General features: G+C 52.2%; 42 protein-coding genes (1 of these 42 running past the window's edge). 11 read left to right on the top strand and 31 right to left on the bottom strand.

The features are described 5' to 3' along the window. Together J0A68_RS21275 and J0A68_RS21270 are read right to left on the bottom strand one after the other, a co-directional pair. A protein-coding gene (locus J0A68_RS21275) for a M1 family metallopeptidase (RefSeq protein WP_206580275.1) crosses the window boundary here: on the bottom strand, window positions 1–975 show its 5' end (the start). It extends 1,014 nt beyond the left edge of the window; the window shows 975 of its 1,989 coding nt (coding positions 1–975); it begins with the start codon at window positions 973–975; its stop codon lies off the left edge, out of view. Window positions 976–1,150: 175 nt separating this feature from the next. Beyond that, window positions 1,151–1,858: a hypothetical protein gene (locus J0A68_RS21270; RefSeq protein ID WP_206580274.1), complete on the bottom strand. Its 708-nt coding sequence runs from the start codon at window positions 1,856–1,858 to the stop codon at window positions 1,151–1,153. A 232-nt stretch (window positions 1,859–2,090) separates the two neighbouring features. Between J0A68_RS21270 and J0A68_RS21265 the strand changes: the two genes are divergently transcribed. From J0A68_RS21265 to J0A68_RS21255, 3 genes are all read left to right on the top strand, one after another. Next, entirely contained in the window at window positions 2,091–2,369 is a 279-nt protein-coding gene (locus J0A68_RS21265) for a co-chaperone GroES (protein ID WP_026970168.1), read from the top strand. A 39-nt stretch (window positions 2,370–2,408) separates the two neighbouring features. After that, entirely contained in the window at window positions 2,409–4,037 is a 1,629-nt protein-coding gene (gene groL, locus J0A68_RS21260; protein WP_206580273.1) for a chaperonin GroEL, read from the top strand. A 174-nt stretch (window positions 4,038–4,211) separates the two neighbouring features. Then, entirely contained in the window at window positions 4,212–4,598 is a 387-nt protein-coding gene (locus J0A68_RS21255) for a response regulator (protein ID WP_206580272.1), read from the top strand. A gap of 6 nt (window positions 4,599–4,604) precedes the next feature. Here J0A68_RS21255 and J0A68_RS21250 read toward each other — a convergent pair whose 3' ends face one another. The 17 genes from J0A68_RS21250 to J0A68_RS21170 form a co-directional block, all read right to left on the bottom strand. Then, the gene (locus J0A68_RS21250) at window positions 4,605–5,723 is read right to left on the bottom strand and encodes a serine hydrolase domain-containing protein (RefSeq protein WP_206580271.1); all 1,119 of its coding nucleotides are present in this window, start codon (window positions 5,721–5,723) and stop codon (window positions 4,605–4,607) included. Between the two features lie 2 nt (window positions 5,724–5,725). Beyond that, window positions 5,726–7,231, bottom strand: coding sequence for a S10 family peptidase (locus tag J0A68_RS21245; RefSeq protein WP_206580270.1), 1,506 nt, complete (start codon window positions 7,229–7,231; stop codon window positions 5,726–5,728). A 156-nt stretch (window positions 7,232–7,387) separates the two neighbouring features. After that, window positions 7,388–8,665 carry a metal-dependent hydrolase family protein gene (locus J0A68_RS21240; RefSeq protein ID WP_206580269.1) on the bottom strand — a complete coding sequence of 426 codons (1,278 nt, stop codon included), beginning with the start codon at window positions 8,663–8,665 and terminating at the stop codon, window positions 7,388–7,390. 188 nt (window positions 8,666–8,853) lie between these two features. Continuing rightward, a complete protein-coding gene (locus tag J0A68_RS21235) occupies window positions 8,854–9,261 on the bottom strand; it encodes a GNAT family N-acetyltransferase (protein WP_206580268.1) in 408 nt (135 codons plus the stop codon). Between the two features lie 22 nt (window positions 9,262–9,283). Next, window positions 9,284–9,565 carry a GNAT family N-acetyltransferase gene (locus J0A68_RS21230; RefSeq protein WP_206580267.1) on the bottom strand — a complete coding sequence of 94 codons (282 nt, stop codon included), beginning with the start codon at window positions 9,563–9,565 and terminating at the stop codon, window positions 9,284–9,286. A gap of 134 nt (window positions 9,566–9,699) precedes the next feature. Continuing rightward, window positions 9,700–10,119 carry a VOC family protein gene (locus J0A68_RS21225; RefSeq protein WP_206580266.1) on the bottom strand — a complete coding sequence of 140 codons (420 nt, stop codon included), beginning with the start codon at window positions 10,117–10,119 and terminating at the stop codon, window positions 9,700–9,702. An 11-nt stretch (window positions 10,120–10,130) separates the two neighbouring features. Further along, complete coding sequence (gene kdsB, locus J0A68_RS21220; RefSeq protein WP_206580265.1) at window positions 10,131–10,856, bottom strand: 3-deoxy-manno-octulosonate cytidylyltransferase; 726 nt, start codon at window positions 10,854–10,856, stop codon at window positions 10,131–10,133. Window positions 10,857–11,421: 565 nt separating this feature from the next. Beyond that, window positions 11,422–13,263, bottom strand: coding sequence for a ligand-binding sensor domain-containing protein (locus tag J0A68_RS21215; RefSeq protein ID WP_236025708.1), 1,842 nt, complete (start codon window positions 13,261–13,263; stop codon window positions 11,422–11,424). A 121-nt stretch (window positions 13,264–13,384) separates the two neighbouring features. After that, window positions 13,385–14,449 (bottom strand): dihydrodipicolinate synthase family protein, encoded by a 1,065-nt coding sequence (locus J0A68_RS21210; protein ID WP_206580264.1) that lies wholly within the window; start codon window positions 14,447–14,449, stop codon window positions 13,385–13,387. Further along, window positions 14,449–15,465: an NAD-dependent epimerase/dehydratase family protein gene (locus J0A68_RS21205; RefSeq protein WP_206580263.1), complete on the bottom strand. Its 1,017-nt coding sequence runs from the start codon at window positions 15,463–15,465 to the stop codon at window positions 14,449–14,451. Before J0A68_RS21205 ends, J0A68_RS21210 begins: the two co-directional genes overlap by 1 nt. Window positions 15,466–15,530: 65 nt before the next feature. Further along, on the bottom strand, window positions 15,531–16,736 hold the full coding sequence (locus J0A68_RS21200) for an Nramp family divalent metal transporter (RefSeq protein ID WP_206580262.1): 1,206 nt from the start codon (window positions 16,734–16,736) through the stop codon (window positions 15,531–15,533). 2 nt (window positions 16,737–16,738) lie between these two features. Next, window positions 16,739–18,205, bottom strand: a complete 1,467-nt coding sequence (locus J0A68_RS21195) for a PQQ-dependent sugar dehydrogenase (RefSeq protein ID WP_206580261.1) — start codon at window positions 18,203–18,205, stop codon at window positions 16,739–16,741. Continuing rightward, a complete protein-coding gene (locus tag J0A68_RS21190) occupies window positions 18,198–19,673 on the bottom strand; it encodes a BNR-4 repeat-containing protein (protein WP_206580260.1) in 1,476 nt (491 codons plus the stop codon). The genes J0A68_RS21195 and J0A68_RS21190 overlap by 8 nt, the downstream gene beginning before the upstream one ends. A 109-nt stretch (window positions 19,674–19,782) precedes the next feature. Further along, window positions 19,783–21,246 carry a RagB/SusD family nutrient uptake outer membrane protein gene (locus J0A68_RS21185; protein ID WP_206580259.1) on the bottom strand — a complete coding sequence of 488 codons (1,464 nt, stop codon included), beginning with the start codon at window positions 21,244–21,246 and terminating at the stop codon, window positions 19,783–19,785. A gap of 103 nt (window positions 21,247–21,349) precedes the next feature. Next, the gene (locus tag J0A68_RS21180) at window positions 21,350–24,808 is read right to left on the bottom strand and encodes a SusC/RagA family TonB-linked outer membrane protein (protein WP_236025707.1); all 3,459 of its coding nucleotides are present in this window, start codon (window positions 24,806–24,808) and stop codon (window positions 21,350–21,352) included. Between the two features lie 178 nt (window positions 24,809–24,986). Then, on the bottom strand, window positions 24,987–26,006 hold the full coding sequence (locus tag J0A68_RS21175) for a FecR family protein (protein WP_206580258.1): 1,020 nt from the start codon (window positions 26,004–26,006) through the stop codon (window positions 24,987–24,989). Window positions 26,007–26,113: 107 nt separating this feature from the next. After that, window positions 26,114–26,734 carry an RNA polymerase sigma factor gene (locus tag J0A68_RS21170; protein WP_206580257.1) on the bottom strand — a complete coding sequence of 207 codons (621 nt, stop codon included), beginning with the start codon at window positions 26,732–26,734 and terminating at the stop codon, window positions 26,114–26,116. Between the two features lie 402 nt (window positions 26,735–27,136). Between J0A68_RS21170 and J0A68_RS21165 the strand changes: the two genes are divergently transcribed. The 4 genes from J0A68_RS21165 to J0A68_RS21150 all read left to right on the top strand — a co-directional run bounded on the left by J0A68_RS21165 (window position 27,137) and on the right by J0A68_RS21150 (window position 33,418). Beyond that, on the top strand, window positions 27,137–27,580 hold the full coding sequence (locus J0A68_RS21165; RefSeq protein WP_206580256.1) for a DoxX family protein: 444 nt from the start codon (window positions 27,137–27,139) through the stop codon (window positions 27,578–27,580). Window positions 27,581–28,172: 592 nt separating this feature from the next. Then, window positions 28,173–31,514, top strand: a complete 3,342-nt coding sequence (locus tag J0A68_RS21160; protein ID WP_206580255.1) for a hemopexin repeat-containing protein — start codon at window positions 28,173–28,175, stop codon at window positions 31,512–31,514. A gap of 159 nt (window positions 31,515–31,673) precedes the next feature. Beyond that, the gene (locus tag J0A68_RS21155) at window positions 31,674–31,994 is read left to right on the top strand and encodes a hypothetical protein (protein ID WP_206580254.1); all 321 of its coding nucleotides are present in this window, start codon (window positions 31,674–31,676) and stop codon (window positions 31,992–31,994) included. A gap of 65 nt (window positions 31,995–32,059) precedes the next feature. After that, a complete protein-coding gene (locus J0A68_RS21150) occupies window positions 32,060–33,418 on the top strand; it encodes an ATP-grasp domain-containing protein (protein ID WP_206580253.1) in 1,359 nt (452 codons plus the stop codon). Window positions 33,419–33,504: 86 nt separating this feature from the next. Here the strand turns inward: J0A68_RS21150 and J0A68_RS21145 are convergent, their stop codons facing one another. From J0A68_RS21145 to J0A68_RS21130, 4 genes are all read right to left on the bottom strand, one after another. Then, complete coding sequence (locus tag J0A68_RS21145; RefSeq protein WP_206580252.1) at window positions 33,505–35,112, bottom strand: LVIVD repeat-containing protein; 1,608 nt, start codon at window positions 35,110–35,112, stop codon at window positions 33,505–33,507. 273 nt (window positions 35,113–35,385) lie between these two features. Then, window positions 35,386–37,374, bottom strand: coding sequence for a GumC family protein (locus J0A68_RS21140; protein WP_317195142.1), 1,989 nt, complete (start codon window positions 37,372–37,374; stop codon window positions 35,386–35,388). Window positions 37,375–37,834: 460 nt separating this feature from the next. Continuing rightward, window positions 37,835–38,647, bottom strand: coding sequence for a polysaccharide biosynthesis/export family protein (locus tag J0A68_RS21135; protein ID WP_206580250.1), 813 nt, complete (start codon window positions 38,645–38,647; stop codon window positions 37,835–37,837). Window positions 38,648–38,786: 139 nt separating this feature from the next. Beyond that, entirely contained in the window at window positions 38,787–39,149 is a 363-nt protein-coding gene (locus J0A68_RS21130; protein ID WP_206580249.1) for a DUF2116 family Zn-ribbon domain-containing protein, read from the bottom strand. Window positions 39,150–39,554: 405 nt separating this feature from the next. Here J0A68_RS21130 and J0A68_RS21125 point away from each other — a divergent pair, with 405 nt between their 5' ends. Together J0A68_RS21125 and J0A68_RS21120 are read left to right on the top strand one after the other, a co-directional pair. Further along, window positions 39,555–40,139 carry a DUF4136 domain-containing protein gene (locus J0A68_RS21125; RefSeq protein WP_206580248.1) on the top strand — a complete coding sequence of 195 codons (585 nt, stop codon included), beginning with the start codon at window positions 39,555–39,557 and terminating at the stop codon, window positions 40,137–40,139. Between the two features lie 216 nt (window positions 40,140–40,355). Next, the gene (locus tag J0A68_RS21120) at window positions 40,356–41,201 is read left to right on the top strand and encodes an OmpA/MotB family protein (RefSeq protein WP_206580247.1); all 846 of its coding nucleotides are present in this window, start codon (window positions 40,356–40,358) and stop codon (window positions 41,199–41,201) included. A 95-nt stretch (window positions 41,202–41,296) separates the two neighbouring features. Here J0A68_RS21120 and J0A68_RS21115 read toward each other — a convergent pair whose 3' ends face one another. The 7 genes from J0A68_RS21115 to J0A68_RS21085 form a co-directional block, all read right to left on the bottom strand. Continuing rightward, complete coding sequence (locus J0A68_RS21115) at window positions 41,297–42,643, bottom strand: TolC family protein (protein WP_206580246.1); 1,347 nt, start codon at window positions 42,641–42,643, stop codon at window positions 41,297–41,299. Further along, a complete protein-coding gene (locus tag J0A68_RS21110; protein WP_206580245.1) occupies window positions 42,630–43,304 on the bottom strand; it encodes an ABC transporter ATP-binding protein in 675 nt (224 codons plus the stop codon). Before J0A68_RS21110 ends, J0A68_RS21115 begins: the two co-directional genes overlap by 14 nt. A gap of 136 nt (window positions 43,305–43,440) precedes the next feature. Next, window positions 43,441–45,840: an ABC transporter permease gene (locus J0A68_RS21105; protein WP_206580244.1), complete on the bottom strand. Its 2,400-nt coding sequence runs from the start codon at window positions 45,838–45,840 to the stop codon at window positions 43,441–43,443. Between the two features lie 318 nt (window positions 45,841–46,158). After that, window positions 46,159–47,508 carry a Gfo/Idh/MocA family protein gene (locus J0A68_RS21100; protein WP_206580243.1) on the bottom strand — a complete coding sequence of 450 codons (1,350 nt, stop codon included), beginning with the start codon at window positions 47,506–47,508 and terminating at the stop codon, window positions 46,159–46,161. A 136-nt stretch (window positions 47,509–47,644) separates the two neighbouring features. After that, the gene (locus tag J0A68_RS21095) at window positions 47,645–48,298 is read right to left on the bottom strand and encodes a 3-keto-disaccharide hydrolase (RefSeq protein ID WP_206580242.1); all 654 of its coding nucleotides are present in this window, start codon (window positions 48,296–48,298) and stop codon (window positions 47,645–47,647) included. A gap of 288 nt (window positions 48,299–48,586) precedes the next feature. After that, the gene (locus tag J0A68_RS21090; RefSeq protein ID WP_206580241.1) at window positions 48,587–51,007 is read right to left on the bottom strand and encodes an ABC transporter permease; all 2,421 of its coding nucleotides are present in this window, start codon (window positions 51,005–51,007) and stop codon (window positions 48,587–48,589) included. Between the two features lie 248 nt (window positions 51,008–51,255). After that, window positions 51,256–53,700, bottom strand: coding sequence for an ABC transporter permease (locus tag J0A68_RS21085; RefSeq protein WP_206580240.1), 2,445 nt, complete (start codon window positions 53,698–53,700; stop codon window positions 51,256–51,258). Between the two features lie 346 nt (window positions 53,701–54,046). Here J0A68_RS21085 and J0A68_RS21080 point away from each other — a divergent pair, with 346 nt between their 5' ends. Both J0A68_RS21080 and J0A68_RS21075 read left to right on the top strand, forming a co-directional pair. Then, window positions 54,047–55,204 carry an FG-GAP repeat protein gene (locus J0A68_RS21080; protein WP_206580239.1) on the top strand — a complete coding sequence of 386 codons (1,158 nt, stop codon included), beginning with the start codon at window positions 54,047–54,049 and terminating at the stop codon, window positions 55,202–55,204. Window positions 55,205–55,567: 363 nt separating this feature from the next. Further along, entirely contained in the window at window positions 55,568–56,155 is a 588-nt protein-coding gene (locus J0A68_RS21075; RefSeq protein WP_206580238.1) for a T9SS type A sorting domain-containing protein, read from the top strand. A gap of 52 nt (window positions 56,156–56,207) precedes the next feature. Here the strand turns inward: J0A68_RS21075 and J0A68_RS21070 are convergent, their stop codons facing one another. Beyond that, window positions 56,208–56,852: a DUF2306 domain-containing protein gene (locus J0A68_RS21070; protein ID WP_206580237.1), complete on the bottom strand. Its 645-nt coding sequence runs from the start codon at window positions 56,850–56,852 to the stop codon at window positions 56,208–56,210. Window positions 56,853–57,671: the final 819 nt, after the last annotated feature.

The raw sequence follows: 57,671 nt of genomic DNA, 5'->3' as shown, positions 1-57,671 counted from the left end.
CCAGGCAAAGTCGTTGACCCGATCCGCCACAAAACGCCAAGTAAGCTTCTCTCCCGCCGCGGTAGCAATGCCCGGCCCCCGCTCCTTCTCTGATACGATGGTCGTCTCCCCATCCGCTTCCAACACTTTTGCCAAGCGTTCCCTCGACGCAGGAGTGAGCACTTCCTGGGGATTTTGCAGCAGTCCCGTCCCGCTTACGATCCAGCCACCCGGCACGGTCACGGAGACGTCAAACTTTCCGAAGTTGTTGAAAAACTCAGCTGGCCCGAGATAAGGGCTGGTCTCCCAGCCTCTCATGTCATCGTATTTTGCCAAGCGGGGAAACCACTGCGTGGGCTGGAAGAGGGTGCTGTCAAAGCGCTGGGTCATGCGATGCCCCAGTCCCTTGGTACCGCCAGGCAATTTGGTATGCCAGTCTATCTCCAGTTCCGCCGTTGACCCCGCCTTGATCGGCCGACCTAGGTAGATGGTGGCGACGGTTTTTTTCAGGCCTGAGACGCCCGGCTTTGGAGCTTGGCTGCGCCCCATTCTGGTCTCGGTAAGGTCTATATCCTCTCCGGCAACCCGGATCCGGGTCACGACCATGCCCTCTGTCTGCTCGGCAGGGATGGACGAGCCTCTAGGCACGTCGCCCCTGAAGACGTTGTGGTCCAGACGAAGCACGATCCGATCTAGGTCATCTTTGCTGTTGTTGTGGACCAAAATCTTCTCTGTCCCGGTCAAAGTCTGGGTATGGGGATCCAAACTTACCTGTATGGTGAAGTCGGTCTCAAGCTGCCAATAGTTCGGGCCGGGCCTGCCTGAAAAATCCCTCGTTCCTGCCTCAAAGGCCCTGCGGATCGAGTTGGTCATGGGCACATCGCGACGAATGGCCCGGTATTCGGTCTTTACCGAAGTCCTCAGGGGCAGTGGCTGCAATTCTTGGCCTAGACTGGCAGAAGTGCTAAGCAGGAAAAAAAATAGAAGTTTTCGCATGGATAGGGTTCATTTCTAACCACAAAACTGGAAAATTTCCGTCTAAAAACCAGAAACTGGTTTCCAAAAGAATCTGCATCACCTTACCTGCACAGCCCAATGGATCTAAAGCCTTTCAGATAGGGTAAGCCCTGCGCCCCCCTCGTCGGGTTCTTGATCTGAGTCGTCAGTGGTTTCAGCTGATCTGCTGTAGCACCAGTCGCTTCGATATCGGCACGAGCGTTTCTTCTATAGGTACGGAATGGGGACTGTGCAGCCTCCAGGTGGCGGGATTGGGAAGCTCCTTGATCTCGCGGATGAGCTGCATCTTCAGCTTTTCCAGCGTATTGACCATGCTTTTCTGAAAAATCCCCACAAACCAAAAGACTATGCTCCGAAACTTCTCCCCTGCCAGTTGGAGGATGTTGGATTTGTAGCGGAAAGCATGGACCTCGGCCCGCTTTTCTCGGGTCATCAGGATAAAGCCCTCCCGGTTGTACAGGGGCTGAATACCGACGGGCTCAAACTCTACCTGCTCCTCCACGAAGTTGTAGATGTGTTTGCCTTCCTCGATCTGGCTTGCGATGCGGGGCAGGGCATACTCGGTGATCTGGGAGATCTCCTTCATCACTTCCCCGTCATCCACCTGTTGCTCAAATTGGAGCTGCGCATTTTTGAAGTCTATCCCGTTGAGGGCCTTGGGAAAAAGCTTGTTGAGCTCCGCCTTGCCGGAAGTGAGCTCCTGCAGCAGCTTGTGGTGTTCGATCAGGTCTGAGAGCATGGGGTAAAGCTTGACCGCCCGAAAATCCCGCTCGGCCTCCTGCAGGTAGGCCAGAAGCTGGTATTTTTTGTACTCAAAATCGATCAGCCCTTCGGTGATCCAGTTTTTTGGTAGGGTTCTCATAGGTAGGAATAGGTTTAGGTTTGTCTCAAAATACGCAATTCTGACATTTTTTAGCCCTGTCGGGGAAAAATTGACAGACTCTAAGTCGCTCTTTCCAAGCCACTGCCGGAAGTGCGGTCAACATTTGCGGCCGATTTGTCAGCCTTTTTGGCCGATTGGCCCCTTGGCACAGGAAGTGCTAATAGGGCAATAGCATTTTAATCTAAAATCTAACCTTAAACAATTTAATACTATGTCAAACGTGAACATCAAACCTCTTGCAGACCGAGTTTTGGTACAACCAGCTGCAGCAGAAGAGAAAACCGCTTCTGGTCTTTACATCCCGGACACTGCCAAGGAAAAACCACAAAAAGGAACCGTGGTGGCTGTAGGCAACGGCAAAAAAGACGAGCCATTGACTGTGAAAGTGGGCGACACTGTTTTGTACGGAAAATATTCCGGCACCGAACTCAGCGTGGAAGGCAAGGATTTCCTCATCATGAGAGAGTCTGACATCTTCGCTATCCTTTAATCAATCCAAAAAATCAACAAACTTAAAACTTAAAATAACATGGCTAAACAATTGTTTTTCGATACCGATGCCAGAGACCGTCTCAAGAAAGGCGTGGATGCATTGGCAGACGCAGTAAAAGTAACTTTGGGCCCTAAAGGCCGAAATGTCATCATCGACAAGAAATTCGGAGCTCCTACCATCACCAAAGACGGTGTGTCCGTAGCAAAAGAAATCGAGCTGTCTGAGCCAATCGAAAACATGGGTGCGCAGCTGGTGAAGGAAGTAGCTTCCAAAACTGCCGACAACGCAGGTGACGGAACTACCACCGCTACTGTTTTGGCACAGTCCATCTTCAACGTAGGGATCAAAAACGTCGCTGCCGGTGCCAACCCAATGGACCTCAAAAGAGGTATCGACAAGGCGGTAGGCGCAGTAGTAGGCAAGCTGAAGGAAAACTCCAAGCAAATCTCCACTTCCAAGGAGATCGCCCAGGTAGCTACCGTATCCGCAAACAACGACGAAGAAATCGGCAACATGATCTCTGACGCGATGGACAAAGTCGGCAAAGACGGCGTCATCACCGTGGAAGAGGCCAAAGGCACCGAGACCGAGGTGAAGACTGTAGAAGGTATGCAGTTTGACAGAGGATACCTGTCCCCATACTTTGTGACCAACACCGAGAAAATGGAAGCGGAGCTGGAGAATCCTTTCATCCTGATCTACGACAAGAAGATCTCTTCCATGAAGGAGCTGCTTCCAGTATTGGAGCCAGTAGCCCAGTCCGGCAAGCCCCTGTTGATCATCTCCGAAGATGTGGACGGCGAAGCGCTGGCTACTTTGGTAGTGAACAAAATCAGAGGTGCCTTGAAAGTGGCCGCCGTGAAAGCTCCAGGCTTCGGTGACAGAAGAAAGGCTATGCTGGAAGACATCGCCATCCTGACAGGTGGTACCGTGATCTCCGAAGAAAGAGGCTTCAAACTCGAGAACGCAACCCCGGATATGCTGGGCCGCGCGGAGAAAATCAACATCGACAAGGACAACACCACCATCGTCAACGGTGCAGGTGATGCAGCTGCGATCAAAGGCAGAATCGCCGAGATCAAAGCCCAAATCGAAAAAACCACTTCCGACTACGACAGAGAGAAGCTGCAGGAAAGACTTGCCAAACTGTCTGGCGGTGTGGCTATCCTCTACATCGGTGCTGCTACCGAGGTGGAAATGAAAGAGAAAAAAGACCGCGTGGATGATGCCCTTCACGCTACCAGAGCTGCCGTACAAGAAGGTGTGGTAGTAGGTGGCGGTGTGGCTCTGGTAAGAGCTGCCGAAGCGCTGACCGACCTCAAGGGCGAAAACGAAGACCAGGACACTGGTATCAACATCGTGAGAACTGCCATCGAGGCTCCATTGAGAACCATCGTGGCCAACGCCGGTGGCGAGCCTTCCGTGGTGATCAACAAAATCAGAGAAAACGCCGGCAACTTCGGCTACAACGCCAGAACTGACGAGTACATGGACCTGTTCGAAGCTGGTGTGATCGACCCTACCAAGGTGACTCGACTTGCACTGGAAAACGCAGCTTCTATCGCGGCATTGCTGCTGACCACCGAGTGCGTGGTAGCGGACGTGAAAGAAGACGCTCCTGCCATGCCTCCTATGGGTGGCGGCGGAATGGGCGGCATGATGTAATTCACGCCCCAAAGCGTAATATCAAAAAGGAGGCCTTGCGCCTCCTTTTTTATTGCCCTATAAATCAGGTGATGAATACGAGTCCAAATAAAAAGCAGCCAAAACCTTTTTTAGGAAATTGGAATAATTGTATTTTGTTGAGATTACACAACCTAACACTGATCCCGCATTTTAATGGTTCACTTTGACGCTGTCTTTTTAGTGGATGACGACCCCATCAACAACCTCATCAACAGGCGGCTTTTGGGAAAAACGGGGATCAGCAGTCAAATCGAAGAGTTCCTGGGGGGAGAGGACGCGCTTGAAAAGATCAAGGAACTCGAAGCAGGCAAAAGTCTTCTGATTTTTTTGGACATCAATATGCCTGTGCTCAACGGCTGGGAATTCCTAAACAGGTATTTGGAGATTTTTCCGGAACGAAACGACAAAATCGTGATCCTCTCCAGTTCCATAGACTTTCAGGACCGACAAAAAGCAGATGAATACCGCGTGGTCTCCGGCTTTTTGGAAAAGCCCCTCACCTTGGACAAAATCAGCGCCCAGCTCGAAAAGTACGGCTGAACCGCCTCAGGGAATCACCCGATCCAAGTAGTCCCAGATATCCCGCATCAGCAAGAAAGGCACCAGCGCGTCGCCTCCGGAACTGCCCATCCTCAGGATCACCAAGTTTTGGGAGGGGACGACCATTAGAAATTGCCCGTTTTTCCCCATCGCCTGATACATATCTGCAGGAGCTTGTGGAATCAGCGAACCCGGAACGACGACCTGAGGACCAGGTACCATGAAAGAAGGCTTTCCATTGAGCCAAGTCAGGTAGCCATAGCTCTTGTTCAGCTCCTGGGAGCTTTGGATCATCTGGTCGAAATAATCCCCAGACCAGACCTCAGTCCCGTTCCAGTTTCCCCTGGCCAGCATCAGCAAACCAAACCGGGCGAAGGATCGGGCATCGGAGTAAAACACGTTGTTGAAACCAGTCTGAATCCAGGTGCCCCCCATTCCGATTTTGTTCCCCAGGTTTTCCTCGAAAAAACTCTGATAGTCTTTGCCGGAGGCATTTTCCACCACCTGCTCCAGCAGGGTGTACACCGCATTGTGATAGCTCCAGCGGGTGCCTGGTTTTGCCAAAAACCTCAGGTTTTCCGGCGCAGGATCATCCAGATTCTCCACATTGTCATCTATTCCGGATGTCATTGTCAGCTGGTGGACGAGGAGGATGTCCTTTTCCAAACTGGCCGGCATGGTAGTCCAGCCTTCGCCGAGATAGCGTTGGGTAGGATCCTCGGTTTTCAGGAGGCCCTTCTGCTGCGCAATGCCCACGAGCGCGGCCGTGAGCGTCTTTCCCGCAGAGGCCCAGTACCAATAAGAATACCTGTTCATCTCCCCTATTTCCGTCAACCCGGCTCCCCAGTACTCCTCCACCACGATTTTGCCATCTTTCAGGATGATAAAGGCGCGGGTATCCTGGCTGGGCAACCAGTCTAGCATTTCCTCCAAAGCCGCCTCGTCCCATCCTAAGGCTGCGGGAGGATTTTCCTCCCACTGGCCCGAGCCTGTGGGAGGAAAATAAAGCGCTGCACCCTCATCTGGATTTTGCGCCTCGGCGCAGCCAAAAACCAACAGGACCCAACATCCCGCAACAAGCTGAAAAAGAAGGGAAGATCTAACTAGATGGATATGGGGCTTCATGGCTATTTTCTCAAAGTGTCTGCGATAAACTTCTTCAAATCCTCCCGAAACAGCTTGGCGGAAGGCAGGTGGGTGTACATCATGTGGCCCGCCTCATAGTAGGTCATGATGATGCGGTCTGTGGCGGACTTGGGTAGGTCAAGATGGGAAATGGAGTGCTCCACCCCATAGAAAACCGTAGCCAAATCATAGTACCCATTCATGATCAAGACTTTGACATTGGGGTCTTTGCTCAGCGCATCGGCCATGTCTGGCAGGGTGGTCACGGCGGCATCCGCTCCCCAAAAGTTGTTTCCTCTATGCTTCCAGTCCCATCGGAAGCCCTCCTTGGAATAGGCGGAGGTGGCGTAGAGCAAGTCCTTGCCCACGCCTAGACTGCCATGGAAATAGTCCAAAAAGGCCATGGTATATGCCGGGGAAATCGCGTCGCTTTGCGGATCGGTGAAGGCACTCATGGACATCGGGTCCAGATTCATCCCTTTGTACCGGGAATCCAGCCTGCCAACCGTCTCTCCACTCTCACGCAGCAACTCCTGAAAGTACTCCCCTGCGTTGAGCTTGAGGTCAGCACGCTTCCAGACTTCCGAGGAAATCCCGGTGTAGTCCTGCAGCTTTTTGGCCACTGCCTCCTTCTCCTCGGCGGAAATCCTGTTTCCCTTGAAAAGCGCCGGTGTGTATTCATTCTCCGTGAATTCTCTGACTCCCTGCACAAAGCTCGGCAGGTCGGAGCCTTTGTTGGCAACCTTGTCATGATACCAGCTGGTGGCGGCCATGGTCGGCAGGTAAGCGATGTAGGAAAGGTCTTCGCTGGGGGCAAAAAACAGGGAGCGCAGGTCAAAAACCGCGGAGACCATGATCACCCCATTGAGTGCGTAGCCCCGATCCAGCAGGTAGCTCATCACGCCCGCATTCCGGAAGGTGCCATAGCTTTCCCCCAAGATGTATTTGGGGGAATTCAGCCTTCCATGCGCTTTCAAAAACTGCATGATGAACAGGCTCACACTCCGGATATCCTGATCCACTCCCCAGAAATCCTTCCCGCTCGCTTCTCCAATGGGTACACTCAGGCCTGTGCCTACCGGATCCATCATCACCACATCGGCTACGTCGAGGATGGAAAACTCGTTGTTGGCCAACTGGTAAGGAGCGGGCTGGTTGTAATTGGGGTCATCGACCACGATCCGCTTGGGGCCCATGATCCCCATGTGCAGCCAATAGGAAGAAGAGCCCGGGCCGCCATTGTAGGCAAAGACGATAGGCCGGTCTTTTTCGGGATTCTCCTTGAAGTAGGCCGTAAAGCCAAAAAGCGCGATGGGCTTGTTGTTTTCGTCCTTCAGCTCCATCGTACCGGCTTTGGCGTTGAGGTTGACTACCTTGCCGTCGATAGTCACGGATTGCTTGGACTCAAATACCTGGGCTTTGGGCAGGTCTTTGCTTTCCTCTTTTTTTTCTTGGGCAAAAGCAAAAGAACCCAAAAACAGAAAAACTAACAAAAGTCTGATTTTCATATCGTTTAGATTTAAGGTAAATGGATTGGTTTAAGGAGGAGTAAGGTTGCAAAGTGGAAAAGTTGTAAAGTGGCGAAGCACTCGGGGCACTGCGGAATAAACGGTTGCCACTGCCTACTGATCCTTGTCTACTGACAGCTGCCTACTGCCCACGGCCTACTGCTTATACACTTTCCCTTCCTTCATGACAAAGACCACGTCCTTCATCACCTTGATGTCTTCGTCTGGATTGCCGGAGACGGCGATGATGTCGGCAATTTTCCCCACCTCGATCGTCCCTAGTTTGTCCTCGATTCCCAGCAGCTGGGCGGCATTGAGTGTTGCCGACTGGATGGCCTCCAGATTGGGCATGCCTACTTCGGTCATGTAGAGAAATTCACGGTAGTTGTCTCCGTGGGGAAATACCCCCGCATCGGTACCAAAAGCGATCTTGACGCCCTTCTTATATGCCCTGCCAAAAGTCTCCTGGATCTGCGCTCCGATCTCCATGGCTTTGTCCCGCACCACAGGAGGGTAGTAGCCTGGGATCTTGGCATACTCAGCCGCAGACATCCCTGCCGTCACCGTAGGCACATACCAGGTCCCGGCCTCCTTCATCATTTCCATGGTTTCCTCGGTCATCATGGTGCCGTGCTCGATGGAGTGGATACCTGCCTTCACGGCCCGCTTCATCCCCTGGTCCCCATGTGCGTGGGCTGCGACGTGGATGCCAAAGTCCTTTGCCGTCCGCACCACGGCATCCAGCTCATCCTGCTGAAACTGCGGGGCCGAGCCGTCCCGAGCCACCGAAAGCACGCCTCCGGTAGCGGTCACCTTGATCACATCCGAACCATACTTCACGGCCTGCCGTACTGCCTTGCGGGCATCGGCGTCTCCATTGATCACGCCCTCATCCGGCCCCGGATCACGCATGAGATCACGCTTCACGCCATTCGTGGGATCGGCATGCCCACCGGTGGGGGCGATGGACTTGCCGGCTGTATAGATTCTCGGGCCTACGACCAAGCCATTGTTGATGGCATTGCGCAGGGCGATGTTTACGCCGGAGCCACCCAGATCCCGAACTGTGGTAAAACCCGACATCAGGGTGATTTTCGCATAGGGCAAGGCCTTGTAGGCCACGTCCGCCTCATTGTCGCGAAAGCCGTCCACATAGCGGGTTGGGCTGGTTTGGCTTTCGATATGGACGTGCATGTCCATCAGGCCCGGCATGACGGTCGCATTTTTCAGGTCAAGGACTTGGTCTTCGGCTCCACCGCTTTGGTAGCCCGGGGAGACGGAGAGGATCTTGTCCCCCTCCACGACGATGGTTTGCTCGGTAAGGACTTTCTTGGTTTTGACGTCGATCAAGCGCCCGGCATGCAGGTATGTTTTTTGGGCAAAAGCGGTGAGGGATAGCATCAGGACAAAGCCTGACAGCAAAACTTTCTTCATAAGGTCTAAGGATTGTTGGTTGTTGCCAGTCAAGATAGCCTATAAATCGAGCATTGAAAAACCAGCTAAAAAAAACAAAAGCGCCTCTACAGCGCTTGTCGTGACGTCTCACCCGTCCCCAAGCCAGTACAGCCCGAGGCCTTAAACCCGACTATAAAATTGGATTTTTCGCTTCAGGAAAACCTTCCCTAGCCCATTTGCTCTCCGGGCTTCAGCTGATAGCAACGCTCGTGGAGCTTGAATCCCAATTTTTGGTAAAAGGGCTCCGCATCCTCTGCGGAAAAAAGAATGAGCCTGGCATCGGGAGCCAAAGCCCGTGTGAACTGCAGCATCTCGCGGCCTATGCCCTTCCCTTGAAGTGCCTTGGACACAGCCAAATCGGCGATAAAACAACGGTAGCAGAAGTCCGACAGGCCGCGGAGTACGCCGACCAGCCTCCCTTCCAACCTCGCCGTCACCAGCAAATTGGAGCCAGCCAGCATCCTTGCGAGGTGGTCGGGATCATCCATAGGCCTTCTCAGGCCTAGACCGGAGTCGTTTAGGATCGAGACAAACTCCTCCAAATCGAGGTTTTTTTCCACCTGTATCGTGTGCATGGGAGTAGCGCCGGGCGGTTTTTCAGTTGAGGACATCTTGCAAGTCCGCCCTTTTTTTGAACGTGGCATTGGCAAAAGGACAGAGAGGCACCACTTTGATCTCCTCCTTTCGGACGAAATCCACCAGGCTTTCCAGCAGCTTCACTCCCACTCCCTGCCCCTTCAGGCTTTCGTCCACCTCGGTATGCTCGATGATCATCCGCTTGGGCCCAGCCATCACATAGACCATCTCGGCCAAGCGTTTTGAATCCTGTTCCACAAAAAAAGAGCCTCGGCGCCCGTCGGATTGATGTTGGATGTCCATTGGTAAATGTTAAAAGTAAGGATTAAGGATTAATGTACTAAGTACTTGCATTTTGGTCCTTTGCTTCGGCTCCGCCTGAGAGTGGCTCTCGTGTCTTGATACTTAATACCTATTACTTGATACTATTTTCGATATCAGCTTTTGGTCCTGGCATCGACGATTCCGTCATAGGCTTCGTCCACAGGTTCCCAGAGCTCGATACTGTGCCCGTCGGGATCCAGAATATGGACAAATTTCCCGTATTCGTAGGTCTCGATTTCATCCAAAACCGTCACCCCTTCCGCTTTGAGCTCCTCGACGAGTTCTACCAGGTTTTCGACCCGATAGTTGATCATGAAGTCTTTTTCGGAAGGCTTGAAATAGCCCGTGTCGTCCTTCATGGGAGACCATTGGGAAAAGCCCTTTTTCTCCGGATTCTCACTGCTCCTCCACTCAAAGGTAGTCCCGTACTTGTCGGTATTCAGGCCCAGATGCTTCTGGTACCAGGATTTTGTCGCGTCGGGATCTTTCACTTTGAAAAAAATCCCGCCAATTCCAGTTACCCGCTTTTTCATAGTCAACTTGCTTAAAGGATGCTTCTAAGAAAATTTCTCGCTCGGTCAAGATCTTCCTTGGTGTCGATGGCAATGGCCTGATGCTCGGTCTCCACCATCTGGATTTTCACCCCACGCTCTACGAGGCGAAGCTGCTCCAGCATTTCGATCTGCTCCAGACGGCCTTTGGGCCAGGAGGTAAATTCCAGCAAAAGCTCCCTCATGTAGGCATAGACCCCTACGTGCTTCCAGTAGAAAATATCCTCCGTTCGTTCCCTGTTGAAAGGGATGGGGGATCTGGAGAAGTAGATTGCGTTTTTCTTTTCGTCCAGCACGACCTTCACCGTATTGGGATTGTAGGCCTCGTCTTCGGAGATTCGGCACATCAGGGAAGCCATCTTCACCTTGGGCCGATCAAAGACCGACACCAAGTCCTGCAGGGACTTGGGATCCTGGAAAGGCTCATCCCCCTGCACGTTCACGATGAGGTCCGCGTCCACTGCCTCCAAGGCCTCGGCAATCCTATCCGAACCGCTTTGATGGGCCTTTTTGCTCATGAATACATTTCCTCCCAGGTCGAGGATTTGCTTCTCGATCTCCTTGTGGTCGGTGACTACCCAGACTTCGTCAAAAACCCCGGTCGCAACCGAGCTGACGTAGGTCCTCTGTATCACCGAAATGCCCCCCAAATCCTGTATCAGTTTGGCCGGAAGGCGGGTGGAAGCGTACCGGGCCGGAATAAGTGCTGCTGTTTTCATTCAGTTGGAAATAGTGAAAAAGTAAGGATTATACCAATTTTCGGCCTAGACGGTTACGTTGATTGGTGGGATGCCGCATCCAGCGTCAGCATCATCAGTCCTGTCAATCACAGTTTAAAGCCTATTTTGAGCACGGAAAACGAGAGAAATTCAGCTCTGCGCCTAGGGTGTCCAGCACTCAACCAGCCAAATATATGGAAAATCAGGGACAGCCAGCACTCCCGTTATCCTCCCGCCTTTCCTTCCGTCGTCCCTCAGCCCAAGGCCTTTTCCCCAAAACAAAAAAATACCCGGAATGCCGCCTCCGCGACATCCGGGTAATTCCATTTCATGATTGTCCGCAATCTTGCCAGTAAGCGAATTTGCCCTTTCTATCGGGCCTGCCTGAGCAGACAGGCTGGAAGACACCGACACGTCGGGCAGGCGATGACCGATGCTTCGGCTATGCTCAGCACAGGCGACCGAAGTAGGGCAAAGCCCCAATTTTAGCGTTCATTCGGATTGTCACGGCTGCCTACTGGCATACAAGCGGATAGTCATACTCCATTTACAAAACCCCTTAGATCTAGGGCCTATAGGACCAAAGCTCCGTGCCACGCTTAAAGTACAGCGTCCCGTCCTTTCCCATCACTAGCAAGGCCGCATCCTTGGCCAGCTGGGTCACTTCCTTGGTCTCCGGATTGAGCCTAAACAGCTTTTCCCAGTCCGTCCCGTAGATGTTGCCATCCGGGTGGAGCACCAAAAAAGCACTTCTCCAGATGTGGCTTTTGAAAGGTGGGAAATCGTACAGCTTGGTGGTGGACAGCACCTTCTTTTCCCTTGGGTCAAAAATAAAAAGCGTGCCGTCGCCCATTCCCCAGATATTGCCATCAGGACCTTGGATAAAACCCGTCAAGGCAGAAGCCCCAGGCACGGGAACGGTCTCAAACAGTTTTTCGCCCGACTCCGGATCCCAGCCAAACAAAACTGCTTCCTTGGTTTCAGGGGCTTTGCCCAGCCCTCCCGAGATCGTCGTACCGCCCAGCACGTAGTCACCGGCATACGCGAGGGCGGCGATGGACTGCTTGGCTATCGGGCTTTCAAAGAATTTGAGTTCGTCCTTTTCCAGATCGTAGGTAGCCATCGCCCCACCCAGCTTGCCATATTCGGGAATCATCCCAAAGACCAGCAGCTTGCGCTCGGGTATGCTCACATGGGCGAAGGAACGGCTTTGTCCCTCAAGTTGTCCCAGAAATCGCGGATTGCCTTCCTTTGGCTTCCAGTCCCCTTTGGTGTCAAAGACATAAAACTTTCCCTTGGGGTAAATGCCGAAAAAGATCTGATCCCCCAGCACGGACATGCCCTCGGTTTGATCCAAACCCGGTAGAAAGGTATGGATTCCCGTAGCGGGGTCAAAGGTCGCATTGCCGCCCGCCAAGTAGCCGCCCGACCAGATTTTCCCGTCAGGGGCCGTCAGCAGGGAATGGATGGGAATGGGCTGACCCGGGATCTGAAGCTTGGTCTTTTCCAGGGAATCCGTGGCCGGATCATAGGAATAGAGATTTGCGCCGGAGGTCAAAAACATCACCTTTCCGCTCTCCGAAATCTGGAAGGCGTTTGCCGTGCCTACGCTTTCGCCCAAAACCCGCGCAGTAGACTCCTCCTTTGCCGGATCAAAGCGTCGCAACTCGGACTTTGCGGTGTAGTAAACCGCGTCTCCCGAGGCAGCACCGGCTATCGCACGCATGTCCATGCCTGCTATCTCCTGCTCAAACTCCCCTGTTTTGAGATTGTAAACCAAGGTGATGCTGCCATTGGTAATCAAGGCGAAAAGCCGGTCATTGCCGTCTTTTCCCGGTACGATCTCCAGTCCATAGACAAACTCATAGCCGCGAAACTTCTCGGGGAGCAGCTCCCTTTTCTCGCCCGTTTTCGGATTGATCTCGATCAAGTGGGCCTGCGAACCCACCCCGGCGTAGAGCATACCGGTTTTGGGGTAAAAGGCCAGGCTTCGCACATAGTTTTCCTTTTCCACCAAAGCCCCCTTGCCCAGGTCGGAAAATCCGTCTTTGGGATGATATCGAAATACCCGACAGCCCGGATAGGTCGCGCCGAACACTTCCCCATCCAGCCCCGGAGTAAGGCTCCAAAGGTAGGTCTCCCCCTCCAGGGCAATGCCCAAATCCCGCACTTCCTGTGTGCCTGGCGTATGGGCAAAGAGGCTGCCGTTTGCGCCGGGCGCATAGAGGGTTCCGTCGCTGGACTGCGCCAAATCCCAGGCACCGTCCGCCTTGGGCAATTCCTTGTCCAAGACCAGTGCTTTGCTCTGCACGTCGTAGCCCAGCAGGTGGGCAGGCTCGCCCCTAACCACGGTGTATACCAGATCATTGCCTGCTTTGTCCTTGGCAAAAACACTCCCTTGGATCATGGAAGCAAAAAGCTGAGGACCGTGATTAGTAAATCGAGTGGTGTCAACTTGGGCTAAACTTCCAAATGACCAAAATCCAGCCATCACCATGACTGTTAACAACTTAACAAACTTCATATACTTAGATTTTCTGTTGTTTCAAAAATTGGCTGACAAAGGCATCGTCATTCAAGTCGGGATAGGCCTGATGCACCCGGCTGATCTCCTCCGACTGGCCTGGAGACAAAACCTCCTTTGGATTCAGGCACCAAGTCCCCTCCAGCAAGCCTTGTCTTCGGAGCATTTCGTGCATTCCCGGGATGCAACCGTGAAACTGATACGCGGGATCAAACATGGCCGCATTGACATCCGTCACCTCGATCCCCTTGCTGAGGAGTCTAGCCCAGTCCTGTCCAGAGCCGGACTTTTTGCAGGCTTTGACCTCGACCAAAAGCTCCACGGCCTTTTGCGTATAGACCGCCCAGTGCCCGAGCAAGCCTCCGACAAATTCTTTTTCGACCATCTTTCCCTCCGACTCAAAGCGGTAGGTGGTCAGGAGATCGGCGACGATGTTGTCGTCGTTTCCGGTGTACATGGCGATGGATTCCCTGCGGCTGCTTTGCGCCACGGCCCGCATCACATCCAGCGTCTGGTAGCGGTTGAATGAGGCGCACTTGATCGCCTCTACGTTGTCTATCTCGGCAAAGTCTTTCCAGAAATCGTAGGAGAAAATCCTTCCGCCCACGGAGGGCTGCAGGTAAAATCCAAAGACCGGCAGGATTGCCGCCACTTCCCTTACCCTGTCCAAAATCGCCGCCTCGGTCCAGCCCTGCAGGCCGCCCATACTCAGCAGGCCCATGTCAAAGCCGTAGCTCAGCGCCAAATCAGCCTCTCTTTTTGCCTGGTCTGTAGGGCCGCAGATGCCTGCCACCTTGAGGAAGGGACGTTCCAGCTTTGCCATCACCACCTCCTCGGAGGCCCACTTCAGCACCGTCTCATACAGGTTGATCTCCGGATCGCGGATCTCAAACTGGGTGGAGTGTACTCCCACGGCGATACCTCCCGCCCCGCTGGCGATGTAGTAGCGGCTGAGCTGCCTTTGCCGGGATTCGTCTATGCTCCGGTCGGCCTTCAGTGCCAAGGGATGCGCGGGGATGACCTTACCGGCATGCAAATGCCGCTTCAGGTCTTCGCTTAGTCTTTTCATCAGAACTTCCCCCCTCTCTCCTGAAAATGGGTAGCCTTGCCAAACTCCTCTCCTCCCAGCCTGAGCCAAGTCGCCGTGATATCAATGATCTCGCGGACAGTGACTTTGGGGTAGCCAAAAATGCGATGGCACTCGGAGGCGTTGTTGAGGAGGGCGGTGCCGGTGGGTTCGTTGACAAACTTGGGCTCGATGCCGAATATCCTTCCAAACTGGTTGGCGATCCATCGCACGGACAGGATCTCAGGCCCTGTCACGTTCAGGATCTTCGCCGGAGACTCGCAATGCAGCAGAGAGCGTATGGCCACCTCATTGGCGTCGCCCTGCCAGATCACGTTGACATTTTCGGTCCGCAGGTCGATTTCCCTTCCGGCCAGCACCGACTTGCCTATCTCCATCATCACGCCATAGCGGAAGTCCACGGCATAGTTGAGGCGGTAGATCAGCGTGGGCGTTTGGTTCTTTTTGGAGAAATACTCGAAAATACGCTCCCGCCCCAGGCAGGATTGGGCGTACTCACCCAGAGGCTCAGGAGCTGTCTCCTCCGAAGGCCCACCCGAGGTGACCGGCACAAAAGGCAAGACGTTGCCCGAGGAAAAGGCGACAATGTTCGAACCCCTGTACTTCTCGGCTACCCGGCCTGGCAGGTAGGCGTTCATCGCCCAGGTGAAGGACTCATTGCCCGTGGTTCCAAACTTATTTCCGGCGAGGTAGATCACGTTTTTTACGTCCGGCAAGCTCTGCAAGTCCGCATCGTTCAGCAGGTCGCAGGAGATGGTCTCGATGCCTGCGGTCTCCAGTTCGGCTTTTGCTTTAGCATCCGAAAACCTCGAAACGCCGACAATACGCTTCTCCGAGCCGCTCGCCTTCGCAGCCGCCACGGCTAGCTTCCCCATGCTCGGCCCCATCTTGCCTCCTATTCCCAAGAGCAGGATATCCCCCTCTATCTTAGCCATGTCCGCCACCAGATCCGCTGAGGGCTGGGCCAGTTTTTTCTCTAACTCAATCAAATCTTTCATTGTATTCCAATCTCAATTGATACAGTTGTTTTAATTACACCCCGGCTTTACACCAGGTGATTTATTTATTTGATAAACAATTCATTAAAATTCCAAACAGCCAGACCAGCCAATAGGACCAAGCCTAGGGCTCCGGCAACTTTGACCAGTCGGGAATTGACTCTTTCCCCCATGATCTCGGGATCGTTGGCGATGGAGTACATGGCGATGCCGATGAAGGGCACCAAAAACACCGTCACGCTTTGGGCAAAAATGATCAGCTCCAAAGGCAGCTTGCCAAAGGCCAAGGAAATCCCCATGCCGCAGCCCATCACGAGGGCTATCAGGCTACGCACGGCCTTTGAACTCAGCCTACTGCCAAAACCCAAGGCATCCCCCAAGAGACTCCCGCCCACCGTGGCATTGCCGACTAGGGAGGAAAAAGACGCCCCAAAGAGCCCCGCCAAAAACAGATGCGCCGCATAAGACCCAAAAAGCGGCTCCAAAGCCTTGGACATCTCCGAGGCGCTGTTGACCTTGATCCCTTGGGGATTGAGCACAGCGGCTGCACAGATGATCACCACCATACTCATCAGGCCCAAAATCAATATTCCGGTGGCGCTGCGGTTTTTGGCTTGGCCTTCCACTCCGGGCTTTTGGTTTTCCTGCACGAGGTAAGCCTGATAAAATGCCCCGACAATGGAAAAGCAGGAAGCCACAAAGGCTATCAACAGCCCCGGCGAACCGACGGGAATGGTCGGCACAAAGCCGCTGACGATCCCCTCCACGGAAGGCTTGCTGAGAAATAGCGTTGTGAGAAAGGAAAACAGCATCAGCCCCACCAGCGTGATCATCAGCTTTTCCAGGGTTTTGTAGAAACTCCTGAAAAACAGCAAACTGATACCCAACAGGTTAAATACCAGCACCCAAATCCAGGTCGGGGTGTCTGTGGCCTCTGCAACCGCGATGCCCACTCCTATGGAATTGCCGGCCTGAAAGGAGGTGGCGACAAGAAAGACCCCCAGCCCAACGAGGACGCCGACGGGCTGCCCCCACTTTTTCCTGATCTGGGTCAAAAGGCTCTCTGAGCTGCTCAGTCCTATCCTTGCTCCCATGTCGGTAAAGACCAGCATGAAAAAGATCGCCACCACCACGACCCAAAGGGTGGCGTACCCGTACTCCGCGCCAAGACGGGAGGTGATGGTCATCTTGCTTGGCCCAAAGACCAGCGCGGCGGTGATAATCCCCGGCCCCAGTCCTTTCAGGAGCCTAATGAGTTTAGTTTCTGACATCTTTATCTGTTTTCTTCTACTTCTCCTGAACTGATTTCCGAAGCCTGACTTCCCAAACTGTTTCGGACGTAGCTTAGGATTTGGCTGATGTCCTGGTTGGAGAGAAAAGCGAAGGCGGGCATCTGTCCTTTTCCTCCAGTGACTACTTTCACCACCGGACCTATTTCTCCCTCCACCAGCGACGATCCCGCGAGAGCCGGAAAGGCCCCGCTTAGTCCGCTTCCGTCTTCTTTGTGGCAGGAAGCGCAGTAGTTGAGGTACAATTGCTTCCCGTCCAAGGATGATGCGATCTTGGGAAGGGACACTGTTAGTGAACTGGAATTCAATTGATTCGTCACACTGATCTTAAGTATCTTGTCATCTCCAGCGAGGGGAAAGCCCGGTTGGGGGTTCCAATCCCGATTGCTGGTGCTCAGGTAGATTTCCCCCTGAGGTCCCACGCTCACATCCCTGAGCCTGCCGTAGTGGTTTTCAAACAAAACCTCTTCCTCACCGATGCCAGTCCCATCCTCAGCAAGATGGAGAATCCTCAAGCTTTTCCCCTTGAGCGTCGTCAGCAGCAGGGAATTGCTCCACTCGGGAATCTCCTTTTTCCCATAAAAAGCCAGACCGGCGGGAGCGATCACCGGAGTCCAAGAGCGTATGGGCTCGATGCTCTGATGGGCTTCCGCAAAGACTACTTCGTCTGGCAGATCGTGCTTTCCCTCTATGGCTGGCCAGCCGTAGTTGCCGCCAGAGCGAATCAGGTTCACCTCATCCTCTATCGCGTCCCCATGTTCCGAGGTGTAGAGCAGGCCCTTTTCGGAAAAGGCCAAGCCCTGCATGTTCCGAAAGCCCAGCGCCCAGACGTAGCTGCTTGGATCGGGATTGTCGGCGGGAATGCTCCCGTCCGCCTTCATCCGCAGCATCTTTCCATTCAGCTTTTTCGGATCTTGGGCATAGGCGAAATCATGGGTGTCGCCCGTGGCCCAGTATAGCATGCCGTCCGGGCCAAAAGCCAATCGAGAACCATTGTGCGATGTCCCGCCCTCTATCTCCAGCAGCAGCTGACCATTGGTCAAAGCATCTTCTTGGAGCTCATAGCGCATTAGGCGACTCGTGATCAGCGTGTCCTTTTTGGCGGTATAGTTCAGATAGACAAAGGGATTGCTTGCAAAATCCGGGTGAAGCGCCATTCCCAGGAGACCGGAAGTCCGCTGCTGCCAGACGTCCGGAATCAGCAGCATGAGCTGCTTTTCTGCGGTCTGTAGCTCGATTCGGGACACTTTGCCCTCTTGCTCAGCCACCCAGAGAAATCCCTCCGAATCGACCTCGAGATCCCAGGGCACCACCAGCGAATCCGCAAGCACCTCCACTTTCAGTCCCGTCGACTCCAGCTTCACGGTATCTAGGAGCTGGAGCTCCGGCTCCTTTGTCCCACAGGCGATGGTCCAGAAGAGGAGGCAAAAAAGCAGGGGCCGACTAGTCATTCCTAGGACGTTTGGCACTTTTTACCCGCATGGGTTTCGCAAAATCAGAGTCCATCTGGGTAGGCAGGAGATAGACGTTTCCCTTTTTGTCCGAGAAATAGAGCCTCGAAAAAGACTTCTCGCGTCCATTTCCATCCGCCCAAAACGCATAAAACTCATCGTGAACCTGGACTGGACGGCGGGCATAGGAGTGGTTAAACTCGCTATTGGAAGTCATAGGCTTGCTTTTCCAAGTTTTACCTTGGTTTTTGCTGATCCACAGGACCATTTCCCCGCCTGTGTTGTAGGCCTGAGGCCCGGGGCTCGTAGGGCCTACAATCCTCCACTCCCCATTGGGAGCCATGTAGAGCGAGCCCATGTCGTAGTTGTTGTCAGAGTCTGTCACAGGGAGAATCTCCCAATCGGAGCCGGTGAATCTCGCGGTGTTCCAAGTCCTTGGGCCATTTGCCGGGCCAGCCTCGTAGCCCTTGCTGGTGACATACAAAATCACCGGCCGTCCAGCCTGATCAAAAGCCAGGTCATTGATGTAAACCAACCGGCCCATGGAGGAATAGTCCTTCACCAAGGCGGGATTCTGAACTTGGTTCAAAGGCAAATCCAGCGTTTCGCCCTGAGCCGTCTGCCAGCTTTTCCCAAAATCCTCAGTTTGCAGGTAGTAGAGATTGGTTCGGAAGTTCAGGCCATTGGCGCCTTCGGTGATCGGGTGGAAATTGAAGGAGGTTCCCAGCTTGTTTCCAGATTGTCCACTGGTCTGGTAGTGCCCCTCTTCGATGGCCGCAAGGTCTTTCCATTCGGAATAATCCACTCCATCGGCGCTGGTCATATAGCCTATGGTCCGTCGGGGCTTGGAAGGCTGACCGGGCACGACCTTGGTTTCATAGTGGGTAAAAAGGTTGATAAAGCCGTTTCCAGGCTGATACCAGGACTGGAGGTAGGAGAAATTATCCATTTCCACCCGTTTCCCATTCCTCATCTTGGTGACATGCACCCGCTCAAATTCGGCAATGTCGTAGGGCTTTTTGCTCTTGTGCACGTAGGACGGGCTGCCCGTGCCATGGGCGGTGGAAAAGATCCAGAGGTAGCCTTCCGCATCGATATTCATGACGGGATTGTCGTGTGCGTTGTCCGTCTCTTTGTCCAGGACCACGGTTGGCCTGGGCACCCTACCGGTTTTGTGGTCATAGTAGGAAATCATGTGCCACAGCGTCGCGCCGGAGGGGTCGGCGCCGCCGTAGCAAAAAAAGGTCTTGTCCACCTCCGGCACATAGATGGAAAAAGGGTAATGGTTGGCCGGATAGGTCGCCAGTCCCCCGCTGTACTTGTAGACGTACTCATCGTTGGAGGGCTCGTTGCTGTACCAGATCCCCCGATAGCCGGTGTCTTGCTGGTTGAGGATTTTGGGCTGCTGCGCAAAAAGGCAAAGCGATAGCCCCCAACCCAAAACCAGGGTCGAAAGAATGTTTTTCATCAACAAATCGGATGTTTTCTATAAACTAGGAAAAAGGGGCTAAAAGCTAAAGCGTCACTTGATGCAAAAGCAGGCAAGGCGCCCAGCTTTTAGCCCTTTCTATTCCTTTTTAGTAGCCCGGATTTTGGGCAATCATGCCAGGATTGATGTCCACCTGGCTCTGTGGTATCGCCAAAAGCAGATGGTGCGGCTGGATGCCCTGGTCGGCCAATACCTCCAGCGCCCGTCCGGTTCTCAGCAGATCAAACCAGCGGTGTCCTTCAAAAGCAAGCTCAACTCGTCTCTCCTGCTCCACCGCCAATCGGAACTCGGCCTGGGAGCTGATCCGGTGTGCGGGGTCTGCTTGCGTGGATGACTTCAGCGGCAAACCCGCTCTAGTTCTGATCTCGTTTAGATAGTCAAAGGCAGGCCCATCCGCGACAAATCCCTGCTCGTTGAGCACCTCGGCGTACATCAGCAGCACATCCGCATAGCGTAAGACGATCCAGTTGTTGTCCCCATCCAGGTTGGAAGCCGGCGTCGCGGAGTACTTCACCACGTAGTTGTGCTCGGTGGTTTTGCCGCTCAGCACGTAGCTGGTCTTCATGGAGGCTGCTTTTCGTAGGTCATTGGCCTCGTAGGCCAGGTTCATCGCTGCGGTGGGGATGTTCTGTCCCAAAGGATTGCCCACGGAGACTACCGCGGTACCAGACCCTATCGGCGCAAACTGGTTGGCGAAGGGGCTGCCCTCCCCGCTTGAGCTGCTCTTAAATTGCACCTCAAAGATGGACTCGGCGTTGTTTTCAGCCGCGACTCCGAAAATACCCGCATAGGTCGGCATCAGCTTGTACTTGGTCTGTGCGGCTTCGTCGATTACCTGCTTCAGCTTTTGGCTGGCCAAAGTCCACTCTTTTCTGGTCAAGTACACCTTGCCCAACAGCGCCATCGCAGCTCCCTTGGTCGCACGGCCCGCGTCTGCCGCGGCGTAGGTGTAGGGCAGCGAGGCCTCAGCGGCCACCAGGTCGGCAATGATCTGCTGGTACACCTCCTCAGTGCTGTTTCGCCCATAGGAATAGCCCTCTTGGGGATTGTTGATCACTTTGGTCACCAAGGGCACGTCACCATAGATCCGCACCAGGTTGAAGTACATCAGCGCCCGCAGGAACTTCGCCTCACCGATGTAGCGCGCCTTCAGGGTCGCATCCATCGCCACGCCCTCGATCTTCTCAATGACGATATTGGCGGCTTGGATACCCTGGTAGTGTCCTGTCCAGGTGGTGTTGCTGATGGAAGTCACCGGAGTGTTGGTGAAATTGTCGATCGCCTGCAGGTCGGCACCGGCATTGGGGTTGGTGATCTCGGTATTGTCCGAGCGCAGATCCCCCATCACGTGCATGGAGGAATAGTACTGCCCGCTGTATTGCAGGGAGCCATAGACAGCCGTGAGCGCGTTGCCCATGTCCTCTGCGGTCTTGTAGAAGTTGTTGCTGTTTTGCTGGGAAATCGGAGCCAAATCCAGAAAATCGCTGCTGCAAGACCCTGCGGTCAGCATGACAAAAGCTCCGGCGGCAACCCATATTTGTATGTTTTTCATGTGTTTAGATTTTATTTTTAAAAGGCCACATGGAATCTCGTATCTCGAAAATCAACTCTCTTGGCGAAGTTTTCTTCATACTCGATTTCATAACTAGTCCAGATTAGAAGCCAACATTTAAACCAAACATAAACGTACGCGCGAGCGGATAGCCACCCGCGTCCACACCTGGCACCAAAGGGCTGCCACCCTGGGCGCTTACCTCGGGATTGTAGCCTTCGTAGTCGGTAAAGGTGTAGGCATTTTGTACCGTGAAGCTAAATCTTGCGCTGGACAGCTTGGCCTTTTCCAAAAGGGAAGCTGGCAGGTTGTAGCCCAAGGTGATGTTTCTGATTCTCAGGAAAGAACCATCCTCCACAAACAATGACGTGACGTTGTTGACCACTGTACTGCCGGCATAGCCGTTGAAGTTTCGATCGATCATAGGCGACACGCCGTCGCCGCGGTCCGACTCGGACATCCAGCCATTGGAAGCGCTGGACAGCACGTTGTAGGAACCGGCGTAGTTGCCGTAGTAGCGTCTTGCGAGGTTCAGCACCTCAAAGCCCTGTACTCCCTGAAGCGTAAAGGCAAAGTCGATGTTTTTGTAGGTGAAGCTGTTGGTCATACCCCAAGTGAAATCCGGGAAAGGACTGCCCAGCACCCTTCGGTCGTTGGCATTGATCACACCATCGCCGTTGACATCCTCAAACTTCAGCTGGCCGGGCTTGGACTGTACCGTGCCGTTGCCATTGAGGATCACCGGACTGCTGTCGACTTCCTCCTGGTTTTGGTACACTCCGATCACGTTGTAGCCAAAGAAGCTTCCCGGAGCCGATCCGATCTCTGTGATGTGGGTAGGCGCGCTGGCTGAAGTAGCCTGTCGGGAGATGATGGGAGAGCCGTCAGGGCCCAAGGCCCTCACCTCGATGTTGTTGGTGGAAAAGTTCAGGTCAGTCGTCCACTTCAGTTTTCCGACGGTATTTCGGCTGGTGACGGTGAATTCAAAACCTTTGTTTTGGATCTCGCCGATGTTCTGCAAGGCCGTGGAATATCCCGTGAGCGTCGGTACGGGTACGTTGAGCAGCAGGTCAGACGTGATCTTATTGTAGTAGTCAGCGGAGGCGTAGATTCTGTTTTGCAGCAAACCAATCTCGATTCCCAAGTCCGCTTGGCTGTTTCTCTCCCAGCCCAGGGTGCTGTTTGGAATGTTGGAAAGTCGGATGCCATTGCTGACTGTGCCGCCGTTCATTCCCAGCGGATAGTTTTCTATGCTGGTCAATCCAATCGATCCATAATTGGTGATGAAGTTGTTGCCGGTCAAGCCATAGCTGGTGCGCAGCCTCAGCTCTGACAGCCAGGAAACGTCCTCCATAAATTGCTCTTCGGAAATCCTCCATCCCAGGGAGACCGATGGGAAAGAGCCCCAGCGGTTGTCCTCCCCAAATCTGGAGGAACCGTCCCGACGAAAGGTAGCCGTAAGGAGGTATCTGTCGTCGTAGTTGTAGTTTACCCTGGCCAAATAGGAAATCAGAGCCCATTCCTCTTTGGTCGAGGTGGCGCTGGAGATGAGTCCGGCGGCATTGATGGTCTTGATGTTGTCATTGGCAAAGTTGGTCCCGGTCATGCGGTTGACGTCCAGGGACTCCTGCTGTACCGTGTAGCCGAGGACGGCGTCAAAGTGGTGTTTGCCGATGCTTTTGTTGTAGCTGAGGGTAAACTCGGAGAGCCAGTTTCTGGTCTGGGAGGTCGCATTGGTGCCAACGGCAGGTTTGGTGGCGTTGACACTGTTGGGATTGATGATGGAAGAGCTGAAGATGTCCTCGCGGAAATTTCGGATATCCGCGCCTACGAGCGCCTTAAACTTCAGGTTGTCGATCAGGCTGAATTCCGCGAAAGAGGTACCCAGCAATCGCAGGTTTTGCTGCTGGTGGAAATACTCCTTGGCGATTTTCACGGGATTGTCCACTTCCGAAAGCCCAATTCCCTGGCCGGTGATCTTGGTATAGTTGCCAAACTCGTCGTAAGGCGTCAGGTGGGGAGCCGCGGTGATGGCCGACTGGATGATCCCCCCTCCCTGCCAGTTGCCTTCGGCAAGAGACTGGTTGGAGAAGGTGTAGGAAGGCGTGATGTTCGCACCGACCTTCACACGCTTGTTCATCTGGGATTCCACGTTGACGCGGAAGGAATAGCGCTCCAGATCCGAGTTGATGATTACCCCCTCTTGGCTCATATAGCCACCGGAGACAAAGTACTTGGTCTTCTCATTTCCTCCGGAAAAATTCAGCTGATAGTTGCTCATGGAGGCAGTCCGGAAGATCTCATCCTGCCAGTTGGTGCCCTCTCCGAGCGACTCTGGATTGCTCAAAACCTCCGGCAGGAGGTACATCACGTTGTTGAGCCTGACGGAATTGGGATCGGAAGCCGATCTACCGGGGCCTGAGTTGACCCAAGCGTTGTTTCTGGATTCGTTGACATAGTAGGCGAAGTCGGTTGCGTTGAGCACATCCAGGGTTTTCTCCACCTGCTGCACGCCGGTGCTGATGCTGAAGTCGATCTTTGACATGCCGTTTTTGCCGGATTTGGTCGTGATGAGGATCACGCCATTGGAGCCCCTCGAACCGTAGATTGCGGTCGCGGAGGCGTCCTTCAGGACTTGGATGTTGTCGATGTCGTTGGGGTTGATGGTGTTGAGCGGGTTGTTTCTCTGGTCAAAGTCGTTGGTGACCGGAAAGCCATCCACCACGTAGAGCGGCTCATTGCCCGCGCTGAGCGAGCCCGCACCGCGGATTCTCACTGACGCTCCCCCTCCGGGCGCGCCGGTAGCCTGGGTGACCACCACGCCTGCCAGCCTACCGGCAATCGCCTGGTCCACGCTGACTACGGGCTGATCCTTGAGCTCCTCACTGCTGATCGCACTCACGGAGCCGGTGATGTCTTTCTTTTGCAGGGTGCCGTAGCCGACCACCACAAATTCCTCCAGGTTGTTTTCCTCGGTCCTCATGACCACATCCATGAGGGTAGCCGAACCGACGACGATTCTTTGGCGCTGCAGGCCGATGAAGGAAAAAATAAGTGCCTGTCCCTCGGAGGCCTCAATGCTGAAGTTGCCGTCGATGTCGGTCACCGTGCCGGTGGTCGTCCCTTCCACCAAGACGGTGACGCCGGGCAGTCCCATGCCGGACTCGTCCCTGACGGTTCCGCTTATCTTTTCGCGCTGGGCTTCCGTCTCCACGAGGGCCTCTCCCGTCCTGTGCGCGATGACGCTGATGGTATTGTTGACCTGCTTAAACCTCAGATTGGTCTGCGTGGCAATCTGGTAGAGATGCTGCTCCACCGTGCCGGAGGTCTTTGCGAAGCTCAAGCCAGACTGGCCGGAAACGACGGCATCCGTGTAGAAAAAGCTGAAATCTGTTTTGTTTTCGATCTCGCGAAACAGCTCCGTCAGAGAATAGCTTCTCTTTTCCAGTTTGAGGTGAACCTCATCTATGCTTTTCACCTGAGCCGAGCTCGTGCTGGCCATCAGGGGACTCAATGTCAGGCAAAGTATCGCCACTCCTCTAAGCAGTAACTTAATAGACATGACTATCAGTGGTATCGTTTTTTTCATATTTTAGGGTTGTAAGTTGAAACATAGAAATACCCTCGGATGACAGACCGCTAAGCTTTAGTCCTTGGGTGCCGTGTTTTGGTTTTCACGGGAGCGTATTCGCAGTACGCTCCTGTTCTTTTTTATGTCCTTTGGATCTCACATAGGCAGCTCAGTTGAATGTGACCACTACTTCTTTATCCTTTAGCTCGTACTCAAACTCCATGGAGGCACCGAGCACATGCAGCACGTTTCGCAGACTCTCGTTGCTGTCAAATGTCCCCGTGGCCTTGAGGGCTCCTGGATTCCCGTTTACCTGGATTTTCACTCCATACCAGCGCTCCAGCGTGGTGACCATCTGGTCAAAAGGCGTCTCGGCAAACCTCAATACCCCTTCCGTCCAGCTGATCTTGTCAAACACCTCCACGACGTACTTGCTCAGCTCCTCCTGCCCTTGGGAGAGCAGGGATTCCTCGCCTGGATTGAGGTCGATGGAGTTTTTGGAGCCTTTCTGCTCGAGCCGCACCTTGCCGGTCACCAGCGTGACCGCGACTTTGTCCTGATGTCGAAAGGTGGAAACGTTGAAAGAAGTCCCCAGCGCGGTGGTCAGGACGCCTCTGGATTCCACGGTGAAAGGATGGTTCTCATCCCTTGCCACCTTGAAGAAGCCCTCCCCCTCCAGCTCTATCCGTCGGTTGGACGCGAAATCCTCCGAATAGGCGATCTTGCTTTCCGAATTGAGAAAGACGGTAGAGCCGTCTGGCAGATTGATCCGCGTCTTTTGGCCCGCGGGATTTTCCCTCACGATCAGCTTGGGACCTGCCTGCAGGAGTTCGACCGGAGATTCCTTTTCCCGTCCCAACTCGATGTAAAACAGTGCGGAGATCCCGAGTAGGAGCAGTACGACGGCGGCCTTGAGCCAAGCTGGGAACAGCCTTTTAGCTGGCTTGGAGTCCACCGCGAGATAGGGTTTGGGATAGCTGTCCTTTGCTTGGTTGATCTTTTCCCAAAGCGGCTTTGGGTCCCAAGTTTCGGCCTGCAGGCTGCGGATCTTTTCAGACCAAGCCTGCAAAATCTCCGCGGACAAAAATTCCTCCGCCTCCGACGAGTCCAGCCAATCGAGGAGCTCCTGAGCCTGTTGCCGACTCAGTTTTCCTGCAAAAAAATCATCTATACGTTTCTTGTGATCCATCTGGAGCTATTTACTGACACCTATAGCCCCAAGTCCGGAAAAATACTCACGCGCTGGTGAAAAAAATTTGTACTTTTTTGAAATCCGCAGTAGAAGCTACTGGAAACTCAGTCCATCACCTGCATCAATACGGAATTGAGCGTCATCACGAAAACTCCCGCAGAGATGATTTTCAGCTTGACGAGCTTTTCCTTCACGGCCTTGGTAGAGCGAAAAATCTGGTTTTCCACCGTTCTGCGCGAGATATTCAGCCGCTCGGCGATCTCTTCCACCGATAGGTTTTCGAAATGGCGGAGGACGAAAATCTGTTTTTGCCCCGCAGGCAGCTGCTCGATGATTTCCTTGGAGATATGGTGAAACTCCGAAAAAATAAACTCCTCCTCGGGACTATTGCTGCGCTCGACCTCGTAGAGCGGGATGTTGTAGTTTTGAAAAGCAAAAAATCGGGCTTCCTTTTTGGCCTTTTTGATCACCAGAGACCTCACGATCGAAATCATGTAGGCATTGATCGATAGCTGGGGATCGAGCTTGTGCCGTTTCTTCCAGATTTTGAGAAATACCTCCTGCACGATTCCCTCGGCGTCTTCATGCCCGAGGTTCATCCTGCGGGAAACATGGTAGATTTTCTCCGAAAAAAGGGCATACAGCTTCCCAAAAGCCTTTTCGTCGCCTTGGGAAAGCTCTAAGACCAGTTGCTGATGGGGATGTGCGCCAAATTCGCCTGCCATATTTTTCGGAACCTTCTCCAAAGCAAACAATTAAAGTTGATTCTACAACATCCCCTCCCCCAGGCCAGTCCAAAAATCTGTGGATCCCCTCCCCTTGTCAATGACGACCATCTCCCAAACTCCGCCAATCCCTTTTGATCAATTCCAAGCCTGGGAAACAGCGAATAGCCATACCCAACTGAATACCAGTGCATTTAGCAATATTTTTTTGTAAATTATTGCGAGACAAAACCCAAAACACGATTATCCTCAATCTTGCCAGTAAGCGAATTTGCTTCTTCAATCGGGTCGGAAGACCGATGACCGAAGACCGAAGTAGGGCAAAGCCCCCATTTTAGCGTTCTTTCGGATTGTCAAGGCTGCCTATTGGCATAAAAGCGGATGATCATAACCCCAAAAGCCATGAACACCCTTTCCAAAATCGAACATTGGGCTGACGCCCACCACCCCCAGTGGATAGATTTCGTCCGCATTATCCTCGGGCTTTTCATCCTCTACAAAGGCATCCTCTTCATCTCCGACACCGAGGCATTGCTCTCGATCATGAAGACCGCCGACCTGCAATTTGTAAACCTCGGCCTGGCCCACTATGTCGCTTTCGCCCACCTGGTCGGGGGAATTTTGATCGCCATGGGACTGGTGACGCGGTTCGCGATCGTGTTCCAGATCCCCATCCTGCTGGTTGCGGTATTTTTGGTCAACACCCAGCAGGGCTTCCTCTCGGTGACCAACAACCTGGAGTTTGGCATCTCCCTGATCGTTTTGATCCTTTTGATTGTTTTTTTGGTCTATGGTTCCGGAAAATTCTCCGTAGACAACTGGATGAAAAAGCATCCAACCTGGTAGACAGCGGAAATCCATTCCAGTCGTTTTTTTGCCAAGCCCACCTGCACGGTTTCCCTTTTGGAAGTCGTGCAGGTTTCTTTTTACGGTATCCATCTATTCCTCCAGCATCGCTAAAGACTACTTCCAGCTCCTGTGGGGATTTCAACGACGAACATATTTTTTCATGATTATCCGCAATCTTGCCAGAAAACGAATTTGCTTCTTCACTCGGGCCTGTCTGCTCAGACAAGTCGGAAGACCGAAGTAGGGCAAAGCCTAAAGTTTAGCCTTCTTTTGCATCGTCACGGCTACTACTGGCAAAAAGCAGATAATCATTATTAAATAAAATCTGTACTCATCCTATAGGCAAGAATCTATATCGTCCTAGATCTTTAAACAGTAAATAACATAGTAGACCTAAACAAACCAAGGTATAAAAATGGAAATTGATATTCATATAGTTAAATATCAATTACTTGTGTAATGATCATATTCTTTTTATATTATTACTAGATCGTATCAGATCTTTCTACAAGCGTATTTTTTACCACGCTAGTTGCAGCGAATTCGTCCGCTACATTTTTAATCTTTTCACTTTTAAACCATCCATGTCATGGCATTAAAACGAGTATCCCCAAATCAAACCGATCTACAGGAACTGGTAGTCATCTTCAAAGACGACGCCGAAGTAGATGTGAGCAGAAATACCTTTCGTACCTCAAAAGGGACATCGGTAGGTACGCTCAACACCTCGATCAAAAGGCTGAAAAGCCGAGTCCAACCCATCTTCAATCCCAAAATCGCCTTGGCGCAAATGCCCACGGACTTCAAGTCCTTTGCAAAGTCCAACCGACTGAATCCCAAATCCCTCTTCACCCTCCAGAGCGAGTCCAACTTGGAAGGACTCCTGGAGGAGTTTCTAAAAGACTCCCGGGTGGATGGCGCCTACATCAAGCCGCCTGCCGAAGATCCCAACAGCCTTTGGAAAAGTCCTGATTTCACCGGAAACCAAGGCTATCTGGATGCGGCGCCCGGCGGTGTGGACGCCAAGTTTTCCTGGAAACTCGTGGGCGGCCGAGGCAGCGGCGTAGGCGTAGTCGATGTGGAGCAAGGCTTCAATCTGACCCATGAGGACCTGCGCGCCAAAATCTCCAGTATCCTGGGCGGCAACAATGTGGCTTCCTCCCGAAACCACGGCACGGCCGTATTGGGAGTGATCGCCGGTGCGGAAAGCTCCATCGGCGTGACGGGTATCAGCTCTGACGTCCAGCTGCGGGCCATCTCCCACAACGGACAGGGTACTGCCCAAGCCATCATCAACGCCGCCAATGCCAGCAAGGCGGGGGACATCATTCTTCTGGAAGTACACCGTGCGGGGCCCGCATTCGGCTTTCAGGGTCGGGATGACCAGCGTGGCTACATTGCCATCGAGTGGTGGCCGGATGACTTTGCCGCCATCACCTATGCCACATCCAAAGGCATCATCGTCGTGGAAGCGGCAGGCAACGGCATGGAAAACTTTGACTTGGCGATCTATGACAAAAAACCTTCCGGCTGGCCAAACAGTTGGAAAAACCCATTCAACTCCTCCAATCCCCAATCCGGAGCCATCATAGTCGGTGCTGGCGCTTCTCCCAGCTCTGTGATGGACAGAAGCATCTTGAGCTTCTCCAATTGGGGAAAACGCGTAGACGTCCAAGGCTGGGGGCATAATGTCGCCACCACGGGATATGGCAATCTGCAAGGCGACAAGTTCGTCTGCCTCAACCCGGCAAACAACTGGACCGTGGAATCTGGCTATCCCAAGTCACCCATCGGCTCTGGCCCAGGCTTTCTCTCCGCGATGGGCAATGGAATCAGCGCCTCTTTTTGGTGCGATCACAATCAGAAGGTCTATTTCTTCAAGAAAGACGAATATTACCGCGCAGACCCCAACAACGGCTGGACGGTGGAAGCAGGCTACCCCAAACCCATCGCAGGCAACTGGCCGGGGATGCCCGCAGACTTTGCCAACGGCATCGACGCAGCGCTTTGGAGCGAGTCCAACAAGCGGATCTATTTCTTCAAGGGAAACCAATACGTCCGCATCACTCCCGCTTCCTCTTGGAACGTGGAGCCGGGCTACCCCAAGCCCATTGCGGGCAACTGGCCAGGCTTTCCCTCTTCCTTTGCGAGCGGAGTCGATGCGGCCATCTACAGCTACGTCAACAATCGGATCTATTTTTTCAAGGGAAACAAATACCTGCGGATCACCCCTGCCTCCTCCTGGAATGTGGAGCCTGGCTATCCCAAAACCATCAGCTCCAGCTGGAGAAACATGCCGGCGGAGTTTCGACGTGGGGTTGACGCGGCCTTTTGGGACAAGACGACCAGCAAGGTCTTTTTCCTCAAAACAGAAGACCTCTGGTACACTTCGGGCTTCAGCGGTACTTCCAGCGCCTCACCCGTGGTCACCGGCTCGGTGGCCTGTATCCAGGGAAGGCTGAAAGCCCGCGGAAAATCCCTCCTCAACTCCAACGGCATGAGAAACCTCCTGCGCAGCACCGGATCGCCCCAGCAGCGTCTGAGTGGAGCCAACGAGACCGATGCCGACTCCAACTGGCGAGGAATCAATGCGAGCTTCGGAAGCGGGTTTGACGCATCGCTTTGGAACGGCAAATCCAACAACATCTACTTCTTCAAGGGCAGCCAATACGTCAAAGTCAATCCTGCCAACAACTGGAACATCGAGCCGGGCTACCCCAAGCCCATCGACGGCAATTGGCCAGACATGCCCTCCAGCTTCCTATCCGGCATCAACGCAGCGCTATGGAGCGAGACCAACCAAAAAGTGTACATGTTCAAAGGCTCCGAGTTCATCCGCATCGACCCTTTCAATGGCTGGAAGGTAGAGCCCGGATATCCCAAGTCCATCTCGGGTAGCTGGCCGGGCTTCCCCTCCTCTTTCGCATCCGGGGTGGACGCGGCACTTTACAGCAAAACGAACAACAAAATCTATTTCTTCAAGGGCGGTGAGTACATCCGCATCAACCCCTCCGTCAGCTGGAATGTGGAGTCGGGCTATCCGAAACCCATCGTCGGCAACTGGCCAGGAATGCCAGCCGATTTTGCCTCGGGCTTGGATGCCGCCACTTGGAGCGGGACCAACAACAAGATCTACTTCTTCAAGGGGGAAAAATACCTGCGGATCTCCCCGCTTACGAGTTGGGATGTGGAAAACGGCTATCCGCAGATCATCGCCAGGCAGCGCATCGGCAACCGACCCAACTTGAAGCAGGTCTTCCAAAACCTGAACCTCGACTCCAACTGGCCCGGATTTCCGGCCAGCTTTGGGCAAGACCTCGACGCCGCGATATGGAGCGAACCGAACAACAAGGTTTACATCTTCAAAGGCAGCCAGTATATCAAGGTAGATCCCTTCAACAATTGGGAAATGGAATCCGGCTATCCCAAATCCATCTCCTCCGGCTGGCCGGGCTTCCCCAGCTCTTTTGCCTCCGGTGTCGATGCGGCCATCTGGACCAAGACCAACAACAGGATCTATTTCTTCAAAGGCAACCAATACATCAAGGTAAACCCAAGCAGCGGGTGGGCCGTAGAGCCCGGCTATCCAAAGCCCATCGCGGGCAATTGGCCGGGACTCCCGACTACCTTTTCCTCGGGTATCGACGCCGCGCTCTGGTCGGGCACCAACAATAAGATCTACTTCTTCAAGGGCAACAAATATGTGAGAATCGATCCCCTCAACGGCTGGAAAATGGATGCCGGCTATCCCAAGAACATTACCTCAGCTTGGAAAGGCATGCCTTCCACTTTCAACAGCGGCATCAACGCCGCCCTTTGGAACGGCAAGTCATCGAACATCTATTTCTTCAAGGGATCCCAATATTTGAAGATCCTCCCGAGCAACAATTGGACAATGGAAAAAGGCTACCCAAGAGGTATTATCGCCTAGCCTTCCATTGCCGACGGAAAGGCCTGGGATTGCGGTTCCGGGTCTTTCTTTTCTAATTTCACCAAGCCAATGTCCCGTCAAGTCCGCCTAGTGCTCATTGCTTTCACAGTGCTACTTTGCCTCTGGACGGGGAAGTTTTTAGCCCAAAACAACGCTACCATGCCACTTCAAGAATCCAAAGATCAGGGCAATGAAATCATCCTCGTACTCAAGCCCCATTCTGGAGTGAGTGTGAAAGAGGGCGCGTTTCATTCCGCGGACAAGGCGCAGACCGAGCTGGTGAATCGTCAGCTGAAGGATAGCGAAGCCACAGTCCGCAAGATCAGCATACCCGCACAAGAGCAGTCTTCGGCTGCCACCGAGTATTACCAAATCCTGCTGTCAGGAGACCCTGCGAAGCTCTTGGAAAATCTGAAAAAACAGGAGTGGATTGAGAGCGTCTACCTCAAGCCAAAATCTGAGGATCCTGGAGGCTTTTGAAGCTGAACGACAAACTACCGAAAGTGACTTTTTTGCCTTCTCCAAACCCCTAGACGCAACTGTCCATGCTAGCCGTCATCGCCACTTCATACAGCCTCACGCATCTGGGCGTTTTGATCCGGGGAGAAATGCCCGGAAAAGTGGTCGCCATGCCCACGTCGGAGGTATATTCCGATCCTGATCTTGCCTGGCAGCTGCTCCGCCTGCCCAAGCACCATCTGGACAGCGGAATCCAAGCCCAGCTCTACACAGGGCCTGAGGACACACTTCTCTTATTTCGTCCTCACGTCACCAGCGGTTTTTTGCATAGCCTTTCTGAAAGCCTGCGGGCCAATGCATCCATTTGGAAGCGTCTGACGGGGCTCCAGATCCTTCCCAAACAAGTCATGGTCGCCTGCGATTCCTTTGACGAAGACTGTCAATCCAATATTGAGAACATCAGACTGATCAAAGGCACACTGCTCGAAGCCAGCGTGTCGACAGCGGCCGAAAGCGGTCAATCCTTGCTGGGATTCGTCTATTCTTCGGGCTTCCACAGGCAATTGGGTGGTACAATCCCCCTTTCGCCGGATTTGGATCTGATAGCCAAGCAAACCGATTTGTTGATGGACAAAAATCTGGCAATGGCCCTTTTGGCCCAAGCTGGCTTCCCAGTTGCCAAAACCCATCCCTTCGCCCGCGACACCTTCTCCCCTTCGCAACTGGACTCTCTCGACGATGGAAAGTATGTCTTCAAGCCGGCGGGCGGAGCGGCCGGACTGGGGCTTTTTCCAAAAGGCACAAAAGGAGCAGTACTAGCAACAATCAAAGGGCACTTGCAGAAACTCGAGCTGGACGGCACCTTACCCCAAAAATTCCAGCTTCAAGAGCACCTGTCCGGCCCGGTGTGGGGAGCGATGGGATTGATCCTACCCGAGAAAAAATGGAAAGTGCTGCAGGTCCACAGGCAAGAGATAGACGCACAGGGCCGCTTTACAGGAGGGAGATGGTGCGAACCCTACCAAGCCCAGCGAATGGAGTTTGCCGAAAAGCTGTTTGCCAAGCTCGCCAGCCTGGATAAACTAGGCTACCTTGGCCTGATCGAGCTGGATCTGATCGGTGAGAAAATCATCGAGGTGAACCCCAGGATAACCGCCTCTTCGCCCATTTGCCATCTTCTTTCGCTGGAAAAGAAACTCCAAAGCCATATCGGCAACAGCTTCCGTATCCGCCAGCTGGACATCAATACGCAGGTTCAGTTTCCCCGGCAAGCCGACAAGCTGAAGCTGGCAGAGCAGTTGATACAGGAAACACACAACCAATCGGGAACGCTGATCCTGCCCCAAGGCATCAACCCGATTGGATTGTCCAGGGTGGTGATCGTAAACGACAGGGAAGACAGTCGATATCAGCAGCAGTTCCTTGCCGAACTCAGGCGGCTATAATCTCTTCGAAGCAAAAAAAAGGGGCGAAACAACGCCCCTTTTTGAATGAAATAAGAATTTAGCTTAACGCAGCCCAAAAGCCATCTTTATTTTAGCTTCCCTTCTGTATCCGTGTAATTGCCCACGATTTTCGCACCGCTATTGATAGTCACATCGCCATAGACGGTGATCGTGTTGCCTTCTCCCACAAATTCCAAGGTAGCGCCGCTATTTAATCTTAGGTCGCCATAGATTACGGTGCTCCCGGAGAGCTTCAGATAGGAATCACTGTTGACATTGATCGTCGTATTCTTTTTGTACTGGCCAAAGGCAAAGCTTCCGACCACCTGCATGATACCATTGCTGTTGACATTGAGGCTGCTCTCGATTGCCAATGAACCGCAATACAGCAACTCTCCGCCGACGTTTACATTTTTCAAGGAAGCAGAGCCGGAGTAAGCCATTTTCTCATTTGAGTTGACGTTGAGGTTGCTGTTGCCAGTATAGGCAGGCAGATCTTTGCAAAGCTCTTCCGTTGGGTCTGTCACTGGCTTGTTGATTTTCAGAATTTGCAACCCCCCGGCTCCGGTCGCCACGAAAATGAAGTTTTCTTCATTTCTGACAAAGTTTGAGGAGCCGTCCAGATCCAGAATTCCCAGGCTCTTGATATCCGAGGTATTCTGCACGTCGGAGACTGAGATTCCGGCGGCGCCGTTGGCCATAAACAGCAGGGAATTGTCCACCGAAACGGCGTTGGTGACGATATCCCCTGGGTCAGTACCTTCAGGATTGATCGGGATAGGGAGCTTGCTGACCAATTGGCCACTGGATAGGCTGTAGATTCCCGCACCGTCACTTCCTTCGGAAACAAAAAGGTTGTTATCCGCGATAGCGATGGTTCTCTTGGCTTCAGGAGTAGCGCTGCCTAGGGAAATCTTCAGCAGCTGGGCCAGGTTGGAGGGATTGTAGACGATTGCGCCTTCGGTGCCGCTTAGAACTGCCAGCCTATCATTGCCGTAGGCGACGCTTCGCAGATCCTCCACTTCAACTTCTTGGGCTACGTTTCCGGCAAGATCCACCAAACCCAAAACGCCTGGATTCCCAGTGGTGACGGCAGTGGAATTGCCAACCTCCGTGACGTCATTTGCTACGAAACCCGGAAGGGAAGTAAAAGAAAAACCAGAGGTGAATTTCCCGGCAGCGACCGCCACCCGCACTAGGTTGGCAGGAGAATCCACGCCAAAATCTCCGTCCACATCCACCGCCATAGCCAATTGAAGGGTACCATTTGCGTATTCGAGGGAGCTCACCTCCGCATCTGTAAACAAGGCCTGGGAAACGATTTTGGGTTTGTAGACATCTGAGATGTCAAAGATCTCCACTGCTCCCAGATAGGTTTCGCCTTCCATATTGTAGCCCACGTAGGCATAGTCACCATTGATATCCACGTGTGTAGCTCTGAGCTTCACTCCCTGGTACTCGGGAGCCTCGACTTGGGATATCAATACAATGGGAAGTTCCGAGGAGGTTTCCAGGATTCTCCCCGCGGCATCGGGATTAATCAGGGATACCACCCCGCTGCCGTCCAGCTTGATCCGCTCGCTCAGCGTCTCGCTGTCTGTACTGATCACAATTGTCTGCGGGTCGGTGTCCGAGTCCTGGCAGGAAGCCAAGATCATGGAAGACAAAACCAACCCAAAACCGAATTTTCTCATGTTTTGTTGTTTAGGATAGCTTTTTTGAATTTCAAATGCAGAAAATAGAATTTAATTCCAATTTAGACCTGAAATCAAAATTTAATTCCGTAAAGTTAACCAGCACAACGAATTACCCAAACAAACATCTGAACTACAGCGCCTAAAAAAGCACACAACCTCATAGTCAAGGCATTTATTTGCAGTTGAAATGGGAGTTTAGAGGAGAGACAGCTTGGAAAAAGAACAAGCCGTTTATGACAAAAAAAAGCCCGGCTAAAACCGGGCTTGTTATCAACTTTGCCTTCTCAAAGCTCTTTTCCACCACGGAAGCTGAACTTCCTCGTGATAGCCGTAAGAGTTGTTGCCATAGCCGTAGCCATACCCATAGCCATAACCGTAGCCGTAGCCTTTGTCAATGTGGAGATCGTTGAATACGCCGTAGATCTTGGTCACGCCGCCTTTTTCCACGAGGTTATTAAGAATTTGGCTATTGCCTTTCATGGAGTATCCTTGGCGGAAAACGTAGAAATTGACGTCGGCAAATCCAAAGAGCTCCTTGGTCTCTGAAACCAAGCCTACCGGCGGACAGTCGAATACTACCACATCGTAAGCTTCTTTGATCTCATTGACGATGACTTTGAATTTGTCTTGCAAAAGCAACTCGGCCGGGTTGGGAGGAATAGGACCGGAAAGGATCACATCCAGGTTTTCGTAACCGGATGCCTTTACGACATCTTTCCAGGATATATCGCTGCTCAAGCAAGTACTCATCCCCTTGTCATTGCTCAGATTGAAATCCTGAGCGATTCTAGGCTTTCTCAAATCCAAGCCGATAAGCACGGTTTTCTTGCCCATCAAGGCAAATACCGAAGCCATATTCATGGAGACGAAGGTCTTGCCCTCCCCGGAAATAGTCGAAGTGAAGAGCAGTGAGAGATTTCTCTTTTGCGGGCTCAAATAGGCCAAATCTGCCCGTAGAGAACGGAACGACTCCGTCACGGAAGATCTTGGATTATTGAAGACCGGCAGCGCTTCGTCGGATGTACTTCTTCCAATCATACCGATCAGAGGCACTTTGATCTGCTTTTCCAACTCCTTTGGATCTTCTATTTTCGTGTTCAGGAAGTCCTTGACGGTGATAAACCCGATAGGCAAGATCAAACCTAGGATCATACCGATCAACAAATTGAGGGAACGCTTTGGTGCCACGGGCAATTGACCGGACTTTGCAAAATCCAAAACGCTGTTGGTAGGCATATTGGCAGCTTTGGTGATTTCTGCCTCTGCTTTCTTCTGAAGCAGGTATACGTAGATATTCTCGTTGATGGTAAACTGCCGCTGAATCCCGAGCAAGTTCCGTTCGGTCTGCGGAAGTGAGTTGACATCCCGCTCAATCATCTTGATCCGATTGTTTAGATCTGCCAAGACGTTTTGGGTATTTTGGGAAGCCAAATTTACGTTTTCCTGTAGCGCTCTCTTGGCATTTTGAACTCGGCTCGCATTTTCTCTGACTACCGGCGTTTGATCGGTAAAATTCGCTTTCAATCTCACTTGCTCGGCCTGAAGTTCGCTCAGAGACTGAACCAGTGAGTTCAGCAAGGGATCCGTAATCCCAATCACAGAAGGGGCTACCAAATCAGTTGATTGGTTGTTTGACAAATAAGTCTGAAGAGTCTTATAGTACTTTAAGGTAACTTCAGTTTGGGCTCTTTCTTTTTCAAGCTCTTGGAGTCGCTCGAAAATCACGGCGCCTTCTTGGGAAAGGTTGAATACCCGGTTTTCTGTTCTGTACTGCTGAAGTCTATTTTCCGAATATCTCAGAGAGTCCGTAATACCGCTCAGCTGCTGATCAATAAACAACACGGTGTTTTCAGAGGCCTTGTTTTTTTCCTCCAATTCCCGCTGGAGATACATCTCCATCAGCTTGTTGATGTAATCCTGACCAAGTCTTCTTACAGGCGTCTCGAGACTAAGAGTTAAAATAGAAGCCTGTTTGTTGATCGGGGCAACGTTAAGCTCCTCCCGTAGTTGCAATGCCAAAGACGGTGTATCAAGCACTCTAAAAAGTATCTCATCTCCCGGCAGGGCATTGATCAAATCGATTTTGAAAGAGTAAAACTCTCCTGAAATAACTTCTCCAAAGGAATAGACCTCCTTGAGCGAAAGATCCTCCTCGAACAGTGATTTAAAAAATTTATCCGAGGGGGAATAGACCGAAAATTCGTCATTTGATATGGTCAAATGGAAAGTCTTCTCATCAATTACCGCGATCTTGAACATCCCCCCTACGAGCTGAGGTTGAGTCCAATCGACGGTGACCATCAACGGAACACTTCCGTAAAGCTGGGAAGTTTTGAAAAATTCCTCTTGGAAATACTGAACATTTAGACCCAGATCTTCAATTGCCTCTTCGGCAAGCGAAAAGGACTTTAGAATCCCGATTTCATTTTCAATATTATTTTTGCCTTGCAGCATACCAAGACCACTACTCTCGAATAGGTCCATCCCCAGGCTTGGCTTATCATCCGCCACCAAGATACTGGACTCTACCTTGTAAATGGGGGTAGTATATCTGTTAAACAGAAAAGCCGCCACCAATCCCGAAAACATGAAGATCAGCAATAGGGGCCAATATTGTAGATAGTTAAAGATTAAAACCTTTAGGTCTATCTCATCCTCGTGATTGGCCAGAAATGGGGAGTTAGCGCCGGAGTTTGGCTGGGGAGAATTTGGATACATCCTAGTTTGTGGCAACATTGATAATCAAAACTGCTGCTGTAATAGCAGAAATAAGAAGGGTAAGAGACTGGGCGGCATTTTCTCCCGCACCAACTTCACGAACTTTCATCGGCTCGGCGTAAAGCTGGTCATTTGGCTGTATAAAATAAAATGGGGACTCCACCAAGTGTCTGTCGTTGAGGTTGATTCGATGGAGCTTGGTTCCTTCAGGATACTGCCGGATTAGTAGAACTTCATTTCTCTTCGCAATGGTGGTCAGATCTCCTGCATTGGCAATTGCCTCAAAAATCGTCATCCTATCCTGTAGCACTACGAATTTACCTGGCCGTCTAAACTCACCTAAAGCAGAATAACGGACTCCTCCCAACTTCACTTTTACGTAGAGTTCAGAGGTTACATATTGTCTTAGCTGGGATTCAATTTGGATCCTTGCTTCTTCGAGAGTCTTGTTCTGAACTTGGACCTCTCCGACTATCGGCAACCTTACATTGCCATTTTTATCTACCGTGTATCCTGTCATGTAATACACATCACCTCCATTTTGTCCCGAAACCTGCATCTGTTGGCTGTTCAGCATCACTGGAGTGTTGTTAAATCCGCTCTTGATCAATTCCTCCACGGTTTGCACATTGACGTCGATGATGTCGTTGTACTGAAGCTTGTATTCGGGAATATCATAGGTGATCAATTCGCCGTCGGGGATGGGCTCATTCCCTTCAAGGTTTTGCAAATAGATGATTTTCTCATTGGAGACACATGCCGCAGCGGACACAACAAGCAGGGCTAGCCCCAGTACTCTTAAGAGTTTAAACATAAATCGTCATTAAATTCCATCATGCCTGATGGATGGCAAACTTAGAAAATTTCTTTTAAAACTTTGATTTTTTATCATCTAGGCAATCAAACCGTACATTTTTCAACATTTCCTAAAATGAGCCATCAAAAAATTGGGACTAAAAATCCTTTTCCCTAACAACCAAAAACCATTCCCCTTCCAATTCCAAATATCCAAAGTCGTAGCAATATCGGTAACAATTCCCTTTTTTATTTTGATAGATGTGGGTGAAATACCTGAAATTAAAGCCAGCCTGCACCAGTCTTTCACGGGTAGTCTTAGCCAGCTCTGCGTTTTCGGGTATAATAGCCTCCAGGATATTCCTGTTTCTTTTCAGCGTATTGTTGATGTTTCTAGCCAGATTGACGCTGCTCGCATTTTGTCGATTGTTGAACGTATTCCTACAGCTGTCATCGCAAAACTTCTTGTCCAAGCGTCCCTGAATCGGCTTACCACAATTGAGGCATACTCTCTTATCCATATCAACGGCCAGAATTTTCACCAATTTATAAACTTAGTTCCTTCTTGGCAACGCCGATATTTAAATTGCTTTTGGGCGTAAGAGGCGCACTTTAACTCTTTGGGACAGAAGAATCTCTTAAGCCTTCAAATCAAAACTGGAACGCCGCGCTTTTGTTTATCCTGAAGAACTCCTGTTGTCAAAGTGGAAAAAACTGGACGGAATTCGAAAGGGATATAAGAAAATGGCCTGGCTGGAAAATTTGCCAATCAATTTCCAGCAACGACATACATTTTTAAGCAGATATTGATAAATTAGGTTGTCTATTACCCTCAATCTGAAGGGCTTGACCAAACAAAATTCCGAATCTCTGGTTGAGTTCTTTGTTGCTTCTTGAAAATTTCGGTCAACCTAAACATCAACGCTATGAAAGGATCTTCAGTATTGCTGATTTTGCTTGTGGCGCTTACCGCTTCTTGCTTCTCGTCCAAAGACTACGTCACCGATTACGATTACAATTACACCGGCTCGTTTAAAAGGTATAAAACCTTCGCCTTTGTGGAGAGCGCAGGCCCCGACTCCTCGACGCTTGCCAGTGTGCTCAACGCCACCATCGGAGCCCGATTGGGTTCGCAGGGCTTTCGCGAGCAAGTCTCCAAACCCGATATGCTGGTCAGCTACAAGATCTTCTCAGATTCCATTCGATATCGCGGATACGTGCAGCCGGAATTTGACTACTGGCTGAATCGCACCGGCCAAACCTACCGCAACGAAGAAGGTGAAATCGAGCGGGAACAGGAAAAAGACGAAACCTACAACCAGGTGCGCTACTCCCAAAACAACGGCATGCTCGTCATCTACGTGATCGACTCCAAAAAGGGCAACACCATCTGGCAAGGCTACACGGCGGCCAGCTTTGACCTGCAATCTCCCAATTTCCATTCGGACATCACCCGGGCAGCTTACCGCGTCATGAACGAGTTCAAAATAGTCAACCGGCTAATGGAATAGCCCTTCGAAATCCTCAGATCGGGGAGCCTTTCCCCACATTGGACTACTTCTATCCCCGACTACCCGGGGATATTTTTTTTGCCCAAACGATGGCCAAAAAGCCCTTAAACCCCATTTCAGCAAAGGTTTAGTCCCTTGTACGCTGATTTTCCGGGGTATTCTGATTGGGTCTGGCGGCCATTTTGGATAAGATGGGGAAATCAAGAAAACAAAACCATGAAAAACTCTCTTATTCTCGCAGGCGTCTTCGGACTTACCCTTACTGTTTCCTGTGTATCCAAAAAGAAATACACCGAACTGGAAAGCAATCTTTTCAAAACCCAAAACGAGTTGGCTATGACCAATCAGGAGAAAGCCGAGCTCGAGGAAAAAATGACCGCGATCGAAGCCCGTGTAGCAGAATACAACTCCCGCATCAACTCACTGCGCGACATGAATGACCAGCTGACCGAGACCAACAACGGTATGCTGAGCATAGAAGGCGCTGCCGTGATGTCGAAAAACTCCAAGACCAAGATGCGCGAGACGCTTGCCCATGTAGATCCTGCAAAGCTTGCCGAAGCCCAAACGCTTGAAGACTCGGTCAACCTCGCCGTAGAATACAACCTGAAAAAGAACATCACCGAACAGACGGAAGGTGGAGAAGAGGACGTTACCATCGACATCGACAAAACCGTCGTGATGATTTCGGTATCCGACAGGCTGCTTTTCAACACGGGTAGCTATAGAATCAATTCCAAGGCGGATCCGCTGCTGAAGAAACTGGCAGAGGTGATCAACTCTGAACCGAGCCTGCAGGTGATGATCGAAGGCCATACCGACCCACGCACCATCTCCAACGGAGTGCTGGAAGACAACTGGGATCTTTCTGTAAAAAGAGCCACTTCCATCGTCAGAAAGTTGCAACTCCAGTATCAGGTAGCTCCTGAAAAAATGATCGCTGCGGGTCGCGCTTCCTACATGCCTTTGGTCGAAAATGATTCCAAAGAAAACATGGCCCTGAACAGAAGAACCCGAATCGTACTGATTCCCGATCTGGACATGTTCTTTGCGATGCTCTAAAAAAGAAACCAACTACCACAATCAACCAAGTAAAAAGGCAGCCGTTCGAGGCTGCCTTTTCCTGTTTTGACATCTGCATGTAGTCAGAGTTTTCCCTACTCGATCTCCAGCGTCCCCAAGGCGAACTTCATCAGCACATCCTGAAAGAACAGCGTATAAACCGCTTGCGCTTGGTCTGCCTGGGATCTCACCAGCTGCTGGTTGGCGGTGGCCATGTCAACGAAGGTCGAAAGCCCGAGGCGAAAACGCTCCTGCACGGCACCGTAAGCCTCTTCGGCTGCCTGCACCTGCACTTTGGTGTTAAATTCCTTTCTCAGCGCGGCATGGTAGTTTTGGTGGGCAAGCTTCACATCTTGATATACTTTTCTGTCTATGGCCTTTTCCTGCAAAATCTGGTTTTCATAGGCCATCTTCGCTCGCGTCACATCCAGACGGGTTTGAAAGTTGGTAAAGATCGGAATCGCCAGGTTGAGCCCTAAGGTGTTTTGGGGATAGATCTTTAGAAACTGCTCCTGCAGCGATCGGTTGTCCAAAGAAGTAAAGAAGGTGTTGTAATTGTAGAAAGCGTTGATCCTGGGAAAATACATGGCTTTCACTGCCTGCATGTCTTTTTTGTAGGAATCCTTGAGTAAACTTTGTTGAGCTTTGTCCGCCCGGTTGGCGGCGGCGATTTCGTAAAGCTCCCCTACCCCGTGCTCCTGAAACTCCCGCATGCCGGATTCCGGATCCACTTCCTGCAGGTCGGGCACCACGCCTGGATCCAGTTGCAGGTACTCGGTCAGCGTCCAAAGGTCATTTTCCAAAGCGATCTCCGCATCGACCTTCACGGACTCCACCCTCGCCACTTCAGATTGCTGATTATAAAGATCTGACACCGTCCGAAGACCGGCATCCACAAAACCCTCGATCTGTCGCAGTATCTCCTTTTGGTTATCCAGGTTTTGCTGCGCAATTCTCAGCAGCTCCTTATCCAGCAAAACCTGCAAATAGCGCTGCGCCACGTCAAAGGTAATCTGCTGGGTAGCCCGCTCTATTCCTTTTCCACCAGCCATATAAGCTAGTTTGGCGGATTGGGTATCCAAGATGCGCCTGCCAGAGTTGAATACCGGCATGCTAACGTTCAGGTTGCCGCTCACGATCTCGTTGGTCACGTTGGTCACCACGATCTCTCCCTCCACCTGCTGAAACTGCTGCCCGGACTGTCGGCTAAAACCCGAGCTGATCCCCACACTAGGCAAATGGGAAAGCATAGCCACTTGCTTTTCCTTTTTCATCACCTCCATGGCGTTTTGTTGGATCTGAAACTCGAGGTTTTTCTCCATCGCGATATCCACTGCCTCGCGGAAGCTCAGCTTGAGCGTATCCTGGGCCCACACTTCCGACAGGGCTGCCGTACCTAGCGCTGCCGTCAGCAGCAGGCTTTTTAGATTATATCGTTTCATCGGTCTCTATTCTTCCGTCTACCAAATTGATCAATCGGGTGCCGTAGTCGGCATTTTCGCGGGCATGGGTGGCCTGGATGATGGTCGTCCCCTCCGCATGCAGTTCTTTGAATATCTCCATGATTTCCTTCGCCTGAGCGGAGTGAAGGTTTCCCGTCGGCTCATCCGCCAGCAACACCCTCGGTTTGCCCGCAATAGCCCTCGCTATCCCAACGAGCTGCTGCTGACCTCCGGAAAGCTGTGCCGGGAAAAGATCCTTTTTCGCCACCATATTGAATCGGTCCAGCAGATCGGCAATGATGCTTTTGCGCTCGCCAGAGGAGACATTTCGATAGAGCAGCGGCGTCTCGATGTTTTCGTACACCGTCAGCTCATCGATCAGGTGATAGGCCTGGAAAATGTATCCAAACTCGCTTTTATGGAGGTTTGCGCGCTCCTTGTCTCGCATGTGGCGGATGTTTCTTTCTCCGAAAAAGTACTCGCCGGCATAGTCTTCGTCCAGCAGCCCCAGGATGTTGAGCAACGTGGATTTCCCGGCTCCAGAAGGGCCCATCAGCGTGATAAACTCTCCCTCGTTAATGGTCAGGTTGATGCCTTTGAGTATGAATACACGCTGAAAACGCGACTCGATGTACTTATCGATTTCTTTGAGTTGGATCATTTAAAATTGAAATATTGGAAAATTGAAAGATCTAAATTTCAGGTCATAATAGTGGAAGTCAGGAGGCTTTGGCAGACTCAGCCTTCCCACCGAAAGCGCTGGGCAAAACTGCCTTCCAACCTCCCGCATCGGACACTCAGTCACTTTTTAATGTTTTGGATGGATTGATACGATAGACTTTCCAGCTTCGGTAGCCGATGGTGGCCATTGCCAAAAGCAAAACCAGTGAGACTGCGGCGAGGTAGGGCCAAACTCCCACTTGGGCCCTGTTGGCAAAAGCCTCCAGCCAAGCATCGGAAAACCACAGCCCAAAGGCCACCGCCAAGACCGCAGAGAGGGCCAATAGCTTCAGGAAATCCGCGGAAAGCACGCCCAAGACGTCGCTCTGTGTAGCTCCAAGCACCTTGCGAATGCTGATCTCCCGAGTCCGGCGAAGCGCCACATAAGACACCAAGCCAAACAGGCCCATGCAGGCGATGAAAACCGCGATGCCGGAAAACAACCCAAACACCGCCCCTACCCGCTCTTCAGAACGGTACAGCTGGGCGTATTCCTGGTCTATAAACCGGTAATTGAAGGGGCGCTCCGGCACAAACTTTTCCCACACCTCCTGCAAAGAAGCCAGCGTCGCACCCGGATTTCCCGCGGGAATTTTCACCAGGATCACGTTTGCATTGCCCGTGTCTTTGAATATTCCCAGAGGCCCGATTTTTTCATGCATGGAGTTGAAATAGAAATCTCCGACCACCGCCTTGATGCTCGCGTTGGAAAAGCCGAAATTGACCGTCTTGCCTATTGCCTCCTCTGGCGTCCAGCCCAATTCCTTGACGGCCGACTCATTGAGAATGATCGGAACCAAGACTTCGGTTTTGGCGCCTTCCGCTCTCGAGACGTCCTTTTCATCGAGATCCGACCCGGCAAGCACCTTCAGATTCAGTGTCTTTACGATATCCTCATCCGTGGAATAGCCAGTGATCATCAGTTCGCGCTGATTGTCCCCGCCCGGAAAGATCTTGTAACCCGCCTTGATATGGACTGGCATATCTCCAGCCAAAGCGACGGAAGTCGCCGCCCCGCTTCTCAGCATTTCGGACTTCATCGTCTCTGCGACATTTTTCATGCTGTAGTGATAGGTCAAGGCTACCACTTGGTCCCGATCGTATCCCAGGCTCACGTTTTGCATGTGATCCAGTTGGTTTTTCACGATAAAAGTCGCGATCAACAGCCCCATGGAAACGAAAAACTGAAAGACAACCAACGACTTTCTCACCCAGGCTCCGCCGCCCATTTTGGTCTTGTTTGCCAAGGCATGGATTGGCTCCATGCCAGACAAAATCAGGGATGGATACATGCCGGCAAGCAAACCCACCACCAGAATAAAGCCGAGCATGAAACCGATACCGACTGGATTCATCAGGGAATCGGTGCTCAGCGGCACCCCGCCAATCGCAGAAAACTTAGGCAGGATCAGATAAAGACACAACAGGCTCAGCACGGTCGCTCCGAAGGTGAGCAGCATCGACTCGGAGACAAACTGTCCAAACAGTTGGCCTCTCCCCGCTCCCATCGCCTTGCGAAGTCCCACTTCCTTGTTTCGCTCGGTTGCTTCCGCCGTCGCCAGATTCACATAGTTGATAATCCCGATGGCGATCAGCAGCAGCGCCACTATGCCAAAAATATACAGGTAGCGGATGTCCGTGCCTGGCTTGATGCTGCCGAGGGATTGGTCACCCAGGTGGATCTCAGTGACCGGCTGCAGATGGAAAGCCGTGCTGTAGCCGTACTCTGCAAGCTCTTTCCCAAGGTACTTTTCCTTGACTTCCTCCACCTTTGCGGCAAAAGCGCCCACGTCCGTGCCCGGCTTGAGCTTCACATAGGTATAGTAGTTGCTCGGGGACCATTCTGGATTTTTCCCATGGCGGTGCGACTTGAAAGACGCCAAAAAATCAAACTCTAGGTGGCTATTGCTGGGAAAATCCTCCATCACACCAGACACGGAATAGTCCGTTCCATCTACTTTCAGCGCTTTCCCCAGCGCCGTCGCGGCATCTCCGAAGTAGCGCTCGGCGGTACTTTTCGTCAATACGATTTGGTTGGGCTCCGCCAAAACCTGGGCAGCCTTGCCCGACAGCAACTCAAAGTCAAAGACCTCAAAAAAGTTTTCATCGGCAAAAGCAAAGGAGTTTTCCTCCTGATTTCCCTCGCCTGCGTCTATCAGTACCGACGAGAAAATACTCATATCAAAAACCAACGTCCCCGTCTCCACCTCCGGAACCTCCTCAATCAGGGTAGGGATCAGGCTCGACGGCGTCGAGCTGACCAGCTGGCTCTCCCCCTGTGAGACAAACTCCTGATTGAACTTGTAGATCCGATCATAGTCGGCATACATCCTGTCATAGCTCCATTCGTGCTGGATATAGAGGCAAATCGCCAAAAAACTCACGATGGCAATCGTCAGCCCGAGCAAGTTGATTCCCGTGTAGAGCTTGCGCTTCTTCAGGTTTCTAAAAGAGATTTTAATGTAATTTTTCCACATGCCTATAAAAGTTGAAGGGTTAGAAAGTTGAAAAGTGGCAAAGACTTTTCCGACCGCAGAGTGGAGACTTCGACGTGCAAAACCATCCCAGCCTCCTACTTCCCAACTTCCTTCCTCGCCCTCCCTACTTCCTACTATTATGCCATAAAAAAAGCCCCTGAATTGTCTCCAGAGGCATTTTTTAGCTTTTATCCCGCTTATTTTCTCGAACATTTTTGTTCGCCAGCGGACGAACCAGAAGCCAGTTGGCAGTCTCAGTAGGCAGTTTTTCGCAAGGAAAATTTCACATCCTATACTGAATCTACTTGATACTTGATACTAAAATTTGCGATACTTCCCAGTCAGGTACTGGTTGGCTTCCTTCTCGGCAAACTTCGCTTTTTTGCTATCCCAGTGCAGGGTCTGGTTGGGAAAGCGTCCGGCGATCACGCCCAGCAGGATAGTCTCGGTGAGTCGAGCCGCATAGGAGAATGGCGCGGTACACTCGCCCCGGCCAAGGCAGGCATCCACAAACTGGTGGTAGTGCTTCTTGCTTTCAGCATCGTAGTCCTTCACCGGCTTGCCGAGGTTAAACTTCTCGATGTCCATTTCCTGGTATTTGCCGTCCACGATCAATCTTGGAAGCTGCTGGAAGTGAGGAAGCAGCAATCTTCCTTTTTCACCCATAAACATAGCTCCTTGGTCAGGCAGTTTCTCGCCGTTAGGGAGTTTCAGATCCGGGTGGTCAGAAGGCGCGCCTGGGCCGTCATACCATACCCACTTCAAGCTCTCGGCGGTGTAGGGAGTGGAAGGAAACTCATAGGTCACCACATTGTGCTCTGGGAATCCGTAGCCGGTAGGCTGGCGGGTCTCGTTGAGGATGGTTCTAGGCACATCCAGCTGGAGGGCGTTGTACGGGGTATCAAAGATGTGGACGCCCATATCCCCCAAGGTACCGCAGCCGAAGTCCATCACTTTTCTCCAGTTGCCCGGGTGGTATTCACCCTCTTTGAAAGGTCGCTCTGGCGCGGTACCCAGCCACAGGTTCCAGTCCAAATTTGCTGGAACTGGATCGCTGCCGGTAGGAGTAGGCTTGTCTGTTCCCCAGTTTTTGGGAGACCAAGCGCGGACGGTATGCACCTTGCCGATGATGCCATCCTGGATCAGCAGCGTGGCAAGCTTGTAGTCGTAGAAAGAGTGTACCTGGATTCCCATCTGGGTAATGAGGCCCTTTTTCTCAGCCACCTTTTTCATCTCACGAGCCTCGGACACGTGGTGGGTCAGGGGCTTCTGGCAATAGACGGGCTTGTCCATCTTCATCGCCATCAGGGAAGCCGGTGCATGGGTATGGTCAGGGGTCGACACGACCACCGCGTCGATGCCATCCTCCATGTCTTTCAGCATTTCGCGGTAGTCCGCATAGGTTTTTGCATTGGGGAAAAGCGCCTTTGCCTTTTCCAGCATCTTGGAGTCCACGTCGCAGAGCGCCACGACATCCACGGCATTGTGCGAAGCGATGGCGTCCAAGTCGGCCATCCCCATCGCGCCAAGTCCGATGTGGGCAGTTCTCAATCGGCCGTTTGCCTGGGCTTTGGCCAAAAGTGTGGGGGCCAAAGAAAGGCCCAAAACTCCCAAACCGGTCTTTTTGATGAAATCTCTCCGATCGATAAATTGGATCTTATTGTTCATATCAATGAGTTATTAATTGGTTACTAGTTACTGGTTATTGAGTTATTGGTTATTGAGTATTGGAACTGCTTACTGTTTACTGCTTACTGCCCACCGGCGACTGCCCACTGCTTACTGTCCGCTGCCACTCCTCCACCTACAGTTCCTTGATCCGGATATTCCTGAACATCACCACATCCCCGTGGCCCAAAAAGCCGAGATGTCCGCTGCTCCGCTGCAATCCGGGATGGGCTTTGCCGTCCAGCGTTCCGTTTTTGCTGGCTTCCAGATAATCCCCCTCCAGGATAGTCTCCCCGTTGAGTACTACCTTGATTTTGGGATGCTGTACAATCACTTCCTCTACGTTCCACTCGCCCACCGGCTTGAGAAAACCCCGCTTTGCCGGGATTACCCCGTACACGGAGCCATGGTACTGGTATTCGTGCAGGTCTTTGTATTTGTCCGCTTCGTTGTCCAGGATTTGGAGCTCCTTGCCCACATAGGCGGCATCGCCCTCCAGCGGGGCATGGATGCCCAGTCCGTTGTTGGCACCGGGAGTGAGCTGAAATTCAAACCTCAACACGAAGTCCCCATATTCCTTTTCAGTGAGAAGATTTCCCCCGCCAGAACCCTTGGGGTCGATCACGATCATGCCGTCCTTGGCCTGATAGGCATTTTTGTTGCCTACCCAGCCATCGAGGGTCTTGCCGTCAAAAAGGGACACAAATCCGGACTCATCACTCTGTCCGAAGCAGGGGGCTACCGAAAGGACAAGGCCCAAAGCGGCAGTGGAAAAAAGGGATTTCAGCATGGGGTTAGCTAAATTAAAAAGAGAATTCCGTCAATTGAGCCGACAAATTAAGCTTTCAACGGAAATTTCCAGAGCATGCTTCGTAAAAAATTTCACTTACCCCAGGAAGCGTTATATTATTTTTTTCAAAAACTTAATCCCAAAAAAGGTTTGCCCAAACGCCATTCATCCGGAAGAGAAGTCGGCGGTATCTGGCATGATAGTCTAAATGCCCAAACCGCACACTTTATCCGCTCCAGGTTGATTGGCGCTCTGTACGCTGCTTTATACTCCTAAGCTACCGCTACTCTACTCGTCCTTCAGCACCTTGGCGGGGTTGGTCTGCGCGGCAATATAGGAGTGCAGCCCCACGATCAGCATGCAAATGGCCAGTATGCCAAGCCCTGCTCCCACAAAGGTCAGGTAGGGCATGGCTATGCGGGTCTGGAAATCCTTGAGCCACTCCGCCACCAGATAGTAGCTCGGATAGGCCGCCAGCAGGAAGGAAATGCCTACCAAGACCATGTACTCTTTGGTCGTAAGAAGTAGAATCTGCTGGAGACTAGCCCCCAGCACCTTGCGGATCCCGATCTCCTTGGTACGCTGGGCAATGGTGTAGCTCGACAGTCCAAAGACCCCCATGCAACTGATCAGGATGGCCAGCCCACAGGCAAAGCCCAGGACGTTTTTGATCTTTTCGTCCTCCTGATAGAAGCGCTCGATCTCCTCGTCAAGAAAGGAAAAGCCCGCTTCCTCGTAAGGATAAATACCACGGTAAAGCTGCTCCAGGCTTTCTTTGGCTGCCGCCAGATTCTGTCCGGCATTCAGCTTGACGCTGATGGTCTGGAAGTACTCCGGATTGTAAGTCAGGAGAAGCGGCTTGATCTCTTCCCGCATTGTACGGGAGTGGAAGTTACCAATCACGCCGATGATGGTCTTCTGCTCTTGGGAAAAACGCACCTGGCTGCCGACTGCCTTTTCCTTGTCCGTAAAACCCGCCTCCTTGAGGAAGTTCTCGTTGACCACGATCTCGTCTGCCTTGTCTATGCTGGCATTTCCCGCCAAAATCGGAATCCCATTGACGCTCACAAAGCTCGAGTCCACGTTCATCACTTGGACGTAGATCTGTTTTTCTGTGGTATCCACGGGCACATGGGCATCGGATGTCCAGAGCCCCATGGACGATACCAAGCTGCCACTCAGGGAAGCTCCCATCACCGAGGACTCCTGGCTGATGCGCTGCTGGAGCTGTAGCATCTTGTCCGGATCGGACATGAAAGGCAGCCTCGTGTACATCACCGCCTCTTTGTCAAAACCCAAAGGCTGGCTTGTAACGAACTTCAGCTGGTGGTTAAGCACCAACACCAAAATGACGAAAGCTATGGAAGAAGACAGCTGGACTACCGTCAGGTTTTTCCGCAGGAACACCCCCAAAGAAAACTTGCCAGCGCGGTGCAGCTCGCCCTTGAGCGCCCGCTGGGGATCGTACTTGGAGAGCACCATCGCCGGATAGATCCCAGTGACCGCGGTGATCAGGCTGGGAAAGGCAAGATAAAACAGCAGGTTGGACGGCGAGCTGTAATCGATGAGGAAGCCCTCGGGCAAATAGTCCCGGAAGGCCAGTCTCACTCCCACGGCCAGCACCAAAGCCAGTACCGTGCTGAACACCAAAATCAAAAACGTCTCGGACAGAAATTGGCTCACCAGCTGCAAGCGCGTGCCCCCTATCGTCTTGCGTATCCCGACTTCCTTGGCTCGCCCTATGGCCTGTGCCGTCTCCAAGTTGACAAAATTCAGGCTCGCCAATACGAGGATAATCAAACCTATGTACACCAAGCCCTTGAGGAAAACCTTGGAGGTACCGGTATCTGCATAGGTCTGGCCGAAGTGGATCTCAGCCAAGGGTTCGGTAAAGAACGTGGTGGCATATTCCTCTTCCCCTTCCTCCGGCTTCATGTGCTTGGCCACCACGGATTTAAGCGCCTCGTCCACAGAGGCAGCGCTCACTTCCGGAGCCAGCTTTACAAAGAGCTGGCTGCTGGAGTTGACCGAGTTCCACTCGTGCAGTCCATACCAGCTGATCTGCTCCTCGGTGCGTATCGTGCTAAAGGACACGAAATCCTGGAAAATGAAATCGGTGTTCTCCTCATAGTCTGTGATCACTCCGGTGACTTTCGCGGCGATGGTGTCGGAATCGATGTACAACAGCTCCTGGCCAAGGACATCCGATGCGTCCGATCCGGGAAAGTACTTGTGCATACTCCGCTCGGAGATGACGACAGATTCTGGCTCTTTCAGAGCGCTCTGGGGATTTCCGGCCAGCCATTTCCTGGGGAAAATCCCGAAGAATCCAGGGTTGGCAAAGGTCAACTTGTCCGACCGCCCGAAGGCTTTTTGCCCTCCAGGCAAAGCCACCATGGCGTTGTACATCGTATAGAGCCGGCCGGTCTGCTCCACTCCAGGCACCTCATCGCCTATCACTTCCCCCAGGGGGCCAGGCACGCCGGAGTTGGGAAAAGACCCGCCATCGCCCCAGTCGGTCAGGGTATTGATTCGATAGATCCTGTCCCCGTCTTCGTGAAAGCGGTCAAAGCTATAGGAATGTGTCACCACATTGAAAATAACGAAGCAGATGGCGATGCCTATCGAGAGCCCGAGGATATGGATGGCCGTCCTCAGCTTGTTTCTCAGCAGGTTTCTCCAGGCGATTTTAAAGTAGTTTTTCAGCATGGGGTTGAAAAATTTCAAAATTGTAAGATTGGAGGCGATGGTGGTAAGGTTGTAATGTTGTAAAGTGTTAAGGTGCGGCACCTCAAGCGTCAAATCTCTACATGAACCCGACCGCCCCCTTCACTTCGTGTCCCGTCATCGGGATGTACTTCACAAATCCTAGTCTCTTGCTTTCGTCCCCGGTCCTGTGTCTAAATTCTAACTTCTTGCTCTTGATACTAGATACTTGATACTTGCCACCAAGCAAATCACTCGTCTTTCAGCGTTTTGACTGGGTTCATCTGGGTAGCGCGATAGGACTGGGCGGAGATCACCGCGATGGTAAATACTATCCCGCCTACGGCTAAGATCAGGAAATTGACCCAAGAAGGCCAGTCCCTGACGGCAAACTGCTCCAGCCAGCCTTGCATGAAGTACAGGCTCAGCGGCAGGCCCACAGCTACGCCCACCAGGGTGATCACCAAAAACTCCCGGTTGAACATCCAGGAAATACTCCAGCTGGAGGCGCCCAAGACTTTTCTGATCCCGATCTCCTTGGTACGTCCGGCGATGCTCAAGGCAGCCATCGCAAACAAACCCATCGCCGCAATCAAAATCGCGATACAGGCCGCGATTAGTACCATTTTGCCCAGACGCTCGTCGGCGACATATTGCTTTTGCACCGTCTCGTCGAGAAAGCTGAAGCTGAACGTCTCCGACGGAAACACCCGCCCCCACTCCGACTCCAGCAGGCTGCGAAAGGAGTCAAAGTCCGAACCGTAGCCTTTCACCATGACTTTGGGGTTGGTGGCATCGTGGATCATGAGCATGTTGATCCCGCTGAAAATGACCTCTGGGCTCTTGGCCAAGATGACGGGCTCGATCTCCTTGTAAAGCGAGTTGTGGTTGAAGTCCTTCACCACGCCCACGATCTCGTGGGATTTGATTTTGGTGCTGGGTAAGAGTTCGCCAGTGGGATCGTCCCATCCCATGGCTTTGGCAAAGGTCTCGTTCACCAGTATCGCACTGCTGTCCGATCCGGGCTGGGGATTGAGGTCCCGGCCTTTGGCCATTTCCAGCCCGAGGGTCTTCACATAGTCGCCGCCTACGAAATTGAGCCGGAAATTAAACTGCTTGCCTTCCTCCGTCGGAAAGCCTCCATCCCAGAAGGAATTGTCCCCATAGGTGGCAATGGTGATGCCCGCAGATTGGACTTCAGATCGGCCCACCAGCGCTTGTCTGTATTTTTCCGCTTGCGCAAAACCCGCGTTGATGGACTTCACAAAGCTGGTACCCGGCACATCCGGCACGTTCACCAGCACGATCATTTCCTGGTCAAAGCCCAAGTCGTAATCTCGGATCGTCTCCATTTGATGAACCATGATCAGCGTGGACGCGATCAGAAGAAAAGAGATGAAAAACTGGAAAGCCACCAGCCCTTTTCGGAGGCCCTGTTTCCCAAATCGTATCGAAAGGTTGCCCTTCAGCACCTTAATGGGCCTCAGACTCGACAGGAAAAACGCGGGATAGGCACCCGCCATCGCGGTGATCCCAAGCACCAAGCCAAACAGGATCAGGATCTGCGTGGGGCCGTACACCAGCGCGAGCTTTTTGTCAAAGAGTTCATTAAAGGTCGGCAGCAGCACCTCGGCCAGCAGCAGGCCCAGCAGTAGCGCCGCAATCGTGATCAGCAGCGCCTCGGTCAAAAACTGGAAAACCAGCTGTCCAAAGTCCGCACCCATGGTCTTGCGCACGCCCACTTCTTTGGCACGGGTGGTCGATCTGCCGATGGCCATGGTCGTAAAATTGATGCAGGCGATCAGCAGGATCAGAAATGCGATCCCCGCCAAAATCCAGAGCAGCGAGGGACGTGTGGACTCCACCATGCCCGAGTCGGGATTCTCCGTGAGGTGCATCTCGGCGATGGGCTGCAGGGTAAACAGATACTCGCCCTCACGATATTGCTCACCGAGGACCTTTTTCATCATGGCATCGCTTCCGGCCTCGATCCCGGCCCTGGCCTGGGCGTCGTTCAGCTTTACATAAGTGTCGCCATATACATTAAACCAGGAATCCTGATTTTGCTTGGCCACGGTGAAGTCCAGGTTTTGATCGTTTACCAACATCTCAAATTGGATACTGGAATTGGCTGGCAGGTCCTCCAACAAGCCCGACACCTGATACTCTTCGTAGTTGTCGCCCATCTGCATCCGGATGGATTTTCCCATCGGGTCGGCATCTCCAAAATACTTCTTCGCCGTCTCCTCCGTGATCACCACACCAAACTTGTCCTGAAGCACCTGCTCTTTTTCCCCCTGAAGCAGCCTGAAGCTGAAAATCTCCAAAAAGTCGGGACTTACCGTCAAAAACTGCTGCGTCTGGGTAGTGTTCTCGTCCAGATAGGCCTGCGCAGAGCTCCCGATCATTCTCGTGGTGTGCGTCACCTGGGGAAACTCGGCCGCGAAAGTCGGCGCTGTGATGATGGGGGTAGAAAAGCCGGTAATCATTCCGTCTTCCCCTTTTTCGTGGCGGACCACGCGGAATATCTGCCCGCTCTCCTCGTGGAAATTGTCAAAGCTGGTCTCGAACTGGACAAAAAAGAAGATCAGGATGCTGACCCCCAGCCCAAGCGTCAAACCGATCAGGTTGATCCCGGTGTGAAGCTTGCTCTTGGCGAGGTTTCGGAAGGCGATTTTCAGGTAGTTCTTTAGCATGGAGGTAGGGAGGTAGGGAAGCTTGGAAGTAAGGAAGTCTGGAGGTTTGGGGTTTAGGGCGCGTACTTCAAATTTCTTACGTGTACTTTCCTCTCTACTTGCATGCCATGAAAAAGGCCCTTTTCAAGGATATCGGAGGCGTTTCGATGGTCTTGGGGCTGTTGTTGGCGAACAATTTTGTTCGGCTACGCACAATCAAGCCAAACAGAGGGCAAAAAACTGCGGGCCGGATCGGCAAAAAAAAGACGAAGCGTCGATACTTGCCCTCCTGCCTACCTTGAATGCGGCAGCCTTCACTTTCGGGTGAAAATAGGCTATATTGAAGCATAACCCAATCCCGACCGCCATGCTGACTTTTCTGTCTTTCCCTTTCTTTTTGATGTGGGCATTTGCCCCAGACCCGACATTTGAAGCCCAAGAAATCGACTCGGACATTTCTATAGGATACGGACTGGCCGTAGGTGACGTGGATGGAGATGGGAAGGGCGACATCCTTTTGGCGGACAAAAAACAGATCGTCTGGTACCGAAACGGGGACTGGAAAAAGCAGCTCATCATCGAAAACCTCACCGAATCCGACAACGTCTGCATCGCGGCAAGGGACCTGGATGGAGACGGAAAGGTGGAAATCGCCGTGGGCGCGCAGTGGAATCCCGGAGAGACCAGCGACACTGCCAAGTCGGGGGCCGTTTTCTTTTTGATTCCTCCCGATGACCATCATCCAAACTGGGAGGCCAAGCCCCTCCACCACGAGCCAACCACGCACCGCATGCGATGGATTAAAAACGGAGGCAAGTCCTACCTCATCGTCGTTCCCCTCCACGGACGCGGCAATGCCAATGGAGAAGGTGCTGGTGTGAAAGTCATCGCCTACGAATACCCCAAAAAACCCGCCGACGACTGGACACACACGGTCATCGATGAGTCCATGCACCTCACCCACAACTTGGATGTGGTGGGAAATGACAGGTCAGAGTTTGTTCTTTTGGGTGGAAAAGAAGGCGTAAAGAGCATGGCAAACGCAGACGGGACTTGGAAACAAGCCCAAGTCTTCCTTCCGGAAAATATGGGCGTAGGCGAGCTCCGTCTTGGGAAAAGCAGTGGAGAAACGGGCTTTCTAGCCACCATCGAACCCATGCATGGTACCACACTGGCGGTGTACGAAGGGCTGGATGAAAAACTCCAAGCCCGAGGTCCAGAGCGAAAAGTCCTCCACAGCCAGCTCAAGGATGGACATGCCCTCGCGGTCGCGGACTTTTTGGGTTTGGGCTTTGACCAGATTGCCGTGGGCTGGCGCCTGCCCAATGACGCCGGTGAATTAGGCGTCAAACTCTTTGTCCCCAAAAACGGCTCATTTTCCGAGTTTGAGGAATATTGGATCGACCAAAACGGGATGGCCTGCGAAGATCTCCAAGCCGCGGACCTCGACGATGACGGCAAGCCGGAACTCATCGCCTCCGGTCGCGCCAGCAAAAACGTCAAGATCTACTGGAACAAGAACTGACCTTCGCCTTATTTCGGACAAAAAGTGTACGGCCACGCACACTTTCGCACAGCGCTTGTCGGTGAGCCAATTGTTTTTCGGCATTTTTCGAAATTAAATCTTCTTAACATACCCAAACCGATGTAACCTCGGTTTGGAGCAAATCAGCCCAAAACTGCCCGCTGGCGGAACAAGCGGACGCGATATTGACAGATTATTGTTCAGATCCGGTTAAAAAACGAAGACCCATTCCGAATTTAATTCCGGGAAATCTTCAAAAAATTAACAGATCCATCTTTTTCCAGCCTCCCATTTCCTACCCTGCCATTGGATTGGTACGAGCTTCGCAAAGACTGATGCATAACTCTAAACCAACAAATCATTATGAAGTCCCTATTCACAGTAGCACTAGCAAGCGCATTGTCTTTTGGCGCATTCACCGCAAACGCAAGCGAGGATCTCAGAGAACTTTCCGCAGTAAACACCAACTATAAGAAGGTAAACATCACGCTAAAAGAGGGCGTTGGCAACGCCAAAATCTCCATCCTCACCACGGACGGCAAGTACCTGAGCAGCAGAAAAGTCAACGTGCGCAACGAAAACCTGCTCGTCCCCTACGACTTGGAAAACCTGCCTGCGGGTGAATACCAGGTGAAGATCGTCACCAATGACGAAGCCGTGACCTACACCGTGGAAACCAAGAACCAGCCCATCCCAGCTGCGGACTTGCCCCTGATGGCCTATGGCAAAAGCCTGGACGAGCATACCGTCCGACTGGCGGTCATCGGTCTGCTGGAGCCTGGTGTGGACGTGAAGATCTACGCTTCCAAAACCGGAAATTTGATCCACGAGGAGCAGATCGACCAGCCAGAGGGATTTGTGAAAAACTTCTCTTTTGACGGAATCTCCGCCGATGAAGTGCACATGAAAGTCACCGACGCCAAAGGAAGGGTAAAGACACTTTTCTTCTAAAAGCTAACCAACTCCCACACGAGCCCTGTTTTTCGGAACAGGGCTCTTTTTTTTAACGTCTTAGGGTGACTTGCAATAGCGCTTTCCTCCGTCGCCTCACCAGCCAAAAAGCGACCAGCATATTTGGAACCCAGCACAGCCAGGCGACGATGAGATAGGCTGGCAAAAACTGTCCCTGGTGTAAGACGATCAAAATCGGTAGCCATATCCGCAGCGTCACCGCCGCAAAGGTCGCCGCATAGCTAAAGGTCATCCAGTCCTCGTGTACGTCATATCGGTGCTTTTTGGCAGTGTACCAACCCACCATCGTGGTCCCAAGCCAGACAACACCTAGACTGACGAATCCCGACGCACTCACCAAGCCTCCCGTGGCAAAGAATCCGATGTAAATCCCCGCCAAGCTGCTGAAGAAAACGGCCGTCACATAGCCCATCCCAATCCGCTTGTGCAGCTTTGGGCGTCGCTTTTGGAGGTCTCTGTCAAACTGGATCCAACCGATCAGGAGAGCGACTCCTCCCAGAAGAATGTGCGTGTAAAAGGCGGCATACCATACCGGATCGGCCAGAAGGTGCGCCGGCTTGGATTGGAGCACCCCAAAATCCCCTGGGGCAAAAAAATACAGTGCCGGATAGCAGCCCACCCCGATGGCTAGCAAGGCAAAAACCCACCAGGCTACTTTTTTGGTAATTGCGGTCATAGTCGAAGAAAGGCGATAATAGACGATCGCCGAAGGTAGGACTTCTCCGCGATATGTCCCGACAGACCCAGGGAAGCAGCTCAGGAAAAACCCCTCAAACGCCTTCTCCAATCCCCCATCCTTGACTCGAGGCTCTTGTTTCTAGGTTCTTGACTCTGATTTCCAGTGTTGCGTTAAAAGTTATTTGTCGTCTGCACCTGGTCAAGGGGAGCTACGAAGTCGAAAGGTCAGTTAGCAATTCACATAACACTTTCCTGGGATTTAGGGGCGTAGCCCTTCGGTCTTCGTAGCACCGGAGTTCAAGGAATCTCAAGGCAGGAGCGTAGCTCTGTCATCTTTACTTGTAGCTGAGGCCCAATAGCGGATATCAGGGCTACGCCCCTTTTTTTTCCGAACGACAGATTTTCTACGAAGAGGTTAGGGCTACGCCCCTAGATCAAATCAGGATTAAGTCTGAAACCTGACTTCTGGGACTTAGGATTGGGTTTTTATCCTTGGCTGTTGTTTTTAGGCAGGTTTTTCGGATTGCGAATATCCAACTACCGTTGCCTTAAGTGTTATTTGCCGTCTGCACCTGGGCAACAGGAGCTACGAAGTCGAAAGGTCATTTAGGAATTAAGATAGCTCTAGGTTCTTGACTCTAGTATCTAGTTTCTAGGTTCTTGACTCTAGATACTAGATACTTGATACTCTGACTATGCCTGAAAATGGTTGTCACTATTCTGTCAATTATCGAGTTAGAATTTCTGTTTTCAATGGATTCTTCTTCTTTGGTTGTTCAGGTATTCTTGGTTTCAATTCCAATGTATAACCGGTGAT

The organism is Algoriphagus oliviformis, assembly GCF_017254915.1.
GTDB classification, from domain to species: Bacteria; Bacteroidota; Bacteroidia; order Cytophagales; family Cyclobacteriaceae; genus Algoriphagus; species Algoriphagus oliviformis.
Note: the sequence above shows the minus strand (reverse complement) of the source record. Positions and strands in the feature narration are given on the sequence as shown.

Bases quoted from the DNA above. Each gene is read 5' to 3' on its own strand.
- J0A68_RS21270 (WP_206580274.1), bottom strand. From the start codon at position 1,858: ATGAGAACCCTACCAAAAAACTGGATCACCGAAGGGCTGATCGATTTT.
- J0A68_RS21265 (WP_026970168.1), top strand. From the start codon at position 2,091: ATGTCAAACGTGAACATCAAACCTCTTGCAGACCGAGTTTTGGTACAA.
- groL (WP_206580273.1), top strand. From the start codon at position 2,409: ATGGCTAAACAATTGTTTTTCGATACCGATGCCAGAGACCGTCTCAAG.
- J0A68_RS21255 (WP_206580272.1), top strand. From the start codon at position 4,212: ATGGTTCACTTTGACGCTGTCTTTTTAGTGGATGACGACCCCATCAAC.
- J0A68_RS21250 (WP_206580271.1), bottom strand. From the start codon at position 5,723: ATGAAGCCCCATATCCATCTAGTTAGATCTTCCCTTCTTTTTCAGCTT.
- J0A68_RS21245 (WP_206580270.1), bottom strand. From the start codon at position 7,231: ATGAAAATCAGACTTTTGTTAGTTTTTCTGTTTTTGGGTTCTTTTGCT.
- J0A68_RS21240 (WP_206580269.1), bottom strand. From the start codon at position 8,665: ATGAAGAAAGTTTTGCTGTCAGGCTTTGTCCTGATGCTATCCCTCACC.
- J0A68_RS21235 (WP_206580268.1), bottom strand. From the start codon at position 9,261: ATGCACACGATACAGGTGGAAAAAAACCTCGATTTGGAGGAGTTTGTC.
- J0A68_RS21230 (WP_206580267.1), bottom strand. From the start codon at position 9,565: ATGGACATCCAACATCAATCCGACGGGCGCCGAGGCTCTTTTTTTGTG.
- J0A68_RS21225 (WP_206580266.1), bottom strand. From the start codon at position 10,119: ATGAAAAAGCGGGTAACTGGAATTGGCGGGATTTTTTTCAAAGTGAAA.
- kdsB (WP_206580265.1), bottom strand. From the start codon at position 10,856: ATGAAAACAGCAGCACTTATTCCGGCCCGGTACGCTTCCACCCGCCTT.
- J0A68_RS21215 (WP_236025708.1), bottom strand. From the start codon at position 13,263: ATGATCCAAGGGAGTGTTTTTGCCAAGGACAAAGCAGGCAATGATCTG.
- J0A68_RS21210 (WP_206580264.1), bottom strand. From the start codon at position 14,449: ATGAAAAGACTAAGCGAAGACCTGAAGCGGCATTTGCATGCCGGTAAG.
- J0A68_RS21205 (WP_206580263.1), bottom strand. From the start codon at position 15,465: ATGAAAGATTTGATTGAGTTAGAGAAAAAACTGGCCCAGCCCTCAGCG.
- J0A68_RS21200 (WP_206580262.1), bottom strand. From the start codon at position 16,736: ATGTCAGAAACTAAACTCATTAGGCTCCTGAAAGGACTGGGGCCGGGG.
- J0A68_RS21195 (WP_206580261.1), bottom strand. From the start codon at position 18,205: ATGACTAGTCGGCCCCTGCTTTTTTGCCTCCTCTTCTGGACCATCGCC.
- J0A68_RS21190 (WP_206580260.1), bottom strand. From the start codon at position 19,673: ATGAAAAACATTCTTTCGACCCTGGTTTTGGGTTGGGGGCTATCGCTT.
- J0A68_RS21185 (WP_206580259.1), bottom strand. From the start codon at position 21,246: ATGAAAAACATACAAATATGGGTTGCCGCCGGAGCTTTTGTCATGCTG.
- J0A68_RS21180 (WP_236025707.1), bottom strand. From the start codon at position 24,808: ATGTCTATTAAGTTACTGCTTAGAGGAGTGGCGATACTTTGCCTGACA.
- J0A68_RS21175 (WP_206580258.1), bottom strand. From the start codon at position 26,006: ATGGATCACAAGAAACGTATAGATGATTTTTTTGCAGGAAAACTGAGT.
- J0A68_RS21170 (WP_206580257.1), bottom strand. From the start codon at position 26,734: ATGGCAGGCGAATTTGGCGCACATCCCCATCAGCAACTGGTCTTAGAG.
- J0A68_RS21165 (WP_206580256.1), top strand. From the start codon at position 27,137: ATGAACACCCTTTCCAAAATCGAACATTGGGCTGACGCCCACCACCCC.
- J0A68_RS21160 (WP_206580255.1), top strand. From the start codon at position 28,173: ATGGCATTAAAACGAGTATCCCCAAATCAAACCGATCTACAGGAACTG.
- J0A68_RS21155 (WP_206580254.1), top strand. From the start codon at position 31,674: ATGCCACTTCAAGAATCCAAAGATCAGGGCAATGAAATCATCCTCGTA.
- J0A68_RS21150 (WP_206580253.1), top strand. From the start codon at position 32,060: ATGCTAGCCGTCATCGCCACTTCATACAGCCTCACGCATCTGGGCGTT.
- J0A68_RS21145 (WP_206580252.1), bottom strand. From the start codon at position 35,112: ATGAGAAAATTCGGTTTTGGGTTGGTTTTGTCTTCCATGATCTTGGCT.
- J0A68_RS21140 (WP_317195142.1), bottom strand. From the start codon at position 37,374: ATGTTCAAGATCGCGGTAATTGATGAGAAGACTTTCCATTTGACCATA.
- J0A68_RS21135 (WP_206580250.1), bottom strand. From the start codon at position 38,647: ATGTTTAAACTCTTAAGAGTACTGGGGCTAGCCCTGCTTGTTGTGTCC.
- J0A68_RS21130 (WP_206580249.1), bottom strand. From the start codon at position 39,149: ATGGATAAGAGAGTATGCCTCAATTGTGGTAAGCCGATTCAGGGACGC.
- J0A68_RS21125 (WP_206580248.1), top strand. From the start codon at position 39,555: ATGAAAGGATCTTCAGTATTGCTGATTTTGCTTGTGGCGCTTACCGCT.
- J0A68_RS21120 (WP_206580247.1), top strand. From the start codon at position 40,356: ATGAAAAACTCTCTTATTCTCGCAGGCGTCTTCGGACTTACCCTTACT.
- J0A68_RS21115 (WP_206580246.1), bottom strand. From the start codon at position 42,643: ATGAAACGATATAATCTAAAAAGCCTGCTGCTGACGGCAGCGCTAGGT.
- J0A68_RS21110 (WP_206580245.1), bottom strand. From the start codon at position 43,304: ATGATCCAACTCAAAGAAATCGATAAGTACATCGAGTCGCGTTTTCAG.
- J0A68_RS21105 (WP_206580244.1), bottom strand. From the start codon at position 45,840: ATGTGGAAAAATTACATTAAAATCTCTTTTAGAAACCTGAAGAAGCGC.
- J0A68_RS21100 (WP_206580243.1), bottom strand. From the start codon at position 47,508: ATGAACAATAAGATCCAATTTATCGATCGGAGAGATTTCATCAAAAAG.
- J0A68_RS21095 (WP_206580242.1), bottom strand. From the start codon at position 48,298: ATGCTGAAATCCCTTTTTTCCACTGCCGCTTTGGGCCTTGTCCTTTCG.
- J0A68_RS21090 (WP_206580241.1), bottom strand. From the start codon at position 51,007: ATGCTGAAAAACTACTTTAAAATCGCCTGGAGAAACCTGCTGAGAAAC.
- J0A68_RS21085 (WP_206580240.1), bottom strand. From the start codon at position 53,700: ATGCTAAAGAACTACCTGAAAATCGCCTTCCGAAACCTCGCCAAGAGC.
- J0A68_RS21080 (WP_206580239.1), top strand. From the start codon at position 54,047: ATGCTGACTTTTCTGTCTTTCCCTTTCTTTTTGATGTGGGCATTTGCC.
- J0A68_RS21075 (WP_206580238.1), top strand. From the start codon at position 55,568: ATGAAGTCCCTATTCACAGTAGCACTAGCAAGCGCATTGTCTTTTGGC.
- J0A68_RS21070 (WP_206580237.1), bottom strand. From the start codon at position 56,852: ATGACCGCAATTACCAAAAAAGTAGCCTGGTGGGTTTTTGCCTTGCTA.